The sequence below is a fragment of the Corynebacterium pseudokroppenstedtii genome, from assembly GCF_019754945.1.
Taxonomy (GTDB): Bacteria; Actinomycetota; Actinomycetes; order Mycobacteriales; family Mycobacteriaceae; genus Corynebacterium; species Corynebacterium pseudokroppenstedtii.
In genome coordinates, this window is sequence record NZ_JAEUWU010000005.1 from 230,685 (window position 1) to 288,355 (window position 57,671).

38 protein-coding genes, 1 tRNA gene and 3 pseudogenes (2 of these 42 cut by a window edge) are annotated in these 57,671 nt (G+C 57.9%); 25 read left to right on the plus strand and 17 right to left on the minus strand.

Annotated elements, in window-relative coordinates; translation table 11 throughout:
• From mtrB to secA, 5 genes are all read left to right on the plus strand, one after another.
• Positions 1 to 1,030, plus strand: the 3' end of a protein-coding gene (gene mtrB, locus JMN36_RS09905; protein ID WP_301731861.1) for an MtrAB system histidine kinase MtrB. 1,418 nt of this gene lie to the left of the window's left edge; 1,030 of the gene's 2,448 nt are visible here — the last part of the coding sequence; the start codon falls outside the window, past its left edge; its stop codon occupies positions 1,028 to 1,030.
• Positions 1,027 to 2,925, plus strand: a complete 1,899-nt coding sequence (lpqB, locus tag JMN36_RS09910; RefSeq protein WP_204087370.1) for an MtrAB system accessory lipoprotein LpqB — start codon at positions 1,027 to 1,029, stop codon at positions 2,923 to 2,925. Before mtrB ends, lpqB begins: the two co-directional genes overlap by 4 nt.
• A 57-nt stretch (positions 2,926 to 2,982) precedes the next feature.
• Entirely contained in the window at positions 2,983 to 3,723 is a 741-nt protein-coding gene (locus JMN36_RS09915; RefSeq protein ID WP_204087369.1) for a ComF family protein, read from the plus strand.
• 243 nt (positions 3,724 to 3,966) lie between these two features.
• Positions 3,967 to 4,662, plus strand: coding sequence for a ribosome hibernation-promoting factor, HPF/YfiA family (hpf, locus tag JMN36_RS09920; protein WP_012732117.1), 696 nt, complete (start codon positions 3,967 to 3,969; stop codon positions 4,660 to 4,662).
• Positions 4,663 to 4,904: 242 nt separating this feature from the next.
• Entirely contained in the window at positions 4,905 to 7,640 is a 2,736-nt protein-coding gene (gene secA / locus JMN36_RS09925; RefSeq protein WP_204581340.1) for a preprotein translocase subunit SecA, read from the plus strand.
• On the opposite strand, the gene JMN36_RS09930 is transcribed toward secA, so the two are convergent.
• Positions 7,641 to 8,261: an Rv3235 family protein gene (locus tag JMN36_RS09930; RefSeq protein WP_221924352.1), complete on the minus strand. Its 621-nt coding sequence runs from the start codon at positions 8,259 to 8,261 to the stop codon at positions 7,641 to 7,643. It abuts the gene before it with no gap.
• Positions 8,262 to 8,438: 177 nt separating this feature from the next.
• Here JMN36_RS09930 and JMN36_RS09935 point away from each other — a divergent pair, with 177 nt between their 5' ends.
• Positions 8,439 to 8,849, plus strand: a complete 411-nt coding sequence (locus tag JMN36_RS09935) for an HAD family hydrolase (RefSeq protein ID WP_041628875.1) — start codon at positions 8,439 to 8,441, stop codon at positions 8,847 to 8,849.
• 10 nt (positions 8,850 to 8,859) lie between these two features.
• Positions 8,860 to 9,366 (plus strand): DUF6912 family protein, encoded by a 507-nt coding sequence (locus JMN36_RS09940; protein WP_204087365.1) that lies wholly within the window; start codon positions 8,860 to 8,862, stop codon positions 9,364 to 9,366.
• Here JMN36_RS09940 and JMN36_RS09945 read toward each other — a convergent pair.
• The 5 genes and pseudogenes from JMN36_RS09945 to JMN36_RS09965 all read right to left on the minus strand — a co-directional run bounded on the left by JMN36_RS09945 (position 9,296) and on the right by JMN36_RS09965 (position 15,495).
• Positions 9,296 to 10,861 (minus strand): chloride channel protein, encoded by a 1,566-nt coding sequence (locus JMN36_RS09945; RefSeq protein ID WP_221924353.1) that lies wholly within the window; start codon positions 10,859 to 10,861, stop codon positions 9,296 to 9,298. The two genes, JMN36_RS09940 and JMN36_RS09945, sit on opposite strands and share 71 nt — an antisense overlap.
• A 104-nt stretch (positions 10,862 to 10,965) precedes the next feature.
• Positions 10,966 to 12,279 carry a chloride channel protein gene (locus JMN36_RS09950; protein ID WP_221924354.1) on the minus strand — a complete coding sequence of 438 codons (1,314 nt, stop codon included), beginning with the start codon at positions 12,277 to 12,279 and terminating at the stop codon, positions 10,966 to 10,968.
• Positions 12,269 to 13,408: a ribosome small subunit-dependent GTPase A gene (gene rsgA, locus JMN36_RS09955; protein ID WP_204087362.1), complete on the minus strand. Its 1,140-nt coding sequence runs from the start codon at positions 13,406 to 13,408 to the stop codon at positions 12,269 to 12,271. The genes JMN36_RS09950 and rsgA overlap by 11 nt, the downstream gene beginning before the upstream one ends.
• Positions 13,405 to 14,871: a 3-phosphoshikimate 1-carboxyvinyltransferase gene (locus JMN36_RS09960; protein ID WP_269091334.1), complete on the minus strand. Its 1,467-nt coding sequence runs from the start codon at positions 14,869 to 14,871 to the stop codon at positions 13,405 to 13,407. The genes rsgA and JMN36_RS09960 overlap by 4 nt, the downstream gene beginning before the upstream one ends.
• 59 nt (positions 14,872 to 14,930) lie before the next feature.
• Positions 14,931 to 15,495 (minus strand): annotated as a pseudogene (locus JMN36_RS09965) (aminoacyl-tRNA deacylase).
• Positions 15,496 to 15,754: 259 nt separating this feature from the next.
• Here JMN36_RS09965 and JMN36_RS09970 point away from each other — a divergent pair.
• Entirely contained in the window at positions 15,755 to 16,342 is a 588-nt protein-coding gene (locus tag JMN36_RS09970; protein WP_412728550.1) for a sigma-70 family RNA polymerase sigma factor, read from the plus strand.
• A gap of 56 nt (positions 16,343 to 16,398) precedes the next feature.
• Positions 16,399 to 16,719 (plus strand): hypothetical protein, encoded by a 321-nt coding sequence (locus JMN36_RS09975; RefSeq protein WP_052722176.1) that lies wholly within the window; start codon positions 16,399 to 16,401, stop codon positions 16,717 to 16,719.
• A gap of 169 nt (positions 16,720 to 16,888) precedes the next feature.
• On the opposite strand, the gene JMN36_RS11130 is transcribed toward JMN36_RS09975, so the two are convergent.
• Together JMN36_RS11130 and JMN36_RS09980 are read right to left on the minus strand one after the other, a co-directional pair.
• A complete protein-coding gene (locus JMN36_RS11130) occupies positions 16,889 to 16,963 on the minus strand; it encodes a 50S ribosomal protein bL37 (RefSeq protein ID WP_012732104.1) in 75 nt (24 codons plus the stop codon).
• Positions 16,964 to 17,187: 224 nt separating this feature from the next.
• Entirely contained in the window at positions 17,188 to 17,448 is a 261-nt protein-coding gene (locus tag JMN36_RS09980; RefSeq protein ID WP_046202645.1) for a WhiB family transcriptional regulator, read from the minus strand.
• A 585-nt stretch (positions 17,449 to 18,033) separates the two neighbouring features.
• On the opposite strand from JMN36_RS09980, the gene JMN36_RS09985 reads away from it, so the two are divergent.
• Positions 18,034 to 18,582, plus strand: coding sequence for a hypothetical protein (locus JMN36_RS09985; protein WP_236881855.1), 549 nt, complete (start codon positions 18,034 to 18,036; stop codon positions 18,580 to 18,582).
• Between the two features lie 61 nt (positions 18,583 to 18,643).
• On the opposite strand, the gene JMN36_RS09990 is transcribed toward JMN36_RS09985, so the two are convergent.
• Positions 18,644 to 19,978, minus strand: coding sequence for an Rv3212 family protein (locus JMN36_RS09990; protein ID WP_221924355.1), 1,335 nt, complete (start codon positions 19,976 to 19,978; stop codon positions 18,644 to 18,646).
• Between the two features lie 85 nt (positions 19,979 to 20,063).
• On the minus strand, positions 20,064 to 21,671 hold the full coding sequence (locus JMN36_RS09995) for a DEAD/DEAH box helicase (RefSeq protein WP_221924356.1): 1,608 nt from the start codon (positions 21,669 to 21,671) through the stop codon (positions 20,064 to 20,066).
• A gap of 156 nt (positions 21,672 to 21,827) precedes the next feature.
• On the opposite strand from JMN36_RS09995, the gene JMN36_RS10000 reads away from it, so the two are divergent.
• From JMN36_RS10000 to JMN36_RS10030, 7 genes are all read left to right on the plus strand, one after another.
• Entirely contained in the window at positions 21,828 to 22,061 is a 234-nt protein-coding gene (locus tag JMN36_RS10000) for a DUF3107 domain-containing protein (RefSeq protein ID WP_370659509.1), read from the plus strand.
• Positions 22,062 to 22,187: 126 nt separating this feature from the next.
• Entirely contained in the window at positions 22,188 to 23,234 is a 1,047-nt protein-coding gene (locus JMN36_RS10005; protein ID WP_236883115.1) for a DUF3152 domain-containing protein, read from the plus strand.
• A 36-nt stretch (positions 23,235 to 23,270) separates the two neighbouring features.
• Positions 23,271 to 24,206, plus strand: coding sequence for a TIGR02569 family protein (locus JMN36_RS10010; RefSeq protein ID WP_221924357.1), 936 nt, complete (start codon positions 23,271 to 23,273; stop codon positions 24,204 to 24,206).
• A gap of 83 nt (positions 24,207 to 24,289) precedes the next feature.
• Complete coding sequence (locus tag JMN36_RS10015) at positions 24,290 to 27,817, plus strand: ATP-dependent DNA helicase (RefSeq protein ID WP_221924358.1); 3,528 nt, start codon at positions 24,290 to 24,292, stop codon at positions 27,815 to 27,817.
• Positions 27,818 to 27,914: 97 nt separating this feature from the next.
• Entirely contained in the window at positions 27,915 to 31,541 is a 3,627-nt protein-coding gene (locus JMN36_RS10020) for a UvrD-helicase domain-containing protein (RefSeq protein WP_221924359.1), read from the plus strand.
• A 164-nt stretch (positions 31,542 to 31,705) separates the two neighbouring features.
• Positions 31,706 to 32,848: a potassium channel family protein gene (locus JMN36_RS10025; RefSeq protein ID WP_221924360.1), complete on the plus strand. Its 1,143-nt coding sequence runs from the start codon at positions 31,706 to 31,708 to the stop codon at positions 32,846 to 32,848.
• Between the two features lie 40 nt (positions 32,849 to 32,888).
• Positions 32,889 to 35,006, plus strand: coding sequence for a UvrD-helicase domain-containing protein (locus tag JMN36_RS10030; protein WP_221924361.1), 2,118 nt, complete (start codon positions 32,889 to 32,891; stop codon positions 35,004 to 35,006).
• Between the two features lie 52 nt (positions 35,007 to 35,058).
• Here JMN36_RS10030 and JMN36_RS10035 read toward each other — a convergent pair whose 3' ends face one another.
• Positions 35,059 to 36,036, minus strand: a complete 978-nt coding sequence (locus tag JMN36_RS10035; protein WP_221924362.1) for a hypothetical protein — start codon at positions 36,034 to 36,036, stop codon at positions 35,059 to 35,061.
• A 119-nt stretch (positions 36,037 to 36,155) separates the two neighbouring features.
• Here JMN36_RS10035 and JMN36_RS10040 point away from each other — a divergent pair, with 119 nt between their 5' ends.
• Complete coding sequence (locus JMN36_RS10040) at positions 36,156 to 36,713, plus strand: M48 metallopeptidase family protein (RefSeq protein WP_204087350.1); 558 nt, start codon at positions 36,156 to 36,158, stop codon at positions 36,711 to 36,713.
• Positions 36,714 to 36,765: 52 nt separating this feature from the next.
• Here JMN36_RS10040 and bluB read toward each other — a convergent pair whose 3' ends face one another.
• Positions 36,766 to 38,553, minus strand: coding sequence for a 5,6-dimethylbenzimidazole synthase (gene bluB, locus JMN36_RS10045; protein ID WP_221924363.1), 1,788 nt, complete (start codon positions 38,551 to 38,553; stop codon positions 36,766 to 36,768).
• 53 nt (positions 38,554 to 38,606) lie between these two features.
• A complete protein-coding gene (locus tag JMN36_RS10050) occupies positions 38,607 to 40,274 on the minus strand; it encodes a zinc-dependent metalloprotease (RefSeq protein ID WP_236883116.1) in 1,668 nt (555 codons plus the stop codon).
• A gap of 97 nt (positions 40,275 to 40,371) precedes the next feature.
• Here JMN36_RS10050 and JMN36_RS10055 point away from each other — a divergent pair, with 97 nt between their 5' ends.
• The 3 genes from JMN36_RS10055 to JMN36_RS10065 all read left to right on the plus strand — a co-directional run bounded on the left by JMN36_RS10055 (position 40,372) and on the right by JMN36_RS10065 (position 45,282).
• The gene (locus JMN36_RS10055; RefSeq protein WP_204088763.1) at positions 40,372 to 41,415 is read left to right on the plus strand and encodes a YlbL family protein; all 1,044 of its coding nucleotides are present in this window, start codon (positions 40,372 to 40,374) and stop codon (positions 41,413 to 41,415) included.
• Positions 41,416 to 41,890: 475 nt separating this feature from the next.
• Positions 41,891 to 42,841, plus strand: coding sequence for an ATP-binding cassette domain-containing protein (locus tag JMN36_RS10060; protein WP_204087348.1), 951 nt, complete (start codon positions 41,891 to 41,893; stop codon positions 42,839 to 42,841).
• Complete coding sequence (locus JMN36_RS10065; protein ID WP_012732084.1) at positions 42,841 to 45,282, plus strand: YhgE/Pip domain-containing protein; 2,442 nt, start codon at positions 42,841 to 42,843, stop codon at positions 45,280 to 45,282. The genes JMN36_RS10060 and JMN36_RS10065 overlap by 1 nt, the downstream gene beginning before the upstream one ends.
• Positions 45,283 to 45,411: 129 nt before the next feature.
• Here JMN36_RS10065 and JMN36_RS10070 read toward each other — a convergent pair.
• A pseudogene (locus tag JMN36_RS10070) lies at positions 45,412 to 45,939 on the minus strand (PPA1309 family protein).
• Positions 45,940 to 46,214: 275 nt separating this feature from the next.
• Between JMN36_RS10070 and JMN36_RS10075 the strand changes: the two are divergent.
• The 3 genes and pseudogenes from JMN36_RS10075 to JMN36_RS10085 all read left to right on the plus strand — a co-directional run bounded on the left by JMN36_RS10075 (position 46,215) and on the right by JMN36_RS10085 (position 51,061).
• On the plus strand, positions 46,215 to 49,274 hold the full coding sequence (locus JMN36_RS10075) for a UPF0182 family protein (protein WP_204087347.1): 3,060 nt from the start codon (positions 46,215 to 46,217) through the stop codon (positions 49,272 to 49,274).
• Between the two features lie 86 nt (positions 49,275 to 49,360).
• Positions 49,361 to 49,434 (plus strand) — tRNA-Met (locus tag JMN36_RS10080).
• A 391-nt stretch (positions 49,435 to 49,825) separates the two neighbouring features.
• Positions 49,826 to 51,061 (plus strand): annotated as a pseudogene (locus JMN36_RS10085) (IS3 family transposase).
• A 377-nt stretch (positions 51,062 to 51,438) separates the two neighbouring features.
• On the opposite strand, the gene chcB1 reads toward JMN36_RS10085, so the two are convergent.
• Both chcB1 and JMN36_RS10095 read right to left on the minus strand, forming a co-directional pair.
• Complete coding sequence (chcB1, locus tag JMN36_RS10090; RefSeq protein ID WP_204087346.1) at positions 51,439 to 52,209, minus strand: trans-4-hydroxycyclohexanecarboxylate dehydrogenase; 771 nt, start codon at positions 52,207 to 52,209, stop codon at positions 51,439 to 51,441.
• 90 nt (positions 52,210 to 52,299) lie between these two features.
• Positions 52,300 to 55,527, minus strand: a complete 3,228-nt coding sequence (locus JMN36_RS10095) for an acyltransferase family protein (RefSeq protein ID WP_221924364.1) — start codon at positions 55,525 to 55,527, stop codon at positions 52,300 to 52,302.
• Positions 55,528 to 55,874: 347 nt separating this feature from the next.
• Here JMN36_RS10095 and JMN36_RS10100 point away from each other — a divergent pair, with 347 nt between their 5' ends.
• Complete coding sequence (locus JMN36_RS10100) at positions 55,875 to 56,804, plus strand: chymotrypsin family serine protease (protein WP_204087344.1); 930 nt, start codon at positions 55,875 to 55,877, stop codon at positions 56,802 to 56,804.
• A gap of 93 nt (positions 56,805 to 56,897) precedes the next feature.
• Here JMN36_RS10100 and hisN read toward each other — a convergent pair whose 3' ends face one another.
• Positions 56,898 to 57,671: the 3' portion of a histidinol-phosphatase gene (gene hisN / locus JMN36_RS10105; protein WP_269091337.1), read on the minus strand. 42 nt of this gene lie beyond the right edge of the window; the window shows 774 of its 816 coding nt (coding positions 43–816); the start codon falls outside the window, past its right edge; the stop codon is at positions 56,898 to 56,900.

A 57,671-nucleotide genomic window follows, 5' to 3' on the forward strand; every position in this document is an offset into this window, starting at 1 on the left:
TCGGGCGGTGTCGATCATCGTGTCGGACCACGGTGTCGGGCTGAAAGCGGGTGAAGAAGACCTTGTGTTCAACCGCTTTTGGCGCGCTGATCCCTCCCGTGTGCGCCACCGTGGGGGCACTGGGCTGGGCCTGGCCATTGCCCGCGAGAACGCTGCGTTGCATGGCGGCAAGCTCGACGCGATCGGTGAGATTAAGGTCGGCTCTTGTTTCCGACTGACACTTCCGATCGATCCCGACGTCCCCGTGACGGCGAATGACGCTGCCTTGGACCTCGCGGTGGGGGAGAAGGCCGACGCAGCATTAACGTCCTATCCGGAGCTGGTTGTGAAGACGTATGGCGCTGTGGACCACGCTGTCACTGAACCAACCGACGGCGACGAGGTTAGTGCCGGTGACGTTCCAGCTGGTGATGATGTTCATGCTGGCGGCGATGCTTACGTTGGTGGCAAGTTGAGTGATGCTAGCGCGTTTGGTTCTGGTACGGGCGACTCTGGTGTGGCCGATGAACGCGGAGTGTCATCGGATGGCCAACAGGCGTTATTTGGCCCGTCGGCGGAACCTTCTTTGAGCGGATCCACACAGAACGCTCAAGCAGAAAGCTCGGATGTAGATCAGTCGAGTGAAGTCGGCGCGTCGGCAACTGAGAGCGCACTATCAGCCGAATCGGCGCAACCGCCGGCAACCCCCGATGAAGTAACCTCAGGCGAAATCGCCCCGAGTGAAGAGTGGCCGACGGTACACTCCGGATCCGCTGCCGACTCAGCCACCGGTCATGACGTCGAAAATAGTGCTGCCACCAGCGAGAAAGCCGTCGATAGTGCAGGTGCCGACGGCCGTGGGAATGATTATCCTGCTGAGGATGATTATTACGGTACGGAGTTAGAGGAAATCAGCGAAGAAGAACTCCGCGCGGCCGCCGAAATGGACGACTTCGATCCCGAACCATCTGGATCGCTGCCCGTTGATACGCCCGGCAATGCTGACCCCCATACCGAAATCGCTCACACCGATGCTGAGGAGGACCAATGATGAACAAACCGTGGCCCTCGTCGCGACGCGGCCGTGTGGTCGCCGTCAGCACTGCACTCTGCCTCGGGGTAGCCTCGTCATTGTCAGGGTGTGCCACCTTGCCCAGCCATAGTGATCCGAAAGCTATCCATTCCTACGCGCCGGGGGAGTCGGGGACAACTGTTCCCGGGCCCCAAAAGGGCGACGCCCCCGACGAAGTGCTCCGCGGCTTTTTCTCCGCCTCAGCTCACCCTTCGCACAGTCACAAGGCTGCTCGCGCGTTCCTGACCAGCAAGTCGTCAGATGCATGGAAAGACGGCAATGACGCGTTCATCGTCCAGCAGCTCAACATTAATTCGTCGGGTCAACCGTTGGATGATGAAGCGACATTCGATGTGTCGGGCTCCACAATTGGCGTCCTGGGCGATGGGGGAACGTTCACCCCACGGAGCGGCTCCTACCGTTCACAATTCAAACTAAAGAAGGTGAACGGGGAATGGAGGATCTCGTCGGTACCTGAGGGCATCATCCTGCAGAGCGTCGACTTCGAACAGACCTATCGGGCCTACTCGGTGTACTTCTTGGACCACACCGGGCGATACTTGGTATCCGACCGACGGTGGATCTATTCCCAGCAGGACACGATTGAGTCGAGCCTCATGTCACTCCTTGCCAGTGGGCCACGCCAGGAACTTGCGCCCGGCATTGGCACCGCTCTACCTACGGGAACGTCGATCACCGCGAAGAGCGACAAAGTCGGCGGGTCTACCGTCGATATCAAGGGGCTGTCGCAAGTCAGTAGCGACGATCGCCAAAAGATCGCCGGGCAAGTAGTGTGGACGCTCATTCACGCCGATGTGCGCGGACCGTTCACCCTCATGGCGGACGGAGCGCCCCTGCTCGACCAGGCGCACAAGTCGCTGAGCGCGTCCGACGTTTCAGACCTCAACCCCGAACCGCCGGAGATGAACACCCTTCACGCCATTGCGGACGGAAGTCTCGAGACGATCTCGGCTTCGGGCGCCACTGGTGATCGTGGCCCATTCGGGCGTGACGGCAAGATCCTCTCTGCCGGAATTACGCCGAATGGTGGTCTAGCAGCAGTCGTGGAACGCGACAACACCGCGGATGATGACGAAGGACGTGGCCAGTCAGGCAGCGGCAGTAGTGTTTTGCGCATCGGGCACGTGATGGATACCGACGCCGACACCCGGAATAGCCTGGAGGAAGCCGATGGGGCGGCGCAACCCATTGTGCGCGGTCGAACGCTCACCCGACCGTCGTGGTCAGAAGACGGCACAGTGGCCTGGACCGTCGCCGATGGCAAAGAAATCCACCGCGTCGAATACCAAACCGGGACGGACAGCAAATCCGGGTCCGGGAGCGTCAAGAATGAATACATCGTCGATAACGACGCTCTCCGAGCCCAACTCCGCAGCGACGACGACGGCGACGACGAGAATAACGACCACAAAATCAGTGAATTCCGCGTGGCCAACGACGGCGTTCGGGCGGCCATGATCATCGGCGGCCGCGTGTTCACGGCGATCATCGCGCCGGGTGAGGGCGGTAAGAGCCGCATCATGTCTCCTCGCGAGCTGGGTGAGGTTTTTGTGGGCGACACCGCGACGAGCTTAGATTGGCAACCAGATGGTTCGCTCTTAATTGGCACGCAGTCGCAGGACGCGCCGATATGGAGTGTTCAACCCGACGGCTCCGATGCAACCAGGTTGACCTCGAATAACGTGCAGGCCCCGGTGTCGGCCGTGGCGTCCACGCGCAACGAGCTCTACATCACCGATTCGCGGTCGGTGCTGCAACTGGAACGGAACAATTCGTCGGATACGGCGACGCAGAACTGGCGTGAAGTGCCGGGACTGCAAGGCATTCGCGCGCAGCCGATCGTCTCTAGGTAAGGCGATCGGGTACAACGCGGCACAACGCAGGCACTATGCGACGGGGGGATGATGCCAGTGCGGTGGACGATTGGCTCGGCCGCTCGCGCAACAATGGACCTCCTCCTTCCCGCGGATTGTCCGGGATGCGGGCACCCCACGGTGCCGGGAGAACCGTCGGGGCTGTGCATTCGGTGCGAGCGCCTGTGCCAGCAGGATCCTCCCTTCTTCACGACGCCACGCCTGGACCCCGGTATCCCCATCGTGGTGAGCGGGTCGTACGGAGGCGTGCACCGCCAGGTGCTCTTGGGCGCGAAGGAACGCGGCCGACGCGATGCCCGTGACGTGTGTGGTGCGCTGATGGTGGGCACATTCCGGTGGCTGTGGGCTAACGGGTACCTGCCCGATCCTCACGTGGTGCCGTGGGTGCTTGTTCCTGCACCGACGACCCGTCGTGCGTCGCGCCAACGCGGAGGCGACCTCGTGACGCGATGGTGCCAGGACACAGCCCAGGGAATATGCGGCGATATCACCGTCGCCCCTGTGTTGCGAAGCAGAGGAACTAAGCGAGACCAAGTAGGGCTCTCCGCCGCCGCGCGGAGGGAAAACCTTTCCGGCGCAGTCGCCGTCGATAAGCGCGAGTGGGACCGGTACACCAGGAATACGCGGGCAAACATGGGGCAGACCGGCGCTCACTCTCCACAGGTGATCCTCGTCGATGATGTGGTCACAACCGGATCGACATGCGCGGAATCGGTCCTCGTCCTTCGCGCGCACGGGTGGCATCCGGTGACGGGGGTAGCGTTGTGTAGCGCGTAGCCCACTAAACCCCCTTGATAATGTCCGTTTAGTGCTCCCCAAGGCCGTGATTGTGGGTACCCCCACCCCCGAACCTGAGCTCGTCCAGGTAGTCTTGAAAGTGTCCTTGAAGGCAACCATTGGGTTGCCGTGGAACCGGCGCCATACACAGTGCCGCAGGAAAAGAGCTGGATAGAAGCCCTATAAGGCTATTGCGATTCAGTCCGTGCGACACTGGCGCCCCTAGTGTTGGAGGTAGAGCTCGTGACCACACCTGCTGAGAAAGATGAGGCTGTCACACCACAAGCCCAGGTACACCTCACTGGCCGTAACGTTGACATTCCCGATCACTTCGCCGATAGGGTTAACGCGAAATTGGCCAAAATTGAACGCCTGGATCCTACGTTGACCTCCTTCCACGTCGAGCTGCTGCATGAACCTAACCCGCGCCGCGCTGACCGTGCTGATCGCATTCAGATCACGGCGTCTGGCAAAGGTCATATCGCTCGGGCGGAAGCAAAGGAAGATAGCTTCTATGCGGCATTGGAAAGCGCAATTGGCCGCATGGAACGTAGCCTCCGGAAGGTGAAAGTGCGCCGGCAGATTAGCCGTTCCGGCCACCGCACACCGATCTCCGTGGGCGAGGCGACGGCCCAACTGGTGCAAGACGCCAAGGATGAGCAGAAGACAGAGCAGCCTGGCAAGTACGACGTTGATCCCTACGCAGCGGACTTCGAGCCGGGCAAGATTGTTCGTCGCAAGACTCACCCGTCGACACCGATTAGTGTCGACGAAGCACTCAGCGAGATGGAATTGGTTGGGCACGACTTCTTCCTGTTCGTGAATAAGGAAAACAACAAGCCGTCGGTTGTGTACCGTCGTCACGCTTTTGACTACGGTCTGATTACCCTCGGCTCTGAGGAAGAGGCTGCGGCAGAATCTGCCGGCGCAGACAAGTAACGCCTGTTGACGAATCCGGCTCCCACGTGGGGCCGGTTTTCTCATGTCTGGCCACAGTTAAGGTGGCCGATACGTCGGGATAAGTCGCCAGAGAAATTGGCGTGGTTCACCCGCTAGTGGTCAACACCGTATACTGCCAACCGAGTAGACTGCCCGTGTTATCTATGCTCGCCTGGTGGGGCATACACTCGCTGGTAGCATTATCCATCCGTTAATCGACAGTTGTTAAAGGACCATTCCCTGTGCTTGGACTCTCCTCGATCCTCCGTGTTGGCGAAGGACGCGCCGTCAAAAGGCTGAAAAACATCTCAGACCGCGTCATCGCCCTTGAAGATGATTATGCAGCGTTGAGTGACGCGGAATTGGCCGCGAAGACCGATGAATTCAAACAGCGCCTGAAGGATGGCGAAACGGTCAACGACCTGCTCTTGGAGGCCTTCGCCACCGCTCGTGAAGCGTCATGGCGAGTTTTGGGACAAAAGCACTTCCCCGTGCAAGTGATGGGCGCTGCCTCCTTACACTTCGGTTCCGTTGCCGAGATGAAAACCGGTGAAGGTAAGACCTTGACCTGCGTGCTTCCCGCATACCTCAATGCCCTGGAGGGTAAAGGCGCGCACGTCGTGACGGTGAATGACTATTTGGCCAAACGTGACTCGGAGTGGATGGGCCGTGTTCACCGTTTCTTAGGTCTTAAAGTTGATGTCATTCTTTCCGGCATGACCCCGGAGGAACGCCGCCAGGCCTACAATGCGGACATTACCTATGGCACGAACAACGAGTTCGGCTTCGACTACCTGCGTGACAATATGGCCCACTCCTTGGATGAGCTAGTGCAGCGTGGTCACCATTACGCCATTGTCGATGAGGTTGACTCCATTCTTATCGACGAAGCACGTACCCCGCTGATTATTTCCGGTCCCGCAGAGGGAACGTCGGAGTGGTACACGGCTTTCGCACGGATTGTGCCCCGGATGAGTCGCGATATTCACTACGAAGTGGACGAGCGTAAGCGGACCGTCGGCATTCGTGAGGAAGGTGTCGAGTTGGTCGAGGATCAGCTGGGCATCGATAACTTGTACGCACCACAGAATTCGCAATTAGTTGGGTATTTGAACAACGCAATTAAGGCGAAGGAGCTTTTTGTTCGCGATAAGGACTACATTGTCCGCAATGGCGAGGTCCTTATTGTCGACGAGTTCACCGGCCGTGTGTTGTCAGGTCGCCGCTACAACGAGGGCATGCACCAGGCCATCGAGGCCAAAGAAGGCGTAGAGATCCAGGCGGAAAACCAGACCTTGGCGACGATTACGCTGCAGAATTACTTCCGCTTGTACGACAAACTGGCCGGCATGACCGGTACCGCGGAGACGGAGGCGTCTGAGCTGCACCAGATCTACAAGCTCGACGTGAACCAGATTCCGACCAACCGGCCGAACCAGCGTATCGACAAGAGCGACCTGGTGTACAAGACGCAGGAAGCGAAGTTCCGCGCTGTGGCCGACGACATCGAAGAGCGCGTGCAGAAGGGCCAGCCGGTGCTGGTCGGTACGACGTCGGTTGAGCGCTCCGAGTACTTGTCGCATCTGCTGCAGTCGAAGGGTGTGCGGCACAGCGTGCTGAACGCGAAGCACCACGAGGAAGAAGCGCAAGTTGTGGCGCAGGCCGGTCGCTTGGGCGCGGTCACCGTCGCTACGAACATGGCTGGCCGTGGTACGGACATCGTGCTCGGTGGTAACCCGGACATTATCGCGGATATTAACCTGCGTCAGCGTGGGCTCGATCCGGTGGAGACCCCCGAAGAGTACGAGCAGGCATGGGATGAGGAGATCGCGCGTGTGCGTGACGCCTCGAAGAAGGAAGCGAAAGAGGTCTGCGAAGCCGGTGGCCTCTACGTGCTAGGCACGGAGCGTCACGAGTCCCGGCGTATTGATAACCAGTTGCGTGGTCGTTGTGCACGTCAGGGTGACCCTGGTGAAACGCGGTTCTACCTGTCGATGCGCGACGAACTGATGACGCGCTTCGTCGGGCCGTCGATGGAAGCCATGATGAACCGCCTCAACGTGCCGGACGATGTCCCGATTGAGGCGAAGATGGTGACCAACGCCATCAAGAGTGCGCAGACGCAGGTCGAAAGTCAGAACTTCGAGATGCGCAAGAACGTCTTGAAGTACGACGAAGTCATGAACTCCCAGCGTAAAGTCATCTATGCAGAGCGTCGTCAGATTCTCGAGGGCCTAGACTTGCGCGACCAAGTTCGCGCCATGATCGACGACACCATTTCCGCGTACGTCTATGCGGAGACCGCCGACGGGTACGTCGAGGATTGGGACCTGGGTGCATTGTGGAACGCCCTGGAGAGCCTCTATGGGCCGACGATGAGCTGGCAGTCCCTCATCGATTCGTCGGAATACGGTCCGGCCGGGGAGCTTCCTGTCGAGGATCTGCGTCGGGCATTAATTGATGACGCGTTGGCCCAGTACGAGGACCTTGAGAAGGTCGTTGAGGCCATCGGTGGCGACGAGCAGATGCGTAACCTGGAGCGCTACACCCTGTTGAACGTCGTGGACCAGAAGTGGCGCGAACACCTCTACGAGATGGATTACCTCAAAGAAGGTATTGGCTTGCGCGCGATGGCTCAGCGCGATCCCCTCGTGGAGTACCAGCGCGAGGGTGGCGACATGTTCCGCAAGATGGAGGACGGCATTAAGGAAGAGGCCGTCCGGCAGCTGTTCATGGTTCGCCAGCAGATCGAAGCCAACAAGATGCAGCAAAATGCCGACGTTAATGGGGACGGTGAAGTCGATGCGACGGACTTCGCGGGTGAGCGCCAGGAAGTGCAGATGAGCTACTCTGGGCCGGATGAGACCGGTTCAGCGTCGGCAGTGAACGAGGGCGATGCGGAGGCTCAGCCGAAGAACCGCCGTGAGCGTCGCGCGGCTGCTCGGGCCCAGCGCAAGAGCGGACGCCACGCTCGGTAGTCACATGAACCGGAGCGTCGTTATTCGGTAGGACGTCCGGGTTTTCGCCGCTTTGCCAGCCAGTATTCGCACCCGTCCTGGCTGGTGTGACCGGGGGAGTCGTGCTTGCCACGTTCCGCAGAATTCAACGAAGCGGGGGCGTTCTCCTTCGGCCTCATTCGTCGAGCAGTGAACCATGATGAGCCGCCCAGCCACGATGGGTGCGTGGGGGTTACTGCTCAGTCGGGACAGCGTCGTGAGCGATTGCCGAACAACGGGGGCGAAATCGTCGGGGGATAATTTGGATGGTGGCCGGTGGCCGCTCGCGGTCTCTAGCGCGATGGTGACGAGTCTTCGGATGACGGCCGTGGGGGGTGCCATCGGAATCGATGAGTAATCTTTTTCGGATGGCGTCGGGCTGAGTAGAGCAGGTTGTGTCGGGGGATTTTTACTGAATTCGGTGGTGTCCGCGTACCCGCTGGTGTGGTCGCCGTTGTCCAGAGTCGTGTGACTAGTGACCTGATGCAACAAGGTGAATCCGGGGATGGGTTTTAGCCAGTCCGGTTCAGTGAAACGTCGGGCGGGAGAAGGGACTATGACATTTGATCGGGTTGCTATCGCTTCTTCCGTTGCTGAGTTCATGGTGGTTGCGGTGCTCATAGCTGGTTTGACGTAAAAATGCGCACATGGTTCCCTCCGGCACCGTATAAGCCGTGCCCGGCCACATCGCCAGGCCAGATCATCGCTGCCACAGCTATATATGCCACGCCCACACTGAGACAGGGCATCGAACCCGAAGTTCGGTTACGATAGTGCGACATGAGAGGTTTGATTGTGGATTATTGTGGCGTTTTAGACGTGTCCGAGGAGGACGCGGACCGGTGGCGCGCCCTGCTCCAAGCAGCAAAAGCAAATGGTGTGGCCACCGCTATTTTGTCGAATGATCCCGGCGGACCCCAAGCAGATCCCATCCGCGAGTGGGAGCGCTCTGGCACCGTCGACGCCGTCGTTCTGTCCGGCGAAGTTGGGGCGGATAAGCCGTCGGAGGAAGTATTCCAGGCAGCCGCCGACGCCATCGAACTCCCACTGAACGATTGTGTTCTGGTGGATGATTCGATCGAAAATGTCAAGGGGGCTGTGGAATCCGGCATGGTCGGAGTGCTCTACCAGCAGTTTGATCGCACGGTTGTGCAGGTAACCGGCTTGTTCGGTCTGGATGGTGACTTCTAGGTTGGCAACAATGCGGATTTACGTGCCGGCCACGTTCAGTACGTTGCAGGAGCTGGCGGAGAACAAATCTATGCCGGTGCGTAGCGGTGTAGCCTTTGCCGTCACCCCGGCATTGCGCGAGTACTTCACTTCGGGTGACGACGAAGAGCTGGGCTACCAGGCGTATTTAGACGCAGGCCGGGCCTCGTTGCGCTTGTTATCGGTTGGGGATGAGGACCGCTTTCCTCACCGCCGGGTCATCCTCACTTTTGAGGTGGAGGAGTCCACAGTGACTCCGGACCCGACGGCGGGCGAATCAACAGTCCGGCTGGATCCACCGACTTTATCTGCCGACGATCTGGCGTCCATTCATATCGATGTCAAACAGGCTGAAGAGGACACCGCGCAGGCGTTGCGCGTCATTGATGAAGCCGACCTGGGCGACGACGATGCGGAGCATCTCCTGGCTAACTGCGAGGATCACGATCTCGCGTGGTACGACCCTCAGGAGTTGCCGATGGTGGTCCAGCTTTTGTAGAACTTGCCGACGGAGAGTGCTCGCCCTGGTCTTGGGGGCCGTCCTCCGTCACCTTTTCAACCCGATGCCACCCCGGCTCTGTGGTGTGAGTGCTTCGTGAAGGCCGTGCAGCCTTTTGCGACCGCATATCGTCGGCAAACGGACCATGCTGAGCAGTAGCGACGCCGGCCTTGTTCGGTGTGACAGTGCGCCGGAAGAGCCAATTCTGGCCCTTCTGTGTCGCGCGGACAGCGAGTGCTGCAGCAATGACAGCGACGAACATTGCGAGGTAACCGTCAGCACCCTGATTGGTGAACTCGACGGCTGCGACCAGCCCAAATAGCGGCGCGGCCATCGTCGTCGAGAGGAATGCGGCCGCGCCTAACAATGCGCACGCGCGCGGGTCGACGCTGGGGAACATCCATTGTCCCGCGTAACCCAACACGCACCCGAGTAACGCGCCCAAGGCGAAGGAGGGCGTCAGGATTCCTCCGACGGCACCCGCCCAGAAGCTTGCGCAGGTCACCGCCAGGCGGATGATGAAGACCGCGATGGCCCCGCCGAGTGTCACCCGTGCGGTGAGCGCCAGGTTGGCGGAATACGCACCATTACCGCTGGATCCCAGGAAAAAGAGGGACAGAACCCCGACGACGGCCATCACGCCTGTTGTGGCCAGCCATTGCCAGCGCGCAGACACGGGCCGCGCGGATGCCCGATGAGCCAGACGCGCGAAATAGTCGCCGGCCAGGCCGGCTATCGAGCCGACGACAACAGCGCAGAGCAAAGTCAGTGCGCTTTCGTTCAACTGTGCCGCGTTATAGGTGACTCGCGGTGCGCCCAGGAGCCCCGAGACCGTCGTCGCGACCACCGAGCAGGTCATCGTCGTCACGACGGCTCGCACGGAGGCGGACACTAGGAGCAGTTCGATGGTGAACAAAGCGCCGGCCAGGGGTAGGTGGAACGACGCCGCCATGCCTGCCCCGGCGGCCGAGGCAACGAGGAGGCGGAGGGTCCGTCGGTCTACTTCCCACAGCCGCGAGAACGCGGAGGCGATGAGGGCCCCGATCTGACGGGGAGCCTGCTCGCGGCCGATGGGAACGCCCGCAGATACGCTGATGATCTGCAGCAATGAGCTGGAGAGTGTGGAGCCGACGGGCATCGTGGTGCCCTGCATGGCCTGGGGGATAGAGACGCGCCGGGTGGATCGCCAGTGCAACACGGCCCACCCCACCCCGGAGATGAATCCGACGGCCACGAGGTGAATGAGCAGATTGATAGTGGGGCCGAGCGAATCGAGGGGAGATATCTCGTGTTGATGGTCGGAGCCGTACACCAACCGCTCGGTGAACAAGATCAGTTGGGCCACTCCGGCGATGAACGCCCCCACGATAATCCCGATGATGGTGGCGTAGACGGCGACGAGCCCGATGGAGGACCGTGACACGCTGGAGGTGGGCACGGGCGGGAATTGCGAAATGTCATCATCGCCAGCCGACGCGATGGAGTACGACCGCAAGCGGGTGCGGAGGGGGTGTTCGCACGATGAGTCGGTGGCGCGCGTGTTTCTCTGTTGTCAGTTGTTCACCACCCTGCGCCACCACATGAAAATAGGTTAAGGGTTCACTGGCGTGTCAAGAAAGAAAAGGTGCCTGCCCCGCGACATTTTTTACTCAATGTGGGGTAGATCAGGGGCAGACTTGCGACGATCACCGCCAGCGCGATGGCAGGAATGCTGGCGAGCCCTTGCCCCGTGAATTCCACGGTGATGAGGAGGGCGAAGAGGGGAGCGCGTTGCGCCGTGGCGAGGAAGGCTGCCCCGCCCAGGACCGCGCACGCGAGGATCGGTGTCCCGTGGACATTTTCAGTGAGGACGGTGGTCGTGTTTACCGCATTTCCGACGGCGCCCATGGTGGCTGCGAGAGCAACGCCCGCTAATGCCCCCGCCATCACGCCGATAGAGAAGCTCGGGGTCAGGATACCGCCGAACGCTCCGCTGGCGAGGCTGATGAGCGTGACGAGGATGTTGAGCGCACACAACAGCGCAAGAGCTTTCCACCCTATCGAGGCATCGAATGCTGACACCGCTGCGTATTTTCCGTTGCCGGCAAGAGCGGGGAGGCTCATTGCTGCGACTCCGACTAGGGCGAACCCGATGGGCATGCGATACAGGACGCGGGCGTCGTGGGTGGCCCAGTGTTGACACCACCGAGCAAAGCGACGGAACGCGCTGCCCAAAGGGCCGATGATCACGCCCACGACGATGGCGAACAGCAGGGTTGTCCATGAACAGGTCACGTGTGGTGCGCTGTATTGCAAGCCGGTGGGTTCAATGAGTGCAGATATGACGGTCGCGATGACGCAGGTTGCGCTCACGATGACGAGTTTGTGAAGGCGGATTCCTACCCCGCATAACTCGATGGCGAATGCGATACCAGCTAGGGGGACGTGATAGGCGGCGGCAAGTCCCGCACCCGCGGCCGACGCAATAAGCAGTCGCCGGAGTTCGGGAGACATGCGTGCCCATGCGGCAACGCGGTCGGCCCATAATGCACCAGCCACGCGCGGTGCATTTTCCCGGCCCACGGACGCGCCGGTACCCACCTGCGCCACCTGGAGGGCGACATTTGCGCTGGTCTCGGGGACCGGGGATGGTTTTCCGTCAAGCGACTGCGGCACCGATGGTTGCGGGCGCCCCCAGCGTTGTAGCGCCCACCACACAATACTTCCGACGACACCTGACGCGATGTACACGGTCAGAACTCGGCCGGGGGAGGTGGCGTCGGTAGGAATGGGAGCGGTGGATTCGTCGGCACCGAAAGAGAGTTTCTCGACGGCCAGGAAAAGGATGGTCAAAAGCGCTGCGGATATGCCAGTGAGTACAGCGACCCCGGCAACGCACAGACTGAGGACGGCGAGGCGGCGACTACGAGTCATCCCGATTGAGGTCCCACTCGTCATTGGATCGCAGGGTTTCTAAGACGGAGCGAATCGCGTGGACGCGCCGGGCGGTTGCCCCGGTGGCGGTATCGAGCGCGCACTCGGGGTCGGCGGGCGGCCCCATGTGGGTGCATCCTCGCGGGCACTCGGTGATGAGCTCGGCGAGGTCCTCGAACGCGGCAATGACCGTATCGGGATCGACGTGGGCCAGGCCGAAGGAGCGGATTCCCGGGGTGTCGATGATCCACCCGGCGTCGCTTGATCCGTTCGTGGCGTGCGCGATGTCCCGCGGTGGTTCGTCGTCCGAGGTCTCGGGCGAAGTGTTGTCCTCGAGCGAAGCGCTCTCAGACAACGCAGCGCGCCCGGGCAAGCGGAGGGCCACCGATTGCGTCGACGTGTGTTTTCCCTTGCCGACGCCGGAGACTTCCCCGGTAGCTCGGTCAGCATCGGGGACGAGGCGGTTGACCAGGGTCGATTTGCCGACACCCGAGTGCCCGATGAGCGCCGTGACATGCCCGCGCGTCAGGCGTCGGACGTCGGTAATGTCGTCATCTTGTCCGGCGATAACGATCCGGATGTCGAGATCCTCGAATTCGTGCGCGAAGGGCGCAGGATCGGTGAGGTCGCTCTTGGTGAGGCACAGGATGGGGGAGATGCCACCGGCGAAAGCGGCCACGAGGGCACGCTCCACGAACCCCGCCCGGGGCGGCGGATCCGCGACGGACGAGACAATGAGCAGCTGATCGGCATTGGCGACGACGATGCGTTCATACGGGTCGTTATCGTCCGCGGTGCGTCGGAGGATGGAGCGCCGATCCGCTAGTTTCACGATGCGCGCGAGCGTCCCCGGGTTTCCCGACGTGTCGCCGACCACGCCCACACGGTCCCCGACGACGATGGGGGTTCGGCCGAGTTCACGGGCACGCATGCACACGATGGTGCGAGCGTCGTCGGGCTTGTCGTCCAGGACAACTCCCCACCGTCCGCGGTCCTTGGTGATGACCATGCCCCACTGCGCATTCTTGTGGGAGGGGCGGTCTTTCGTGCGTGGCCGGGAGCCTTTACCTGGGCGAATGTGGACATCGCTTTCATCCCAGTCGCGTGAGGGGCGTCGTCGTGCGCTCATTCATGGCCACCTTCTGCAGAGTTCGTGGCTGTCAGCCATGTTCGTGCAAAATCGGGGAAGGTTTTCGAAGTAGTCCCAATATTTTCGACGCGAACCCCGGGCACGGCCAAACCGATGACGGTGCCGGCTGTGGCCATGCGGTGATCGTCGTAGGTGGGCCAGACGCCGCCGTGAAGTGGGGACGGGGTGATGATGAGGCCGTCGTCGGTCTCCTCGACCTGACCGCCGAGCGCGTTGATGTTGGTGGCCAGGGCGTGCAGGCGGTCGGTTTCGTGTCCGCGGAGGTGAGCGATCCCGTACAGGTGGGAGGGGGTGTCCGCGAGGGCGGCGAGGGCCGCGATAGTGGGGGTGAGCTCACCGATGTCGTGAAGGTCCATCGTGATCCCGGTCAGACCGGTACCGGATGTGCGACCGTCTGCGGGCGCATCAGGACCGGTGACGACGAGATCATGGTCGATGAGGACACAATGAGCCCCCATGTTCTCCAGGATGGTGCGGAATTGGTCTCCCGGTTGAGTTGTCTTGGTCGGCCAGTTCGGGATGACGACGCGCCCGCCCGTGACTGCTGCGGAGGCCATAAATGGGGTGGCGTTGGACAGGTCGGGCTCGATGACCCACCGGTTCGGCTGAATCTCCCCAGGCGCAACCTGCCACGTGTGAGGTTCCGGCATCGTGACGTCAATACCCGCGTCCCGCAGCATGTCGATGGTCATCTCGATGTGCGGTTGCGAGGGGAGCGTGGCCCCTGTGTGCGCCACCGTAATCCCGTGAGTGAAGCGTGCCGCCGAGAGCAGCAACCCCGAAATAAATTGCGAGCTCGACGACGCATCAATGCGGATAGCTCCCCCGCGTGGTCCCTCAGTAGTGCCGACGTGTGCCGCATTTGGATTCTCGGTCGACGAGTGCGCATCCGACGACGCCGACGCCCCCTCAATCCGCAGCGGAAGCGAATCGCCCTCGACGCTGACACCCAACTGACGCAGCGCGTCGGCCATGGTTTTTAGCGGGCGTTTGCGCGCGTGCGGGTCGCCGTCGATAAGAACTGGCCCGTCGGCAAGAGCCGCCACGGGAGGTAGGAAGCGCATGACCGTTCCAGCTAGTCCGCAGTCGACAGTTGCTCCATGCAGTTGAGGCGTCGGCGTGACGAGGAGGGAAAGAGATGCCGGTGGTGTTCGTCGGCAATTATCGTCTGTTGCCGACGAGTCCGACGACGAGCCTGACGACGAATCGCTCTCTTCAATACTGACACCCATGGCTCGCAGTGCGGCGATCATGAGGTCCGTGTCCCGGCTGCGCAGCGCACCTGTAATGGTGGACGGGCCCGACGCCAACGCCGCGAGAATGAGCGCCCGGTTCGTCATGGATTTGGAGCCGGGGATGGTCACGGTGGCGGTGACAGGGCGTGGGGGAGTGGGGGCCTCCCACAGTGGGATGTCGGGTGACTGCGCTTTCACGGTTGTCATTGTTGCATTATCGGCGGGGGACTGCATAGAAGTGCGTCATGGCGGGGGTTGGCACAAATCTAGTGGCCTTCGAGTATGTCGGCGGTCGTGGCGTCGGTGAGTGAAATGAGGTCCTGCGGGGATAAGCCGATATCGAGGCCGCGCTTGCCCCCAGAGACGTACATGGTGTCGCAAAGGAGGGCGGTTTCGTCGATAACGGTAGGAAGGCGATGCTTCTGGCCGAGCGGAGAGATCCCGCCCGTGGATATATCCGCTGCTGCGCTCTGCGTCCTTGGGCTTCGCCATGCTGGCTTTCCCGTGCCCGAATCCGCGTTCCTTCAAAGCGACGGCGGCGTGTTTGAGAGACAGCCTCCCCGTGACGGGGACAACCGCCACCGCCAGGTCGGGCTTGGGTTCTTTCCCGGCAGCGAGGTCAATGAGCAGGGTTTTGAAAATTTGATCGGCTTCGATTCCTTCACCCGCCAGCATCTCGGCGGCTTCTTCGCCGTAATTGGTGGTGTGATGGTCGAATTCCCGAACCTCGTGATCGACGCCGGCATCTGCACACACTTGTAGCGCGGGAGTTGCGGCTCGGCCTGTTTTCTTCCCTGATGCTGCTTTCCCATGACCCTTCTTGCCACTCATGGCTGCTATTTGTACACCGTCACCGAAAGTAAATACACGGTGGGGGCATGTCGATTATGATCATGTCGGTTACGATTAAGAACGATGACTGCGAATGTTGCGACTGTTTTGTGCCGATCGATGTCGGGAACTCGGCTGGTGATTGGGAATAACCAATCGCGCCGTCCCGCTGGCAACCACGTTGCGTGCCGACGCGGCTCGTTCGCGAGTCTAAGCACAGAAGAGAGTCTTCAAGGTGCACGTCGTGAGGAGGTTCTCTGTGGCTAATCAAGCCGATTTTGAAGAGCAAGCAATGCCGCTGTTGGACCAGCTCTATGCGGGTGCGCTGCGGATGACACGGAATCCACCGGACGCGGAAGACCTTGTTCAAGAAACGTATATGAAGGCGTATCGCAATTTCGGGTCTTTTAAAGAAGGCACGAATTTGAAGGCCTGGATGTATCGCATTATGACAAATGCGTACATCAATGATTACCGCAAGGCCCAGCGCCGGCCGACGGAATCGCCGACTGATGAGATCACCGATTGGCAATTGGCTGCCAACGCGGAGCATGACTCGACGGGGCTGGAGTCGACCGAGGTTGAAGCTCTAAAGAACATTCCCGACGATCGTATCCGCGATGCTCTCATGGATCTTCCCGAGGACAATCGGATGGTTGTTTACTACGCCGACGTCGAGGGGATGCCGTATAAGGAGATCGCTCATGTGATGGGTACTCCGGTGGGAACGGTGATGAGTCGCCTTCACCGCGGAAGAAAAAAGCTGCGGGAAGCGTTAAAGGAAGTGGCCTCGGAACGTGGCATAGGCGGCGTCCAAACTGCTGGATCTGCTGAAACACATAAATAAATCCGAAAAGTACCGTTAGAAATAAGTACCGTCACATGTATGAAAGGAACGACCCCATGACTCATCACTGCGGGAATGAACCCAAGGATGAGGAGCCTGGCGCGTCAGACTCCTCAGCATCTGCCGGTGGGTATGCGCTCGATAGTTGTTGTCACGACATTATCGACGAGCTGAATGATCTTCTGGATGAACCGTGTAATCCGGAGCGCCGTCAGGCGTTAATGGAGAGGGTGAATAGCTGCCCGGAGTATTTTGAGGCCTACGGGATTGAACAAACCGTGCGTAGTCTCCTCCGTCGTAGCTGCTCAGAGCCGGCGTCGCGCGAGTTGCGTGCCCGTATTCACGTAGCGATCACGGAGCAAATCCGCTACGAGTGAGCGGGGTGTTGTCTCCGCGCCGTTGTTGTCGGTCTCCGTCACGGGGAGTGTCGACGATATTTATAGACGAGAAAAGGGCGAACCTCATGGTGGGTTCACCCTTTTGTTATGAGTTGTGTCAGCTATTCGTCAGCTGCACTAGGTGTTTTAGGCCTTTAGGCCAGGCGTTTTATGCGCTGGGCCGCTTGCCGTGGTTAGCCTTCTTCTTGCGGCGGTCCTTGCGCTTGCGTCCACGTTTGCTCATCGCGGCTCTCCTTTACTTGATTGGGGGGCAGTGGACGTGCAGTGCACGTCGTGTCTTTTTATAGGGCCGGGCCACGCGCGGGCGGTCACGACGCCATAGGAAGGTGATTTTATCGAATGGTCATTGTGATAGCTAACGCGGTCTGATCCCGGGTTTCAGTTATGTACCGCGGATCGCCTGGTGAGTTCACGCGCGCTGAGCCGTCGTTAGTGAGCTAACGAGCCTTAGACCGTAGCGCGACGACGGGAGTTGTTGCGGTTGCGGCGGCGCTTCAGAGTGCGTCGTTCGTCCTCGCTCATGCCGCCCCAGACGCCAGCGTCTTGGCCGGTCTCGATGGCCCAGGCGAGGCACTGCGAGGTCACTGGGCAGCGGTTGCAGACGACCTTTGCACGGGCAATCTGTGCCAGTGCGGGGCCGGAGTTTCCGACCGGGAAGAACAGCTCGGGGTCTTCGTCACGACAAACGGCTTTGTGGCGCCAATCCATGAAATTCTCCTTGTTACGTGCGGTGGGGGTGGCGGGTGCTGTGTCCGGTTATCGCTAACTCGACCGATGCTCCGGCCGGCAGGCACGCCAAAAGCAGCCATGGCCATGGCGTCGAAAGTGGATTAGGTGAGGACGACCGGGGGAAATCCGGAAACTAGTCCTCGAAACAGCACCCTCGTCAGCAGAAACGTTTGTATCGCTGATGTGCGTACTTGGAAACTATGGCACGGCTTGGCCAGCATTTCTAGGGTTCGGGGGTAAAATGTGTTGAACGTCACAAGAACTGTTTTTGACAGTCAGCCGTCAACCTCTAGCATTATTTGGATTGTTTGCGATAGCTTCCTTAAGCCTAAAAAGCGATAGAGTGTCACCTTAAAAGCGCTGGATATTCAGGTGAATATCACGGAAATTCAAGGTAAACACAGGATAGCTATGGGGGTGGCAGGGCCTTATATGCCCATCTTTCTGCCTGATGTGGTTGCAGTACAGCAATCAGTCTGGTTGCGGTTTCATTGCCGACGACTATTGACGACGACGAACCCGCGCGTGGGGCGTCGTCGGTGCCGGGGTTGCTACAGTGAGCGTGTGTCTAATTCCCGTAAGAAGCGTTCGGCCAATCGTGGTGTGCAGCGGAAGTCTGACCAGCGGCCGTCGCCAGAGCAGCCCCGCGAGGATGTGCAGGCAGCGCGCGACCATCAGCAAGATGCCAGTGAGGCAGAATTGACGCTCCCGTCGACTGTGAAGTGGGCGGGTTACGTCGGCCTGATTGAAGGCGCTGTGGGGCTGATTGCTGCGATCGTAATGGTCATTCAGACGGCCCGGGGACACGGCGATGGCGACGCGAAAGTCGAGGGAGTGCTCGCCAGCTGGGGCAGTGGTTACGGAACGGCATTATGGTTCGTCATCATCTTCGGCGCTGTCGCTGCGGCCGGATGGGCCTTGACTCGCGGTAAACGGTGGGGACGCGCTCCGGTGGCAATGCTGAATATGCTTCTTCTGCCGGTGGCCTGGTACATGTTCTCCTCATCCCGGCCGGATCTGGGCATTCCAACGCTTCTTGTGTCCTTGGTTGGCCTCGGGCTGATTTTTAATCCCGCCGCGGTGTCCTGGGCTGCCTCACGGTACGGCCAATAGACCGCCACTAGCCGGCCACCAAGCAGCTAATAGCCCGCACTAGCCTGCATTAATCCGCGCCCTAGGAACGATATCCCACCAGGTTATTTCCCTGTCGCTCGACGATGGTTTTGCCCGCAACGCGCAAGCTCACAGCGTCGGCAATGGCTGTGGAATCATCCCCACCGGTAGACACAGCATCACCCCGGGAAGCCCTCTCGACGGGGATCGTTTTACCCGCCTCGCCCTTCTTAGTATCGACGACGCTAATGCCTCCCTTAACAGGCACCAAGAGGTGATTGTCGCCGACGACATCCCCAGTCCCCAGCGCATCGGCAACAACGAACTGGACGGAAAGGTCCTCGGGGTCGAAGGCGTAGAGCCGTTCCCCATCCCACCAGAACATGTTGTGTGGGCCATCGTTGATAGCAGGCTCGAAGGTGTTCTGAGGCTCACCCTTCTCAGCCGCGTCCGCATTCGCACGGGTGTGGGCGTCGATAAGAGGGGACTGTTTCACTCGCTGCGATGACGTGACGTGCCCCTTCTTGTCCACGACGTCAATGCGGGGTTCACTCGCAGCCACATACACGGCAACCTTGTTTTCGCTGATGGCAACGATTTGCGCGGTGTCGGCACCCAAGTTGTACGACTTAATCATCTCTGGCTTGCGGGAATCGTCCGGCACAGCTTTCATGAGCCGAAGCATGGCATGGCCCTCGCTGTCTTTGTCGTCAGGACAGTTTTCGACGACGGCGAGCAAATCGGACCGGGTCAGCGCGGAACGAATAGTGCAGTGGGGGAAGGGCTGCATATCGGGTTCGGCTTGGTCTTCGACATCGCCGAATTCAACTGTGCGCACGAGATCATTGCGCCACAGTTCCATCCGGGTTGGGGTGACGACGCCAACGTTATCGTTGGAGCGGACCATCGACACGGGACTCGAGTTGGCTGACTCGCGGCTGTGCGAGTATTCGCCGGTCGCGTCGTCGAGAGAGCTGACTTCACCGCAGCCCGCAGGGCCCTTGAAGACGGGAATGAACTGGGAAAATGATGCCGTGACCCCACACAGGTCCTGGTTGCGGGTGTATGACCACCGGACCGACCCCGTAGCTGGGTCCAGGCCCTCCACTTTTTTCTCCCCGGTCGCCAGTACCGTCGGGCCACTGACAACTGGGCCTTCGGGGGCAGGTCCGGAAATCTCGTGAGTCCACGTTTGCTGCAGATGAGCGGGGACGCTCGTGAGCTGATCCTCGGCTTGGGGCGTGCCGTCCGCGGTAGAAAGGTGGGAATGGCGCGCCTCAGATGTCACCCACACGCCGAGAATCCACACGACCACGATGAGCGTGATAACAGCTACTGCAATCCGGTCAGTGCGCGTGGAACGTTCCGAAGGAACCCGGGGCCTGAATCTCTTCATACACTGTGACCTTACGTGTGTTGTAAGCGCCGCCCTCATTGGGCTTCACTGTTGCTTACGACGTTGGGATCCGACGCTGGGATCGTTACTTACGATGCTGGGACCGCGAGCGAGAATGCGACCGCGATCCTGACCGTGAACGACGCGACCGCGACTCCGACCGTCGGTGGGGGTCGCCTTGACGGCGGTCATCACGACGCGGACGCGAGGCTCTCTTCGCGCTCTTCCTCTGCGGACTGAGCACCTTGGCGCCACCATAGACCGGGCGGGATTCTCCGACGCGTTCGTCCACGTCATCGGGGATATTTAGCGCCTCACGCAACTCGGGTGACGTCGAAAACCATTCATCGAGTTCGCCGACGTTGAGGTCGAGTTCGTCGTCAATGACTTTCCATTTGGTGACCTCATCCCATCCGACGAGGGTCACCGCGGTGCCGGTGTGTCCGGCGCGGCCAGTTCTGCCGATGCGATGCACGTAAGTCATGGCGTCGTCCGGCACTTGATAGTTAATGACGTGGGTGACGTCGTCCACGTCGATACCGCGGGCGGCAACATCCGTCGCGACGAGAACTTCAATCTTCTTGCTGCGGAAGGCGTCGAGGGACTTTTCCCGCGCGGGTTGCGCCATATCTCCGTGGACCGCGCCGACGAGGAAACCGCGCTGGGCGAGGTCGTCGGCCACGTCGGCGGCGGAGCGCTTGGTGCGCGTGAAAATGATGGTCCGGCCGCGATTGTGCGCCTGCAGAATTGCGGACAAGGTGGCCAGCTTGTTGAGCTTGTGATTCTTGAACGCCACTTGCTTCGTGGTGGCGTGCGTCGTCGAATCATCGGTACCCTCAGCGCGGATATGAACGGGTTTGTTCATAAACGTCCTGGCCAACGCCATAATCGGGGCCGGCATCGTCGCCGAGAAGAGCATGGTTTGGCGCTTCTCAGGAACCTGCTGGAGGATTTTCTCGATATCGGGGAGGAACCCGAGATCCAGCATTTCGTCGGCTTCGTCGAGCACCAGAATGGCGACGTGGGAGAGGTCGAGCTCACGGTTCTTGCACAAATCCAGCAGCCGGCCGGGCGTGCCGACGATGCAGTCGCTTCCCTCGCGAAGCTGCGCAATCTGCTTCTCGAAGGGATGGCCGCCGCAAATCGTCGTCACGCGCAGTGAACGATGCTCATCATTGAAATTGGCCAGATTCTTCGCGGCCAAGGTGAGGTCATCGGAGACCTGATAGGCCAGCTCGCGGGTGGGGGCGACGACTAGCGCCCGGGGCGTTCCGTCGAGCTCGGGGATGGCAGCATCGTCAAAAATGCGGTCGAGGAGCGGCACCCCGTATGCCAGCGTTTTCCCCATGCCGGTTCGGGCCTGTCCGATGAGATCTTTACCGTCGAGGGCCAGCGGTAGAGTGAGCTCTTGGATCGCGAAGGTGTGCGTGATACCGTTTGCGGCCAGCGCGTCGACGATTTCTGCCGCGACGCCGAGTTCCTCAAACGTCGGCGTTTCGGGTTGTGAGGAGTGGGCGGGCCTGTTCGTGGAGGCAGTCGCGTCTTTGGGAGCGAAGGTGGCCTCGGGAGTGGTATTGCTCGTCCCTTGATTAGGCGATGCCGTCTGAGGCGCTGCCGAGCGTGATGAACGCCGGACAGCTCTCCGCCGTCGCGATGATGTACGTGCTTGCTGCGAACGCCGCTTGTCCGTCATGGTGGTTATCCTATCGTGGTGCCTACAATGGCCGGTGCTGGGCTGGTGAGACGTGTTCGCATCTGCCGAAAAATAGCCGTTATGGTGCCGCTGTATAGCCATCATGGTGAGGTCATAGGCGGCATAGAGACAACCCGACGTTGATGATAAGGATTGATGATGGAAATCAAGATTGGTTTTACAGATAACCCCCGTGAGCTGGTCATTAATGCCAAGGGGAAGAAAGAAGAAATTACCAACCAAATTAACGACGCCTTGTCCAAGCCGACGGATGCCAGCGCCGTGTTGGCCATCGACGATGCCAAAGGGCACACCCATTTGATTCGCCGTGCCGCCATTGCCTACGTAGAAATCGGCTCGGAGTCGGCTCGTCCTGTCGGCTTCGCGTAAAACGCGCATCAGCTGTTAGTACGCGCCAGCTGTTTTAGTATTCGTGTTTTAATACCGCCCGTTTAGTATTCGCCTGCTGCCTTCGACTTTCCGCACCACGAGGTTTCCCCAAAGAGTCATTATCGAATGAGCCACAACAACGACGTGCACCGTGACCGTGTCAATGCGGGCCACACCAATAACTCTGCTATCGACCCCGACGGTCCTGCGCCGATGACCCGTACCCCGTTGAAGAAGAAACTTCAGCCGGGGGCGGCCACCCGTGCGGAATCCACGCCAGTGATGCTTGCCCGTCGATGGGGGTGGGGAGCGTTGGTTATTCCCGTCGTCGCGGTACTTGTCCTGTGGCTGGTTGTCGCTGCCACGACAGGAGTGGGGAATCCGTTTCGGGCGTCGACAGTGCAAGACTCCCCATTTAGCCAGGGTGATGGTGATGGAGCGCAAGGCGATGGCCCGCATGGGTTGGGTGATAACCCGGTTCCGTCGTCGCCGGAGTTGGAAAAAGGCCTGCAGAAGGAGTTGCCAAAGGGCGGTCCGTACACCGAGGCCGGTGAGGGGACGTATCGCGCGATCGGTAGGCCTGGGATGAAGGTCGGCGAGGGCAAAACCAAGCGCGTGAAATTTGTTATTGAGGCTGAAAATGGGCTCGATACGAATAGCTACGGTGGGGACGATGCGGTCTCGACGATGATTGATAGCACCCTTTCTGATCCGCGGAGCTGGACGCACGATAAGAACATCGCATTTGAGCACATCGATATCGATGACCCCACCCAGACGCCTGATTTGCGCATCCAGATTTCCAGTCCGGAAACCGCCCGCCAGGCCTGCGGGGATAGCATCAAAATTGAAACCAGCTGTTTTACTGCCGCGGGTAATCGTGTTGTTCTCAATGAGGCCCGGTGGGTTCGTGGTTCCGGGGCCTTTAATGGTGATCTTGGGTCATACCGCGAGTACATGATCAACCATGAGGTCGGGCACGGAATCGGCTACGCCCACCACAAAGCATGTGAAGACGATGGTGGATTAGCGCCTATCATGATGCAGCAGACACTGGGCTTGGCCAATAACCCATTGCATAAGCTGGATAAAGAATCCGCCCAGGTGTACCCCGAGGACAATAAAGTCTGTAAATACAATGCATGGCCGTACCCGCAAGCGTCGAAATCGTAGTGCGTAAGGGACAGAACGTACTTAAGGATGGAACCCATGACTTCAGCGGAACCGACACCACTTCATGACATGGCCCCACCGTCGGACCCCATCCTGATGGGCTTGCGGGCAGATCGCGGAACCCCCGAACTCTTGGGGCGCGAATGGGGGTATGGGTGGAAAGTCCAATCTGCCGTTCTTCGACGCGCACATCATGCGGATACGGCAATTTGGTCGGCGAAAATGCGCCACAAATTAAAGCCGTCGGGGATCGGCGTTGTCCGGCCCCTGAGCTCCTCTGATGGGCGCTACATCCTCGGAGGGTGGCACGCGGACACATGGGTACAGGGCCACCCCGCTCCTCGATTTGACGAAATCGCCGCCGCGTCCCTTCTGCTGTCGGAATCCATCGACCAGGCGATGGACGTGGGTGGAAATGACCGTTTCAGTGAGAACCCACTTCCGCAGATTGACCTGGATGAACGCCCGTGGACAACGCAACACCTCTTCGCCGCAGCCGATCAGGCGGCGTTTTCCGAGGACCCATCGCAGGTGATCGCGCCGGGTCTCGACGTCTCCGCAGTGGCGAGTTCCACCGTTGCTCAAGCCTTAGAGTTGGCGTCCTCGGTGGCGGCATTGCGCGACGAGGTGCAGGCTCCGAACCGCGTCGTGTCCTCCGACATGGTGGGGACGACGGTGTTTGATGGTTCCTCCCCGGCCGTCGTGACCGAGATCCCGCCGGTGTTTCATCCTCATGCATGGCCCGTTGCGTTGACCGTCGTCGACGGAATGGCCTGGGGAAATGCCGACGACGGTTTAGCATCGCGATGGTCACACCTGCCGGACTTCGACGAAATGATGGTCCGCGCGGTGCTCTATCGGTTGTTCGTCCACGCCTTGCATCCTGATGCCAAGGAAGGCTCGCTGGTGGGGTTGGGGCGCATGGTTGAGGTCGTGCGCGCGCGTCGCGGTTCTGGGGCGCGAACGTCGTAGGGCAGCGGCAGCGTAGTGTGTTTTTGGACAATGTGAGTAGAAAATGAGCTAGCGTGTCCTAACCAAGTGCAATAATTAGCACTATGTTGACATCGACACCCTCACACAGTCCCCTCGACATTCACCTGACTAAAGAAGCTCCCGTCCACGCTGACTTCCATTGGCAAGGACAAGCGTCTGATCTTATTAGCTCTGCAGGCTCCTCATCAGGCACTTTTGTAGTCCAGGGCGGGCCTGGTTCTGGTCGTTCGTCGTTTTTACGGGATGTTGCTCGGGCAGAGATTATGGCCGGCACAAATCCGGATTCCATCTTGTTTCTTACTGCCTCGAAAGAGGCTGCTGGTGAAACTAATCGGTGGCTTTTAAGCGCAATCGAACAAGAGTTTGATAAAGATAACGCGGTAGAGAGAGTGTTTTCTGAACCGATTGCCCGGTCAGTGCACTCGTTTGCATTCGCCGTATTGCGAGACCAAGCGGCGCGCAACCCCGGAGCACCGAAGCTGCGTCTATTGACGGGCGCGGAACACGATGCATTGGTCCAAGACCTGCTCCGTGAACAGGCGGAACAGGGCTCGGATATATGGCCGGACAAGTTGAAACCTGCTCTGACAACTCTGGGGTTTGCCCGTCAGCTGCGCGACTTTTTGCTGCGTGTGACTGAGCGTGGGGTTACGTCCGAGAAACTTCGTGAGTATGGCCAGAGATTTTCTCGTGAGGAATGGATTGCCGCCGCCGACTTTTACGATGATTATCGCTCCACGGCTCGCCTTATGGGGTCGAATGCTCTTAATGCCTCAGAATTGATCCGCGCCGCCGTCGACGCACTTGACAATGATGAGGAATTATCGGAGCCGCTGAACTTCGATGTCATCCTTATCGACGATTCCCAGTTTTTCGATCCTCTGTCCTCGGCTCTGGTGGAACGCTTCCGATCTCGTGCGCGGCTAACGCTGGTCGCTAGCGCGGAATCAGAATCAGTGTTTGGATTCCGCGGTGGCAGCACGAAGTACGCGAAGAGCCTAGTGGACAAAGAAAAGACTATCCACTTGCCGGGGACGAAACGAATGGCACCTCCGGTGGCGGAACTGGCTGCTGGCGTAGCTAAATCGATGCGTACCCGCGAAAGTAATAGGTGGGCGGAGGAAATCCGGCAGCAGGTTGCCACGAACTCTGCAAATGACGGTACCGACCCCGGCGAGGCTGATATCCGCATTCTCACGTCACCATCAGCAGAGGTTGCCGCGGTCGTGGACCGTGTTCGGCGTGCTCACCTCGTCGACAATGTTTCGTGGAAAGGCATTGCCGTTATTGTTCGGTCAAAGAGTCAAGCTGCCCCAATCAGACGGGGATTGCTGTCCGCGGGTGTGCCGGTCGCCGATGATCCGACCGAGATCGTCCTGTCTGAGCAACCGATGGTTCGAGCACTTCTTCTCGTTGTCCGGGGTGCTGTTGATAAGAACCTCACGAACGACGAGCTAGAACGAATGGTGCTCAGCCCCATCGGTGGTGGTGATCCAGTAACATTCCGCCGTATTTTGCGCGGGCTCCGTCGTGGGTTCATGAGATTAGAGTTTGATGATCCCGACAAAGCGGATGATCTGGCAAGCACGATCATGACCGATGATGAAGACTTCGGCCGACCGGTTTTCCGCGCGATTGATGCTTTGCGGTTCATTCTTTTAGGTGGTGAGCTTGCCGATCTCACGAAGAACCTCACTGCCCGGGAAAAAGATCTGATCATGCGAGTACGCAGTGTCATTGAAGCTGGTCAGACGGCTTATCGCAACGGTGAGAGCATCGAGACAATCCTGTGGGAAGTGTGGAATGCCGCGGGCTTGTCGGATGCGTTGGTTGATCAATCGTTACGTGGTGGTGCTGTGGGGTCAATGGCCGATCGGCATCTCGACGCTGTCATGTCCTTATTCGACGCTGCCGGCGACTATGTTGAACGCCGCCCATCCAGCACAATCACCACGTTCCTGCAGTTCATGCGCGACCAAGAATTACCGACGGGTGCTCGTGATCGACGCGGCCCCGTGCGCGACGCCGTCGTTGTGTCCCCGGCCCACGCCACTGTAGGAAAAGAGTGGGATACCGTCGTCGTTGCCGGGCTGCAGGAGGACGTATGGCCGTCGCTGTCTGAAACAGGCACTATTTTCCGCCAAGAAGAATTTATTGACTTGGTGGATAGTGATGTTGAACCGGGCCTGCCAGGGAATAGACGTGGCCGTTATGACGATCGTTTGGCCGAAGAACGCCGTCTGTTCCTTGTGGCAGTGACACGTGCACGACGCTCCTTGTTGGTGACAGCTGTAGGCCCTCATGTTTCGGATGATGGAAAAGTTGATAGCGATGCAGATACGCGCTCTCGGTTTTTGGAGGAGATTGCTACCGATGATATTGCGTTGAGTTCGCACGATGGAAGCGATCATGAGTCCTCTGAGAGCGCGGATTCCGGTGCTACCGAAAACAGTGATGGGGCGGCGACGCAGTCATCGTTGTCGATGCGCCCGGAGCGCGAGTACCCTCGCGTCTTATCGGCGGATTCCCTCATTGCGGAACTCAGGCGCGCGGTTGAATCGAAGGACACACCTAGTCATGAACGGGAACAGGCTGCCCGCCAGCTAGCCCGGCTGGCTTTGGCTGCGGGTGACACCCCGTCCCGGGAATCGGTGATCGCTGCGGCGAACCCTGATCATTGGTGGGGGCTTCAGGGACTTTCGACGACGAAGAGCTTGCACGATGACGATAAGTCATATGTCATTTTTCCATCTCAGGTGGAAGATTACCTTGCCTATCCTCTAGGTGCTTTTCTAAAGAGCGTCCAAACTGCGGGGCGTGATAGTAGCGAAACTTTGCTGGGGACTTTAACGCACATGGCCGCTGAGGCCATGGAGCGTGGCGTTGATGAGGAGAAAGTTCGCGATCGCTTCCTAGCAACAGTACCTCGGCTCCTAGGGCCCCATGCGTGGAATAAAGAAGAGCAAATCGAGGCGTGGCACAAGATGTTTAACGGACTGGTGGAAAAACTTCATGAACGAGATGCCGCTCTAACCGGGCATGCAGAGTTTGAAAAAGATATGGGTGGAACTCTGATCGGCCATACAGATTCTGGTGAGGAAGTACAGATTAAGGGAAAGATCGATCGTCTAGAAGTCAGTGATGATGGAAAGTACTACATCATCGATTTCAAAACAGGGCATAAGATCCCAGAGGACGTACCCAACCACCCACAACTGAAGACCTATCAGACTTTGATGGCGAAATGGGAAGGTCCACAGGAGTCTTCCCTCAGTTCTGCCTCTCCTTCGGCTTCCGGTAAAGCGGGGGACTCCTCAGTGGACAACTGCTTAGCAGGGGCTGAGCTTATTTATCCGCATAAAAAACCTCGGAAACGGCCTGTTCAGGCACCACTGACCAATGAGGACATTGATTCATGGACGAGGAAACTCATTGAACTTGCGACCGTGATGGCTGGTCCGCAGTTTGCAGGTCGGTTTGACTTAGGGCGCGATGAGAAAAATCGTTTCGGTTCTCTCGGCAGTGTGCTGATTGGAAAATCGGTGCTGGATCCGACTTTTACCCCATCGAACCCCGAAGATACGGATTAGTTCGTATTTCAAATCCCCCGTGGCCTCGGTGGTTCACACACTGACCGACCGTCCACATTTGTGAACATCGTTGTTAAAAAGATTGGATGAGATCACCATGCCCTACGCTTCCCATGAACCGGAGTTCAGCGCAGAAAGAATTGCTAAGGCTTTAGGCCAGCCTGCTCCCACGAAGCAACAAAGAGAAGTTATTGAGGCCGAATTAGAGCCGCAGCTTGTTGTCGCGGGCGCAGGTGCGGGAAAGACTGAGACCATGGCAGCCCGTGCGGTCTTTCTCGTCGCTAATGGATGGGTTTCCACGGATCAGATACTGGGCTTAACATTCACCCGAAAAGCTGCGGGTGAGCTCAACGCTCGTATTCGTCACCGTCTCAACCAACTTGTTGAGAGCGGTCTCATTCTGCCGGATGATCCGCGTTACGACAACATCAAGGATATCCAACAAACGGTGGTGACCTATGACTCATTTATGCAGAAGATCGTTCACGAATTTGGTCTGCTCCTACCGATTGAGCCAGCCGTACAAGTAGCTGATGGTCCGGAACAATGGTTAACTGCCGGCCGAGTCATCAGTGACCTTGGATACAAGGATGAGTCTGGGCCTTATACGTTTTCAAAGCAAGACTCAACAGCCAGGAAATCTATGCTTGACCTGTCTGAAGCGATGAACAACCACCTGGTGACTCCTCAAAAAGCTGCGGAGGAAACTCAGGCATTTATCGACAATGTAGTGAACGCAGAAGGCGTTATTGCTAAAAGCGGTCCAAACCGCGGCGGGCTGAAAAAAGAGGTGATTGAATTCTATGCACCTCACCGAGATCGCTTGATGCTTCTTAAGTATCAGAAAGAGTTCTATGAGAGACTCTCCGACAAGTATCTGATGACGTACGGACAGATTACTGCTAAAGCCACGCAGCTAGTTCGAGAGCATCCTGAGATAGGACAGGAATTACGTACCCGGTACCGCGCTGTTTTTCTTGACGAATATCAGGACACTAATTATGCGCAGCACGAGTTTCTCCGTAGTCTTTTTGGTTCTATTTCAGGGTCAGAGGACGATGAGCCGATCGGTGTGACAGCAGTGGGGGACCCGATGCAAAGCATCTACGGTTTTCGTGGTGCAAGTCCCGGCAATCTATATCGATTCCGTGGTGACTTTCCACGACGTGAGGATGGTCACCTTACCCCGTGTGAAAGGAGGGATCTCTCCGAATCATTCCGCAACCCATACGAAGTACTCGGTTTAGCCAATGCTGTAGCGAAAGATGCGTTGCCCGTCGGGAAGAAATTAGTAACGGATTTGAAGAGTGGCGTTAACGTTTGTTCGGGTAGAGTATCCCTGAAGTGGGCTCTAGATAAGCAAGAGGAAGTGGAGTGGGTTGCTGACGTCCTCACAGAGGAATACCGCTCAGCGAGGCAAAAGAGTTCAGAAGATGGGTCAACCAAACCATTTACAGGTGCGATTCTCGTGCGCAAAAACGCCGACGTAGCCCCTTTTGCCGAAGCTCTCACCAAGCGAGGTATTCCCGTCGGCGTGTCGCCGGATGCTCTGTATAACATCCCAGAAGTTAGAGAGGTTCTATCCGTACTGCGTGTTGTGGTGGATCCAAGTGACGACGAGGCTACGCTCCAAGTGCTGAGTAGTCCGCGATGGCGAATAGGAACGCGGGATATTAAAAAACTCAGTTACAGGGCTAAGGACCTTGCTCGAGAATCCGATGATCAACCCGGGACGAGGAACTCGACACACAAAGAAATCGACTCCATCGAGATCTTTGAAGAAAAAGCAAATGAACTGGAACTTCCAGGGGATGGGACCGAAGTTAGCCTTGCTGATGCGATCGCAGATCTCGGAATAAGGCCAGGCCAGGGGGACAAACTGGCGTTTAGCGATGAAGGGGGCATACGGTTACAAGCATTGTCAGCTGAACTGCGGTGGCTGCGTCAACAAAGTATGATGGTGCCACTTCCGGATCTCATTGCACAGATTGAGAGCACTTTAGGCCTGAGAGCCGAGGTGCTTGCGCGACAAGACCCGTCCGTGGATGGTGCTGCAGGGACAATTCACCTTGATCGGCTCCGCGATGTTGCCGAAGATTTCACAACGCGAGGAGGAAGCACACAAGAGTTTCTCGACTATCTCGAGGCAGCGGACGAGGCTACCGGGACGACTATGGAAGCTGGAGAAGTTTCTGTTCACTCGGACCAGGTACAAATTCTTACTGTCCATAGTGCAAAGGGATTGGAATGGGATATCGTCGCTGTTCCATTTTGTGATGCCTCTGCTTATAACAGTCCAGATATGAGGCCAGATTCAAAGAAAAAGGGGACGAAACCAGGGAAATGGACAAGCACGTGGTTGGGGGATTCGAGTGTCCTGCCCCCCGCGCTCAGGGGCGATCCTCCTTCGTCCGATAACCCCCTAGGCTTCCCTGTGTTCGACAATAGTGAGCTGGAGACATGGGATGAAATTCAGGCGGCAAAGAAAGAGTATAAAAAAGAGATTGAGGGCGTCGATATACGGTCTTCTGATTTCCTCTTTTACGTGGCTATCACTAGGAGCGCACGCCGACTGCTTATCTCCGGGCACGGCGTTGACCCTGCTAAGAAACCGCCCCTACGTTACAAGTCACATCGCTTTCTTCAGGTCCAAAACATGGTCGCGGGCAAATTGGGCATTGACGTTGACGCACGTTTCGAAGAACTCAGAGAAACCGGCACAGACGAGCCACTCCGCATTACAGCAAACTCTGGTGGAGATTACCCAACGTGGAGTATCGACATAACGGAACCTCCCTCTGAGGAGGACATTAGTGATGACACCGAGCATGAAGGCCCTATGTGGCCATCCGATCCGCTCGGCGACCGTCGTGAATCTGTCGATAAAGCAGCTGAGTTAGTACGGTCAGCCATGGAAGAACTCAAGGCTGAATCCGCTGACTCGGATAAGGGCTACACCCCGAAGGCGGATGCAGGAACTTTGGCTTCCACCTGGGAAAACGAGACCACGGCACTGATCGAAGAAGCACGAGCAGCCCACACGGACCACATCGACGTTGACCTCGGATTGGAACTGACTCCCTCCGAAGTGATGTTACTGTCAGCCGACCGCGAGGCATTTGCACGCCGTCGTGCTCGGCCAGTGCCCTTCAAGCCCAACCCATACGCCAAGAGGGGCACGGCGTTTCACGAGTGGTTGGAGACAGAGCTGGGCGGAGCCTCCGCGCTCATCGACGATGACGCCTTGTTAGATGACATGGATGACGGTGACGATGGTGTACCCACCACTCAGCCCGAACTCGATAGCCTCAAAGACGCATTTATGAAGTCCGAATGGGCTGGAAAGACAGCGGGGGAGGTCGAAAGTGGTTTCATCCAGAACCTGGGAGGCTACTATATCCGTGGCCGCATGGATGCCGTTTTCGAGAGCGAGAAAAATGGAACACCAGAGTGGTTCATCGTCGACTGGAAAACCGGTAAGAAACCCACTGGTGAAAACATGAAACGAGCGGAGATTCAACTTGCGATGTATAAAGAAGCTCTGCGTCGACAATTAGTAGCTAAAGGCATACGCGACCCCAAGATCAGGGCAGCGTTCCACTACGTCAGGACCAACGAGACCTATGAACCCGCGGAACTACCATCCCCGGACGAACTCGCTCATGGCGTGCTCTCTACACTGGACACCTCAGAGATTGAACAGCCTGGCGATAGTATGCAGTGAGTAACCGCGTGAACGCGCCGGTTAGCTACGGGGGAGCATTGCGTGCCAACCCCTTGCAAGCTAACGGCGTCCCATGCGGGGATAATGGCCACGCCAGAACACCGACCACCAGCGAGTGACCACCAGCGAGTAAGGAGAACGAAACGCCATGCGGGTGATGCATAATGCGTGAGCGCTTCAAAGTGCGCGGGGACCAGGCACCCCTCAACAATTTGCCCGTGCATGCGCTGGTCAACATCGTCCGAATTCCCTCGCAAGCGCCGTTGAGCCCGTGGTGGCTGATCGTTCGTCGATTCTTCTACGCTCTGGTCCTCCTCCTTGTGGCGTCGGTCATTTGCTGGTTGGACAAAGACGGATACTCAGAGCACCTGACGTTTATCGATGCGCTGTACTATTCCACTGTTTCGTTGACGACAACAGGGTACGGCGACATCACACCCGTCACAGAAAACGCGCGCATTGTCAACATCCTGGTCATCACACCAATGCGCATCGTATTCCTGGTCTTATTGGTCGGTACGACGCTGTCCGTCCTGACCGAAGCATCCCGTCGAGCATTACAAATCCAAAGGTGGAGGAGACAATTGCGCAACCATACCGTCGTCGTCGGCTACGGCACCAAAGGCCGATCCGCCGTCTCTGCCCTCGTTGAAGACGGGGTCCCTCCGAACCAGATCGTCGTCGTCGATACTGACAAAGACTCCTTGGCCGCAGCCGAAAACAGAGGCCTCGTGACGGTCAACGGGTCCGCCACCAAAGCCGACGTCCTACGCCTAGCGGGTGTATCACGGGCCCGGTCCGTGGTTGTCGCTCCCAACATGGACGACACCGCCGTCCTCGTCACGCTATCGGTCCGCGAAATCGCCCCCTCCGCCACCATCGTGGCCAGTGTCCGGGAATCCGAAAACGTCCACTTGGTGCGGCAATCGGGCGCAGACTCCGTCGTCATTTCCTCCGAAACCGCGGGCCGAATGTTGGGCTTGGCCACCATGACACCCTCCGTTGTGGAAATGATGGAAGACCTGCTCAGCCCCGATGAAGGATTCTCCATCGCCGAACGCGTCGTACGAGACGACGAAGTCGGCGGCCACCCCAGGAACCTCTCCGACATCGTGCTCGGCGTGGTGCGGTCCGGTGAGCTGTACCGCATCGATTCCCCCGAAGCCAACGTCGTCGAACAGGGCGATCGGCTGCTCTACGTGCGGCGCGTGTACCCCGCCGAAGGCAGCGACGGGCAGGGAAATACTCCGCGCAACCCCAGTGCGAAAAATGTGAAACCACGCAAGTCCGGGGCGGAAAAGAAATAACAGGATCCTACGACGATGGCCAACCATGGGAAGGAGAAGGATGGCCTCTTTTCGTGGCCCCCGCGGTGGGGCAGGGAATCGCCTTAACCTCTCACTCGAGGAACTCGATTCCGACCAATACGAAGCGGCAACAGCCCCACGAGGCCCCCTCGCCATCGTCGCCGGAGCAGGGACGGGCAAAACGCGCACAATCACCCATCGCATCGCCTACCTGATCAATCAAGGATTTGTTACTCCACAACAAGTCCACGCCGTCACCTTCACCACCAAAGCCGCCGAAGAAATGAGAGAGCGCCTCCGCATCATGGGGGCAGGCGCGGTCCAAGCACGGACATTCCACGCCGCGGCCCGCAAACAGCTCTCCTACTTCTGGCCACGAATAGCCGGCGACCTGCCGTGGCGAATCCTCGACGACAAATTCCGCATGGTGTCCAGGGCACTTCGCCACACCGGAATCAAAGCAGGGAAAGACACCATCCGCGACGTCATCGGCGAAATCGAATGGTCCAAAGCCAGGTTGATCTCCGCCGCCGACTACGAAAAACGCGTCGAACAACTCCACCGCGAACCCCCCATCGCAGCAGAAAAAGTTGCCGACGCATACCGCGTCTACGAAGACATTAAAGCGACACCCGACGGCGTCTTCCTCGACTTCGACGACCTCCTGCTCTACGTCGCCGGCGCGATGGAGAACCTGCCGGAAGTCGCAGAAGAATTCCGCGCGAGATACCGAAGCTTTGTCGTCGACGAGTTCCAGGACGTCACGCCCCTGCAGCAACGAGTGTTGGACGGGTGGTTAGGAGACCGCGACGATATCACCGTCGTCGGAGACGCAAACCAGACGATCTACTCATTCACCGGCGCGGATCCGTCGTTCCTCCTTCGCTTCCCCCGGCGCTTCGAGAACGCCACAGTCGTGCGGTTGCAGCGCGATTACCGCTCCACGCCGCAAGTCGTCGGCCTGGCTAACAAAGTCATTTCTCAGTCACGCGACGAGGTGTCGACAGCTGACTTCACGCTCGAAGGTCAGCGCCCCGCCGGCCCTGAACCAGTATTCGAAGAATTCGACGACGAATCCCTGGAAGCCGCCGTCGTGGCGCGCAGAATTCGGCGGCTCATCGATTCCGGTGTTCCGCCGTCGGAAATAGCGATACTGTTCCGCCTCAATGCGCAATCGGAAAAGTTTGAGCACGCGCTGGACGAAGCCAACATCCCGCACCATGTCCGCGGGGGAAAGAGCTTCTTCGACCGCGCCGAGATCACCGGTTCGCTGGCGGCATTAGAGCGTCTGGCCAGTGCCCATATGGAGTCGGGGACTATCCACACCGGCGATGAACTCATTTCTGATATCAAGGCCGTCTTGGCTCGTCAAGGGTTGTCCGCCCGCGCCCCGGCTGGCGAACGAGCACGCGAGAGGTGGGAATCGCTATCCTCCCTCTACCACCTGATCGTGGATATCGTTCACGCCTCGCCCGGCGCGGACATGCCCGCCGTGATGAGCATCCTCCGCGAGCGCGCCCAGTCGAACCGGCCCCCAGCAGGAGTAGAAGGCGTTACCTTGGCGACGATCCACGCTGCAAAAGGCCTGGAGTGGGACGCCGTGTTCGTCGTCGGCCTTGTTGAAGGAACACTGCCCATTCGACAAGCTATCGCGCTGGGTTCGTCGGCGATCGAAGAAGAACGCCGGTTGCTGTATGTGGCGGTGACTCGTGCGCGTGAGCATCTGCAATTGAGCTGGTCGCTGGCGCGCGAGTCCGGGGGTCAGGCGTCCCGGAAACGTACGCGGTTCCTCGACGGCATCGTGCCCACGTCGAAGAGTTCGGCTGACCGCCCGCGGAAAGGAAAACGCAGCTCACGGCTGTGTTCGGAGTGTGGGGCCACGCTACAAACCCCGGCCGAGAAGGTGATGGGGCATTGCGCCAATTGTGGCGGTGACGTTGACGCCGAGCTGGTTGATGCTCTGCAGCGCTGGAGGTCGCGGCGCGCGCACCAGCAGGGAACGCCCAGCTACACGGTGTTTAGCAACGCCACCATGATGGCCATCGCTGAGCGGCAACCGTCTACCGCGGAAGAACTCCTGGACATCAGCGGGATCGGCCCCGCGAAACTGGAACTCTACGGAGACGATATTCTCCGCATCGTTGCGGAATCAACATAAGGCGGAGGGTTGACGTAACTAGCCGGTCGCGATGCCTGATCTCCTCGCGCTGTTACTGCCATCGCGGACCGATAATGCCACACACGGGGCAATGCGGGTCCCTGGCAATCGGCGACCGCACGACCTCCATTGTCCGAGGATTAATACTTACCGACGCGCCCATCGTCGGCGGGGCCGGAAGCGACGGAACAGCGAGCCAGTCGTTAAACGCCGACCATTGCGCCGCGATGATCCCGCGGGCGACAGTGACCATCTCATGCGTGAGCGTCAGCGTGCCAGTACGGCGGCCAGAGATCGCCTCGTCGACCAGGTCAGGAGATACCGTCGCCATATGCATACATAGCGGGCAGCCGGTGGCGTTACCTGCCGAACGTGCCGTCGTTCCGGTCATAGCGGGGCCGATCCGGAGCGCACCATCACGAATGGTCACGAATAAATATGGCTCATTGACTGCGGCGAGCAGACCAGGGGAGGGCGTTGCCACCGCAACGATGCTTGCCCGAACTTCGGTTCGTTCGGGACTCCGTGGCTCGGACGGCTCATTCGACTCAGGCAGCCCAGGCAAGTCCATGTGGGACGCCAGTGCGCTGCCGGTAGTTTCCACAATGCTAGGCGAAAACACAGGCTGACCAGGAAATATATCGCCAAGAACATGCGACAACGGCTCCACGGCAATGATCCTGCGCGGGGGAGCGAGGCTCGTTCTGCTTTGCCCGGGCCGGACATTCCCGGAGATCAGCAAAGGAGTGCGCAGCAGTTCGTCGATAAGTGTGAGCGCGAAAGATCGAGACACTGCCTGCTCAATTCTGCTGATTATTGCCGACGTCGGCTGTGGGTATGAACAAGCGAGGAGTGCTCGGGCGACGCGCTGGGTGGTGGGTCGGTCGGCCATCGGAATCACGACTGCGGTGGAGATATCCGCACCGACGCGGAGCCACCCGTCCGGGCGGACAAACACGCGGGTTCCGGATGATAGACAGATAGTGTGTGGCCACCGCACGGTGCTCCCCCTCGATTGTGAATAATTCATTCGTGTGAATTCCCCCCCCGCTGCACACTCAGACAAAGCACACTCAGGCACACTGCTTTCCAGCACAGTGCTATGTGTAGTGTACCGGCAGCCCTCCGGCCACACTGTAGAGTGAAACTATGCCCCACAGAGTCAAGCGAGACGTCGCTGCGGTCGTGGAGGACTTTGCGCCAGAGGTGGAAATACGTCTGTCGTCGCGGAGGAAGAAAACATTGTCCGCCCGCCGTGAGTCCGGCCGGATCGTCGTCATGGCACCGGCGCGGATGTCGGCTGCTTCGTTGCGTGATTCTGTGGAGTCCCTTGTTCGCAGGGTGGAGAAGAAGTCGTCAGTCGCAGATAAGTCAGATGACGATCTCCACCGGCGGGCCCGTCGTCTGAATGCGAAATATTTGGAAAACCGTGCGGAATGGACGGATATTCGGTGGGTGACCAATATGGAGCGTCGGTGGGCTTCATGTTCCACGGATACGGGGAGAATTCGGATTAGTCATTACCTGAAGGACGTTCCCGATTACGTCCTTGACCAGGTTATTGTTCATGAGCTAGTGCATACCTTCATTCCGAACCACTCGGCAGAATTTTACGCGTGGGCGCATCGCATTGATTATTGGGAGCGCGCTGATGGGTACTTGGAGGCTTACCAGCGGTGGGGCCGCGGAGGTAGACAGTCCTCGTAGTAACGACGACGATCCGCGCCGAGTCCAAAGGATGGACTAGTTGAAAGGCGGCCTAAGCGGTGCGTCCGGTGTGGCGTCGAGCACTAAGCCCCGTCATGATCATTTGTGTGGCCAGAATGGCGCCGACCCCTTCACCGCACCGGAAACGAAGAGCAAGCAAAGGCTCCAACCCCAAGTGCGTAATGACAGTGCGATGAGCTTTTTCCCGGCTCACATGAGCCGCGACCAGATGCGATTGGACCGCGGGATTAATCTGCACCGCAGCCAACGCGGCCACAGAAATAGCGAGCCCATCCAAGACAACGACATGGTGATTATCCAACGCGCCCAAGCACAGTCCGGTCGTGACCGCGAACTCGGGCCCGCCGAACTCGGCAAGAGCATCAATAGGGGAGGAGGGGTGAACGCGCGACAGAGCCTGCCGGGCAACCTCGCGTTTCCGCTCCATCATGGCGGTATCGGAGTGGGCGCCAACGCCTACAGCATCGTCGACATCAAGCCCGGTGAAATGCGCTGCCACAATGGAGGCAGGAGTGGTGTTCCCGATTCCAACCTCACCGACGGCAAACAGCGTGGGTTCAGTGAATTCACCGGCAAGTTTCCGCCCGTAGTCAACAAACGCGCGGGTATCCGCAGCAGATAGGGCCGGGGCTGTAGCGATATCCCCACGCGCATCGTGAGCGTGGACATAACGAATAGGATGGGCACAATCGTTGCGTCCTTCGCGACATTTACGGTTCCGCTGGTCACCGTGGCTTGAATCGCCCTCAATACCCGCGTCAATAAGAAGCGACGGGATTCCTGCTCCAGCTGCCGTCGTCACACCCAGGCTTTCTCCAACGGCTGACGCGTCCATAATTTCCCGCGTGACGGACGGCGAAAATGATGAGACACCATGCGCTGTCACGGGATGGTCAGCCCCGATAAGAATGTGCTGGGCGTTATGTATATCACCGACCGCGGCAACTTTGTCCATGGTCGTATCCAGGATGCCCAGCGAACCGGGAGGGGTGAGAAGCCGGTCGGAAGAATCGTGAGCTGCGACAACATGCGCCTGATCTGGCATATGGCCGTCATCGGGCGTCGCGACCGCATTTGCTGGTGACTCGGCTCCGTCGCGCCACCCATTCCGCATAATGAGGTTCTCAACGGGAAGTTTCTTGGACCACGCACGCCGCTCGAGCCCAGGCGACGGCGGGCGCTCGTCCGGCCACCCCATGCACATCCACCCCAGCGTTTCAACCCCCTCGGGCAGATGCAGCAGTTCGGCCAGGTCATCGGGGCGGAATAGTGTTACCCACCCCATACCGAGCCCATAGGCCCTCGCGGTCAACCACATGTTCTCGATGGCTGCCGCGCAACTCCACAGGTCGGTATCAACAAAAGTGTTGCGCCCCAAGACCCCGGACGCTGGGGTTCGCCGATCACAGGCGACCACAATTCCCAGCGGTGCCTCCTTAATCCCGTCGAGTTGCAGGTCAAGCAGCCGCTGTTTCCTATCGGGTGTCAGCAGCTCGGCTTGTTTTAGCTTTTCGACGTCGGCCAGCATGGCGACTTTATCGCGAAGAGCGGGATCGTCGATGATGATGAACCGCCATGGCTGGCTATGTCCGACGCTAGGTGCAGCATGGCCAGCGTCGATGACAGTTCGGACAAGGTGGTTAGGCACCGGTTCTGAGCGGTAGCGGCGTATATCGCGTCGTGCTCCAATAACGCGGTCCAACGCAGCACGCACGTCCTCTGGCAACGCCCATCCGTCTGGTTTTTCAGCGCGCTCGGTGGCTGAGGTTGTATCGCCTATGACGGGGGTCGGGCGCTCCCATCGACGGTCGTTATTCATGTGCTGCTTGTCTTCCGCTGTGAATATCTAGTGTGAGTATGTCGTGCGAGTGTCTATTTGTCGTCGTCGCCGGACCCATCGGTGTTGTCTTCATCACCGCCACTCGAGCCCTTCCCGCGGGTAGAACCATCCTCGTCTGCATCATCGCCATCACTAGGTGTGTTACCGGACTGTTCATTGAGTTCACGCTCTAATTTTTCAATTTCGCTAATAGGGTTGAACTCGTCGTCGTCCGATTCTCCCAGAATGCCGTCGATGAATTCGGCCGGATGGGCGATATCGTCAGCCGTGGGAAGGAAATCGGGGTGGTCCCACACATGGTCACGTCGATCAATACCCACCGCAACAGTGAGCCGCCGCCACAGTTCTGCCGCTTCGTCGGCGTGGCTAGCAGAGAAGTCCAGTCCGGTGTTCCCCGCCATGTTTTCCAATCCGGGTTTCATCGCGCGCCGGGCTGACCAGGATTTTTGGATCGACTCCATGACCGGGATGCGGTCGAAGAGAGCGTCGGCAAGAACGTTGTCCACCCAGCCTTCAACGAGAGACAGCATGGTGTCTAACTGGATGCCCGCGTGTTCATTCGAGGCGACAATTTGGGGCGAGAGATCCATGTTTTGAATCTGCTGGAACATGTCTTGCATCCGCGATGGGTCCGAGAGTGCCTCGGGGTCAATGGACCGGGAGGCTTCTTCCATCGCGGACGTATCCAGCGACAGTCCACGTGAATACGTTTCGACGGCGAGAAGCAGACGCTCTTCGAGCCACGGAACGTAGGCGAATAGTCGCTGGTGGGCTAGTTCCCGTGCGCACAGGTAAATAAGCACCTCACGCTTGGGTTTGTTAAATTCCTCGGCAAGAGTGCTCAGCTGGCCAGTGAGCAGTGCGCTGCCATGCTTCTCATCTAAGGAGAACCCCCACTCGGAGACGCTCGTGACAGAGGTGGCAATATCCCCCAAGATGCGTCCGAGTTGCATCCCCATGTTCATGCCACCGACCTGGGCTAACATGCCGAGCAGCGAACCAGCCATCTGCTTCGCTTCTTCGGGGAGGGCATCCTTTTGTGCTTCATTAAGGCTTTCTGCCACAGGATTTATAAAGCGCTTCCAGGTGGGGAGCGTGCGGGACAGCCACTCCGACGGATCCCATACTTCAGGGACTTTTCCGTTACTCGGCAGGATCGTCGCATTGCTGAGCCACAGTTCGACCAGGCTCGTGGAATCTTCGACGGCCTTCTGATCAGACTGTCGGACAGGTGCCGGGTTGGATTGCTTAATGGTCTGGCGGGCAATCTTATCGGCCATCGCAAAATTGATGGGGCCTTTGGCATCAGGGGAGTTCATCGAAGACCCCATCCCAGACAGCATCGTCCCGAACTGGCTAAGAATGTCACCTAAACCGCCCTGACCAGAGGATCCACTTACAGCGAAACCGCCGGGAAATGCGCTAAAACCGGGTATATCGCCACCCGAGCGACCACCCATATTGAAGAATGCCTCAAAAGGGTTACCGCTGCCACCAGGGGAGTTGCCGCCATCATTGTCTTCGTGGCGTTCATTGCCGCTATCCCCGCGACCACTGTTTCCGCTAGAAGGATTGCCCTGGCCGCTATCGCCGTTCTGGTTATTGTTGTTCTTGTTGCTGTGGTCGTTACCGTCGTTACCGTCGTTACCGTCGTTGTTGTCGTTATTGTTCGAAGAAAAACCGAAGCCGTGGTTACTCATACCCTCTACGGTACCGGCTTTGGAAAGCATCTCTCCACATGCTAATAGCGAACGGCCGTCGTCGTTGCTGGCGTGGCATCCGGTACGCTTGATCGCTGTGAGTCTGCGCAACAAGACAATTATTCTCGGTGCAATTCCCGTGGTTGCGTCTGCTGTTGCACTGAGTTTGACGGAAATCCCCGGCACCTCGATTGATCTTTCTGTGCCCTATGCTGCAGAAGGTCCTGGTCCGACATTTAATACGCTGGGCACAACGGGCGGTAAGAGTGTCGTCGACATTTCGGGAACAAAAACCTATCCGACGTCCGGCCATTTGAATATGACCACGGTGTCTGTTCGTCATGGCATGTCGCTGCCACAGGCGATTACTCGGTGGGCAACAACGAACGACACACTGGTTCCGATTGAGCAGATTTTCCCCTCCAATCAGTCGCCGGAGGAAGTGAATAAGGAAAATCAGGCCGCGTTTGCGTCGTCGGAAAATAATGCGACGTCCGCAGCGATGAAGTACCTTCATCGACCGATGGCGGTCACGGTGATGTCCCAGCCCGAGGGGTCCGACCAGATCCATAAGGGGGACATCATTGAGGGGATCGATGGCAAGGAAATCGACCAGCCGCAGGATCTGGTCAAGGTTGTACGTGACCATAAAGTGGGAGATCAGGTCACCCTTCAGGTTCAGCGTGATGGCAAATCCGAGGACGTCTCCGTTCCCGTGCGACAAGGGGAGTCTGATGACACTCCGATTTTGGGCATCACCATCAAACAAGAGCCTGCCGACGGGACGACGATCGACTACCACCTGGATGACATTGGTGGCCCATCAGCGGGGCTGATGTTTACTTTGGCGGTCGTCGACAAGCTGACCCCCGACAACCTTACCGATGGGAAATTCATCGCAGGGACGGGCACGATCGACGCGAACGGTGACGTTGGGCCGATCGGTGGAGTCTCCCACAAGATTGACGCTGCGAAGAAGGCGGGGGCGACGGTGTTTATGACTCCGTCCGATAACTGTACGGAGGCGCTGTCGGGTGATCATGATGGCGTTGTGTTGGCGAAGGTCAATAACCTTTCCGACGCTGTTGCCGCGTTGAAAGAGGTCAAGGCGGGCAAGAAGCCGAAGAGCTGTTCGGAGTAACGGACCGCGGTATTGGCAATCGGCGTGTCCTGTGGCAAGCAGTTGGCGATCGTTAGCGATCAGAGGAAAATGTACAACGCCCGCTCTCTCAGGATGTCGTGTGCCGCCATAATGCTGTGTGATCGTGGAGAGATGGGGGTTATCATGCGGAAAGAAGGCTTTCGTACTGGATGCTAAGTTTCTACGAATGCGTACGGTACATCCATGAAACGTCATGGCGTGGCCGAGTACATTTGTGGTCGAGCAGCAGTATTCAACCCCGGTGGCGAGTCGCGATGCGGGAGACATGTCGAGTGGCACAATTTTGGATGGTGCTGGAAGGACATGGTGGGAATAGAGTGGCATGTATCGTTTGCCAAACCCCCAATGAGTACGCTTATATCTTTATAGCTAAATTGGTCTAGTCAGATCTGAAGGGCTGTGGAGTCAGGGTTGCCCCGTGATTCACAGTTTCGTTTTATACGAAGGAGTTAACGTGCGAGAGCGTCAATCTGACGGAAGCCAGCCCATCAAAGGCGTGGGTAAATTTGCCGCGACGTCAGCTCGAACACACAGAAAATCTCATGCTGACGGCGAAAGTGCTCCAGCAGTGGTCGCCGAAGATATCGCGCTGTCAGCTGCCGAAGGCCGAGTATTTGGGCATCTTAATTTCACCGTGCCCGGTAGCGGGTTGACTATTCTTTCCGGCCGCGGAGGATCAGGCCGAACATCACTAGCGTTGAGTATTTCTGGGCGGATGAAGTTGGATGCTGGTACGTTGACCGTGCTTGGGGAGCGAAAGCCTAACAAAATTAATAAAATGGTGGCAATTGCCGGGGTCGATGAGATCGATGGCCTGGATGGCGATGTTCGTCTCCGAACGGTGTTGACTGAGCATAAGAGTTGGTCACACCCATGGATAGTGTGGACGAAGCCCGCTGATCAGGAATACTATGAATCTTTGTGCGGGGATGTCTTCGGCGACCGAGCCTTACCGTCATTAGACTCTTATGTCGCTGAATTGACCAGCTTGGACAACATTTTGATCAGAATTTCTCTTGCGCTGGCTCCGGCAAATTCCGAAGAAATCGGACTATTGGTCATGGATGATCTCGAGCAAGTTCGAGAGTATGACTTGCGCCTTGTTCTCATTCATGTTCTCTCGAGATTAGCTCAACGAATGCCAGTGATCGTGAATACGGTCAATCCGATTCCAGATTCACTCATGCCAGATCACACGTTGATTGAACTCTTTAATACGGATAACGACAGCGTTGTTCCAATAGTTGAGGAGTTACCCCCGGGGGTTCTGCAAGACAGAAACACTGCCCGTTCCACTGATTCTGTATCCGTTAATCCATCCCCTGATACCCAGGACAATATAAATAATAACGAGACTGCCAGGTTTGATGCGGTAGCCGCTGGATCCGATGAGGAGACACTTTAATGATTTCTGGTTTGAATTTAGGCTCAGAGCTCCGCCGTTTTCGTCGTTCCAAATTGGGGCGTCTGGCAGTTGGTGCCATTATCTTTATTCCTCTTCTTTATTCCTGCCTTTATTTGTGGGCTTTTTGGAACCCTTTTGGGCACGTGGAGAAGCTTCCTGTTGCATTCGTTAACGACGATAAAGGTGCGAATGTTCAGGGAAAGGAGTTACGTGCAGGTGACCAGATTTCCGATAAGTTAAAAGACGATAAGCGCATTGACTTTGACTTTGTCAGTAATGATAAGGCCACGAAGGGGGTTGAAGACGGAGACTATTACTTTATGGTCCGTCTTACGCCGGACTTTTCTAAAGCAGTCGCATCCCCCAGTGGTACGAAAGCTGAGCAGGCCGTTATTCAAACTAACTACAACACGACTAACGGCTACCTGGCAACGCTGATCGGACAGAACACCATGCGTGAAATGGTGCCCGTGATTTCATCAACCCTTGGAGAACAGGTTGTAGGAAAAGTTTTGGTCAGTATGCAAGAAGCTGGTGCAGGGATTGGCCAGGCCGCTGACGCTGCTGACAAGTTGCAGGATGGATCTAATCAAGTTGGGGACAAACTGGGAGATCTTAAGGATGGAGCTGATCAACTAGATTCTGGTCTCGGCAACGCGCATGATGGCGCGAACCAATTAGCGTCAGGTGCAACAAAAGTGAATAGCGGGGCAAATGATCTTTCCCAAGGGGCATCGACGCTGCACGACAAGTTGGCCGAGGCTAGCACAGGCGTGAACACTCTTTCGGAAAAGATGGGTGAGGCCAAAGCAGGCTCAGATAAGATTCACGACGGCATTGGTCAGGTTGATCAAAAACTCGGTGAGGTTTCTGAGGGATCAGCTAAAGTTGCGGCGGGCGCAGACCAGATAAAGGCCCAGGTCCAGCAAAGTACTGCGCCGTTGGCAGGGATCGATGCAAAAATGGGGCAGCTCACTGGTGGCCTCGATCAGCTCGGTACCGTCGCAACGCAAGTCAACGGTGGCGTTCAGCAAATCAACGGTATCGCCCAGCAAGCGTCGAAGGCCCAAACTGGTCAGTCAGACAAAGTTAGGGCTATCGCTAGTCAGCTGCATAAATCGTCAGATCCTACAGCACAGAACGTTGCGAACCAGCTTGACGGGCTCGCGGTGCAAATTGACTCGCAGGGGTTAGGTAAGAATTCAGAAAACCTCGCCAAAGTTAACCAGCTTTCACAGGGGACGTCTGCGCTGGCTTATCAGCTTAACGATCCTTCTGCTGAGTTCCGTGGTGGGATTAACCAGCTTGCTAATGGTGCAGGACCAATTCAGAGTAAAATTAATGAGCTCAACACGGGGCTTGACCAGTTAAGTGAAGGCGCTAACACTGTGGCATCAGGGTCAAGTCAGCTGCGTAAGGAGGGCACAACACCCCTTGTTAACGCTTCGGGTCAGTTAAGTTCCGGTTTGGGACAGTTGGATTCTGGTGCCCAGACTCTTAAGGCAGGAATGCCCCAGGCTGTTCAAGGATCTGCGAAACTAGCCGATGGGGGTAAGCAACTGGCCGCTGGCACGAATCGGCTTAAAGATGGTGCTACTCAATTGTCAAGCGGCACTACCCGGCTTCAACAGGGAGCGCATAAGCTTTCCGATGGTGCCGGCAAGTTACAGGATGGCTCAGGTAAGATTTCCACCGGCTTGGGTGAATTGAAGGACAAGTTGGGCGATGGGGCTAAGAAGGTTCCCTCATGGACGACACCTCAGCGTGAGGCGTCAGCGCGCGTCATGTCTGATCCTGCAAAGTTGTCGGCAAAGGATTTTTCAGGGGATCAAGTCTTCGGTTCCGGCCTAGCTCCGTTCTTCTTCTCATTAGCAATGTTCATCGGTGGCCTCATTACATTCTTATTGCTCCGGCCACTTCAGAACCGGGCCGTAGCATCGGGTGTTGCCCCCTTGCGCGCGGCGCTTGATGGCCTATGGCCGGCCAGCATCATCGCTATCCTTCAAGCGACGATGATTATTGTGGTCACGCTAACTCTAGTGGGAATGGATGTGGCACACCCGTGGGCACTATGGATCTTCTCAATCGGCGTTTCCATTGTGTTCGCTGCTATTAACCAAATGTTGAACGTCGCATTGGGGCCTGGGCCCGGTAAGGTTGCAGCGATGGCGTTGCTGATGTTGCAGATTCTTTCGTCAAACGGGCTCTACCCTGTTGAGACGGAGCCTAAACTATTCCAGTGGCTACACCCAGTTAACCCCTGGACTTACTCAGTGAACGGGTTCCGCCAATTGATGTACGGCAACATTGATCAGCGTCTGCCTCAATCAATACTGGCGCTTATCATCATTGGTGCCATTTGTATTGGCATCACCGCGCTGTGTGCCTACCGTGACCGGAAGTGGACGGTGGAGCGGTTACACCCCGCGATCGATATTTAGTGTGCTGATGTCAGAGCGCCCCAGCTGTATAGCCGGGGCGCTCTTTTTAGGTTTGGTAGCTACTGCTTAGTTACTACTCGGTGTCATCAGTTGGGATGTAATACGGGCAACCAACAGGGGAGTAAGGCTCTAGTAGTCCGAGTCAGTCGTGAAGGAGGCGTTATCGACAGGCGTCTCGTCACTGTCTTCGACAGGCTCAAACGTCGAACGCAGGAGCTCAACAATCTCGGGAGCGATATCGGGACCTCCAAGGAGTTCGATGTTGTCTTGACTGAACGCGCCGGCTGCATCCAATTCTTCTTCGGTAGGCCGTAGCTGAAGCAAGGTAAGGTCGGGCCCGCCGTTAATCATCCCGCTAAATAGCCGAGCTTTGCGAGGACGTGAACCTGGCTCCGCGGCAATCGTGAACATAATTTCGTGGGCCAGGATCGCGCCAGCCACGGTTGGCGGCCAGGCGGTCCGGGCGACGTAATCGTGAAGCTCGTCTCCGGAGCCGATCTCCGGTAGGTCTTGGACAACGAGCGTTTAATTTTGTTCCTCCTCCTCATTAATGAGGTTTCCCGTTTCTCGGGCAATAATTGTCCCCGGAACTAAGCCAAACAATGTTGGGGGCTGATCCCACCCTTCGGCGTGAATAAAGTCAACAGCTTCACGCATTGCTCGTTCTAGGAGCTGCTGTGTGGTGGGTTGGTGCCGGGTGAAATGCGAAGTATGAGTTGAAGATCGCGTCCTATTGGGTGATGTAGCAGGCGTTGATGACGAGGAAAAAGGACTAAATTCGGACATACAGAAAGTATTCATGCCGCGCTGGTGGGCTCGCAAGAAACACGCTCGCGGGGCTCGGTTGCACGCGGAACTCCTAGGTTATCGACGCCGGCCCAGGTTCAAGTACAGTGAACAGCAATGACCCTCTGATTAGGAGAAGCGAAAAGGTGCCCAAGTCGGTTAAGCGAAAGGCTCCCCGCCGGTGGGCCGTTGTTGCGGTGATACTGGCCATTATCGTCATGCTGTTGCCTGTCGCAGTAGCTGTTTTTACTGATGTTGCATGGTTTAATTCCATGAACTTCGGCCGAGTGTATGTCACTGAACTCGTCACTCGGATCGTGCTGTTCGTCGTGGTTGGGCTGCTTGCCGCCGCGTCGATATGGGCAGCCGCGTGGGTAGCCATTAAGTATCGCCCTCTTGTTCCCGAAGACGCAGACCCCCACAGTCCGCTCGAGGCCTATCGGCAGGTTATTGTTCGATCCTCACGGGCTGTTCTGGTGGGTTTGCCGCTGGTTGTCGGGCTATTCGCCGGATTAGCTGCACAGTCCGAGTGGCGCATGATCTTGATGTTTATGCATCGTGAGAGCTTCGGCGAATCGGATCCGCAGTTCCACCACGACTACGGGTTCTATGCATTTAGCGTGCCGTTCTGGTCATGGCTGCTCTCGGTCCTGTTGACGCTGACGGTTGTGGCGTTCGTCGTTAACCTCGTCATGAACTGGCTGTTGGGGGCTATCCGGACGGGGGATCCCCGCGCCGGTAAGCGGGCGACGGTGATGAGCCAAGCTCGCGTGCAGATGGCGTCGATCGCCGGAATTTTCATGGTCGTGAAGGCCGTCGACTATTGGTTCGATCGCTATCGCTTGCTGTCTAAGGACCATTCGACATTCACGGGCGGCTCCTTCACCGACATCAATGCTGTGTTGCCCGCAAAGATTGTCTTGCTCGTCGTTTCTGTTGTAGTGGCCGCAGCGTTCTTCGCGGCAATTTTCCTCCGGGATCTCAGGATTCCCGCGATGGCAGCGGTGCTGATGGTGGCGTCGGCAGGAATTATTGGAGTCGCATGGCCCTTGGTGGTGGAGCAGTTCAATGTGTCCCCGAACCGTGCTGCTAAAGAACGCGACTACATTGAGCGGAATATTAAGTCGACGCGGTACAACTATGGCCTGACTGACGAGCACGTCACCTACGACCGCAATTGGGGTGCTGATGAGAAATCGAAGTCGGATCAAAACGAGTCGGTAGCGAATGATTCCGCAACCATTTCGAACATTCGGCTGCTGGACCCCGAAGCAATTTCGGCGACGTTTACTCAGCAGCAGCAGCTGAAGAATTTCTACGGGTTCCCCAGTGATCTGAGCATTGATCGTTATGAACACAACGGTGAGATGCAAGATTATGTGGTCGCTGCCCGTGAGCTTGATCCCAAATCGCTTTCCGGTAACCAGCAAGACTGGATAAACAAGCACACGGTGTACACGCACGGTAACGGTTTTATCGCTGCGCCGGCGAACAAAGTCGATGAGGTTGCCCGCGATGTCGGATCGTCCCGCGGCGGGTACCCAATTTATACCGTGGCTGACTTGCAGTCGAAGGACCGTACTAAGTCGGATGACCCGGATACGTTGAAGATCAAGGTTGATCAGCCGCGTATTTATTATGGCCCCCGTGTGGCTGATACTGATCAGGATTACGCCATTGTCGGCGACGACGGGTCTGGAAAACCGCGTGAGTACGACACTGACGGGTCGAATTACACCTATGAAGGTAAAGGTGGCGTCGGCATCGGAAATATCGTTTCCCGCGCCATGTATTCCCTGAAGTATCAGTCGATGAACCTGTTGCTCTCGGACGCGGTGGGCAAAAATTCCAAGATCGTGTACGACCGTGACCCTCGCGACCGCGTGCATAAGGTTGCCCCGTGGTTGACGACGGATTCACAGACGTACCCGGCGGTTATTGATGGCCGTATCAAGTGGATTGTCGACGGCTACACGTCCGTGAACAACTTGCCGTACTCGGAACACACTCAGATTTCGGGCGCGACGGAGGATTCTCTCAACCCTGATGGGACGGAGCAGAACACCGTCGGCAATAGTGTGAGTTACATCCGTAACTCTGTGAAGGCGACGGTGGATGCTTATGACGGGACAGTTGACCTCTATGCCTTTGATGAATCTGATCCGATTTTGAAGTCGTGGCGGCGCAGTTTCCCGGAGACGGTGAAGCCGAAGTCCGATATTTCTGACGAGTTGATGAAGCACCTCCGCTACCCGGAGGATCTGTTTAAGATTCAGCGTGAATTATTAACGCGGTATCACGTGTCGGACCCGGGCGTGTTCTTCACGAACGACTCGTTCTGGTCGGTTCCCCTGGACCCGACTGCTTCTGAGCAGGGGCTGAGGGATAAGAACCAGCCGCCCTACTACGTCGTCGCGTCGGATCCGAAGACCGGGGATCCCAGTTTCCAGCTGATTACGCCATTGCGCGGTTTGAAGCGCGAGTTCCTCTCTGCTCACATGGCGGTATCGTCGGACCCGAAGACATACGGGAAAATCACGGTTCGTGTCTTGCCGACGGATACTCAGACGCAGGGGCCGAAGCAGGCTCAGGACACGATGATGTCCTCGGATCAGATTTCTCGTGAGCGTACCTTGTTAGAGGGCTCCAGTACGTTGATCAACGGCAACTTGCTGACCTTGCCTGTGGGCGACGGCGGAATCCTTTACGTTGAGCCGGTGTATTCGAAGCGCAAGGAGCAGGAATCCGCGTTCCCGAAGTTGCTGCGTGTGCTCGTGTTCTACAACGGGCAAGTTGGGTACGCACCGACGATCGGTGAGGCGTTGAGCCAGGTCGGCATCGACCCGAAGGAAACAACGACGACGAAGGAAGTGGACGGATCCGATAAGGATAAGTCCGACCAGAATGATTCGGATTCCGATTCCGGATCCAACTCCGACGACAACTCTGGTGATAACAAGGACGACTCTGATAAGAACGACTCAAGTTCCACCGCCGTCAGCCCATCCAGCGATGATGTGAAAGAACTTGATGACGCTGTTCAGAGGGTCCGCGACGCGAAGAACAGTGGATCGTTTGAGGACTACGGTAAAGCCTTGGACGAGCTGCAAAAGGCCTTGGAGAAATACCAGAGTGACACTGGCTCTAGTGGGTCGACACAGCTGACAGATACCGAGGGGCCGAAGCTGTCGGGTAGTGGTTCATAGCCAGTGCGCAGGCGATTTCACATTTGTTCCTCGATGCGTTATGTTATCTCTTGTCGCTGACGGGGACACCGTCTCCATGCGACTGTCGCGGGGTGGAGCAGCTCGGTAGCTCGCTGGGCTCATAACCCAGAGGTCGATGGTTCGAATCCGTCCCCCGCTACAAAACAAGCCCCCTATCAGCAGGTGGTGCCGGTAGGGGATTTCGGCATGTCGCCGTCGCTAAGCACTGCTGCTAATCAGGGTTTTACGACAAAAGTGTGTCCGCGCGCCGGAAAACTGCGTGGGTATATCAGGGTCGATTGTGAAAACTGCGGGTGAATATGGGCGAAAAATGGCCGAAAATTGACCATATAGCCCCGCACTTTTATTTTTGGTCACATATTCCCCCGCACTTTGAACTGCTCCCCGTTAGTTGGACTGAGAAATCAGACCCCGACTAGCAGGGAGCAGACTGATGAGAGCACACAGTTCTTTGAGTGAAGTCCAGCGTGAGCAGCTTGTTGAATTATTTGAACACGGCCTGGGCTACACAGCAGCGGCACGACGGCTAGGTGTTGGCCGGAACGCAGCAAAAACACTTCAGCGGCGGTTCATCCTTCATGGCAGACTATGCCTCATGGAGCCCATCAAGCAGCGCTATTCCTTCGAAGTTAAAAAGGAAGTCGTCAAACGGTTCAACGCAGGCCAGTCCAAGATGGAACTGGCCGCCGAATTCGGCCTATCCTCCGACCAGACGGTCAAAACCTGGGTGAGAGCATGGCGCACCGGCGGCGATGAGGCACTACGCCCCAAACGGAGAGGCCGACCACACGGCCCGGCGGGGCCAGCCACCACCGAAGCCCAGCTGCGTCGCAGGGTCGAACAGCTGGAAGCCGAAAACGCCTACCTAAAAAACTGAGGGACTTGAGAAACCAACAGCGAGGATAAAAACCCAGATCATCGCCATTGGCAAGTCAGACCACAAACTTAATGACCTCCTGCGGGCCGCTGGTCTTGCCCGGTCCACCTACTTCTACCACCTGCAACGTCTGAACCGCCCCGATAAACACGCCGAGCTTAAAGCGGCGATACAGGCCATATTCACCGCCAACCAGCAGCGCTACGGCTACCGCCGTGTGCTCGCGGTGTTACGAACCCAGGGCTGGAGTGTCAACCATAAGCTGGTGTTTAAACTGATGGACCAGATGGGGCTAAAATCCAAGGTCAGACGGCGCAAGAAGTACACGTCCTACAAAAGGGCCGTCACCCATAGTGCTGACAACATTCTGGGTCGCCGGTTCACGCCAGATCATCCCAACGCTGTGTGGGTCAGTGATGTCACCGAATTTCGTGTAGCCGGTCGCAAGGTCTATTTATCACCGGTGATGGATCTGTATGACCGCTTGATCCTGGCCTATGAACTATCCACATCGCCGTCAACGGTGTTGACCTCAACGTCGCTGCGGACCGCCCTGGACAGACATCAGCCGGGGCGAGGGTTGCTGGTGCACACCGACCGCGGGGTCCACTATCACCACTTCAGCTGGCGCAGGCTTATCGAGCAGGCCGGTGCTGTCCAGTCCATGTCGCGGAAGGGTAACTGTTATGACAATGCTGTGATGGAGAATTTCTTCGGGCATTTGAAAGCAGAGATGTATCACGGCGAGCATTTCGTCAGCGTCGACGAGTTTTCCCAGGCTGTTGACAGGTACATCGCCTGGTACAACACCGACCGAGTCCAAGAGAGAATCAAGGGGCTTGCCCCCATGCACTACAGGAGACAGGCCCTTGCAGCCATAACCAATTAGAATTAAACCAGTCCAACTTTCAGGGGCCAGTTCAGAGATCGGGACACGGCAGGTCTTTCGCAGGGGAGACAGTGGAAATGAAAAATGATGTGGGTTAGAGCATGCTAAGGAAGTCTCGCCTGGTCAAACGACGCCCACCGCATACGGGGATGAAAACCGAGTTCGTTAAAAGATTGGTTTAGGAAGGAAAGTCCGAATGGGGATTCTTGCAGGTTATTGTGGACGGCCAATCGTGCAGCATGGAAACGTTATTGACTAGCCCTTTACACATGGCAAAGGGCGACTCATGACCTGCGGAGCACAGTGCTTTTTTAATCCGCACTCCGCGTAGATCGTGGTCGCCCTAAATGAAGAATCCTGCGCTATTTACCCGCGATCTATTGATCGTCGCGCAAGTTATTTCCAGCGGTTTCTCCACCGTCTAAGACGAAGGATCCGCCGGACGCAAACGTGGATTCGTCGGAAGCTAAGTACACGATGAGCTGGGAGATTTCGGTCGGCTCGGCGGCTCGGTCGAGCGGAATCTGGCCGAAGCCGCGCTTGAGGTTCGCAGTCAATGGGGTGTTCACGCTGCCGGGGTGGACGGAATTGACTCGGATGCCGTATTTGCCCAGATCCAGGGCCGATGTCTTGGTCAGCCCTTGAACGCCCCACTTGGCGGCGGCGTACGCCGCACGGTGCTTAAAGCCGACGAGCCCCGCGATGGAAGAAATGTTGATGATCGATGATGTCTCCCTCTTCTTGAGCTCCGGAACCGCAGCCTTCATGCCGTAGAACGTTCCGGTGAGGTCAATGGCCAGGGTCAGGTCCCAGTCCTTCAGCGAAGCTTCTTCGACATCACCTGCGGTGAAAACTCCGGCGTTATTGACCAAAACATCGAGGTGTCCGAAGGCCTCTACGGTTTTCTCCACCGCCTCGGTCCAATTATCGAAATCGGTGACATCGAGGTGGACAAAAACGGCTGTGCCGTCGCCGTACTTCTCGTTGAGGTCCTTGGCCAGCTCGGTGCCCTTGTCATCGGCGATATCTGCCAGGGCTACCTTGGCTCCCTGCGAAGCTAGTACCCGAGCGTGGGATTCACCCATGCCAGAGGCAGCTCCGGTGATCAGTGTGACTTTGTCGTGAACGCGTCCTTGTTGGGTATCCATACCCTTACCGTAGGCTCAATCCCACATGATGGACATAGCAACTTTCTGTTTACCGCCCCCGAAAGTAGTGGACTTTGGGGGGCGATTTCTTTACGCTGCTGGCGGGCAGACCGGTGGTACATCTTTCTTTCCGCTTGCCCATTGTTTGAGCGCTGCAACGAAGGCGTTGGTATAACCCACGGTGGCGTTCCCGCGCGGGTGAATCTCGTCGCTCGCGAGTTCACTCACGTGGTCGTCGGCGTAGGCACACCAGTCAGCTGCGTAGACGTTCGGGTACTTCTTGGCAGCGTCGACAACTTGTTGTTGAGCGTCTTGCATGTACCAACGGTCGCCATAGGGCATCGCGATAACGATGGTGTGTTTCGGGCCGATCGACTTGATGATCTCGTCCAGCTGGCCGGGGAATGCTTGCCCATTCGTGCCGAACCCCAGGAAGACGAATTGCCGCAGCGCGTCCTGGGCTTTGAGGTCGGCGATGATCGCGGGAGCGGCCTGGTAGTGGCGGGAAACCTCGGCGTTGATGTCGATGCCGGGGAAGCGCTTTTGCAGCTCGGCCTGGGAGGCGAGCATGACGGAATCGCCAATCGCGTTGATATTCGACCCATCTTTAGGCATGTCGTGTGTCACGACTTTGGGAGCCGGTTTGACAGCGCCTCGCTCGGAGCGGTTTTCCGCTTGTAAGCGCTCCAACTCGGATTCCAGCGCGGTTCCGTGGCTGGTGTTGTGAATAGCCAGGCCGGCGAAGACGCAGCACAGGATCATGGCTGCGGGCACCATCGCGCCGCCGAACCGTTCCCGGCTGGTGGAACGCTCGCCGAAAATCGCGTAGCTCAGCTTGCGTGTACTTTCGATGAACCCGTACCGGCGGATCGGTGTCTCGATGAAGCGGAAGCTCAGCTCAGCCGCGACTAACGAAATGACGATCGCGATGAGCCCCGTGATCCATTTCTTCCGCCCCCACTCGTAATCCTGGAACAGCGTCACGACGAACAGATTGGCGGGCACGTGCCACAAATACAGTGAGAACGAAATGAACCCGAGGTGCCGCAAAACCGTGTTCCGGAAAATCGCCGCGACCGGGCCAGTGTTCCGCACGACGGACGCAATGATGATGGCGACGATCAACGAACTGCTGATGAGGCCACCGCGATACGTGAAGGTGTCTTGGTCGCCCAGCCAGAAGAAGTAGAAGATCTGCACCGCGAGCGCGGGGATAGCCAAGAGGCTCAAGATCCGCCCGTGCTGTAGGAGTCCCTCGCGGTATCCCCAGGTGTCGCCACGTTTTTCCGTTGACGACGAGATAGTGATCGACGCCAAAGCCGCGCCGATGAGCAGCCCGAATGCATGGGTGTCGGTGCCGTAGTAGACGCGGGTTGCGTCGTGCCCGGGGTTGACGATGATGGCCATCGCTCCTGCAGAGATGACGGCGCCAGCGAGGGCCAGCTTCCCGACCAGCCGCGGTGTTTTGCGGAGAATCACTAGCAGCAGCGAAACGATAAGCGGCCAAATGATGTAGAACTGTTCCTCAACCGAGAGGGACCAGTAGTGAGCGAAGATCGGCAGCTCAGACTGTGCGAAATAGCTCTGCGAGTGGGCGATCTGAACCCAGTTATTCACAAAGAGTGCCGACGACCAGAATTGTCTGCCCAGGTTCACATTGACGTCGCCGCCGATTACTCCCGCAATAGCTGCACAAATGACAAGCGTGCTGATGGCTGCGGGGGCAATACGCCTCACACGGCGTATCCAGAAGTTCTTCAGGCTAATCGTGCGGGAATAAACGAATTCCCGAAGCAGCAGGGAAGTGATGAGGAACCCACTGAGCACGAAGAACACGTCGACACCCAGATAACCGCCGGGTAGTACGTTGCCGAAGAGGTGGTAGATCACCACTGAAATGACGGCGAGCCCACGGAGTCCATCAATCCCGGGGACATGTTTAATCCCTGTCGGAGTGCCCTTCGCCGACGTCTTTCCTGCGGTGGAGGCTTTGCCTTTGGTCGGGCTGGTCTGTGGTGCGACCTGGGTTTGAGTTCGTGCCGACGGTGTTCCCGTGGAAGATCTAACGCCTTGCGATCCATCTCTCGATGGGGAGGAGGACACGCCCGCCCGCGATGACTCTGCGCGCGATGATTTGTTTCGGCGTCCCTTGCCTGATTTGCGATCCGACCGCGGTTCGATTCGCTGTGGAAGTGCGGTGCCCTGTGTAAAGCGCGATATCCCGGTGGACCGTGGGAGCTCGACGGGTATGTATTCCGCTCTGAACGGTCTCGGGGGAGCAGGCGTCTTTCGGCCTTCCTCGGGAGTAGTTCCCTCAGACACCTTCTCTGATTCTGAAGCCTTCGCAGTTTCTTGTGGAGCCGCAGCAGTTTCTTGCGAAGCCCTCGCGTCGTCATCTGCAGGATGCGCCTGTGTGGCGTCCGCTTTGTCTTGTGCGGCGTCCGTTTGCCTCTTTACCGGAGCGCTGCCGGCTTTCTTAGCACGGTTCGGCTGTGCCGATCTTTTATCCGACGAACCCTTCGGCCGGGTACTCCGTTGCTCAGCGGAGACTGATGCGTCTGGTCTGGACCCCGAGACCTGCGGTTTCGGACGTCGCAATGAAGGCCGCGGAGCACCACTAACCTCAGACGATCTGTGTGATCGTGACAGGGCCGATCCTGCAGCACGGCTGCGCCCAGCATTTTTCTTCCCGACGGAACCTGCGCCCGTGATCCCGGACATTCCCGAAGGAGTAGTCCGCGCGTCAGCTAAACGACGAGCACCGGCCGGAGCACGGCCGACGTGCCGAAAAGATGGTGTGTCACTCTCACGGGTTGAACTCTGCGACGCCGAGGTGCGACGTCGCGCACTCACGGGCGTTGACGTGCGGGAAACGGAAAAATGCATCTCTGCACCGGCGTGATCGTCGTTCCGGCTCTCACGGCGTCGAACTTCACCACGGTCGCGCCGCTCGCCGTTGTTACTTGCGCGTCTGGTTTCGTCAGCAGCCCCGTCGTCAGGCGTCGTCGATTGTTCTGATGTGGCCGATGAACCACTTTTTGCTGAACCGGACGAACGTGTCGTAGACGACCCAGCCTCGGACGATCCCGTCGTAGGGGCACCGGAAGACGCGCTCGCGGATGAAGTGGAAGAACCGGACTGACCTGGCTCAGGATCGGACTGCTGAGCCGTTGCGGACTGGCTAGGTCTCGGTGAATTACCGATGGTGGAAGCAGACCTCAACAAGGATCCTCCCTGTTGAGCAGCGGATTGCACCGCTTGTGCCGCTCGGCGGGTGGCTTTGCCCAAACCTGCAGGTGAGAGTTTTGGAAGACGCATTCTAGGTTTCGTTTAGCTCGTGAGTGAGATGGCAGAGTGCAAAGTCTAACGCACTTTGGCCGCTGACCACATACGCGCCGATAGGGCCAATGTTGCCGCATATGACCCCGTCGGAGCGGGAGACGGATTTGATCGTAGCCCCTTCAGAAGCAGCCTCGTGCATCTTCAATGTCGCGTTGTCACAATGTTATTAATTTGTTGCATAGAAGATAGGGGAATGCTGTGAACAGAGAGATATACTGAGCTTGTCGCAGCATAGGGTATTCCCTGTGTAGCCATGTTTTCTGGACTTATTCCAGTGGTTTTTCGGTCCGATAAAAACGGACATGTACAGCAAGGATGTCGTTATGTCTTTGGTTAACTCAGTAAGTCGTGCTGGTTTAGCAGTGCTCGCCTCGGCGGCGTTGTGTGTCGGTGTTGGTGGGGTAGCTCACGCATCGGACGCGTCGACGGATATCCCGGCAGATAGTCCAGCAGCTTCCGAGTCACCGATAATTAACGACGCTGACCCCGACGCTGCAGCTACGACATCCGATGCTGCACCTTCGACGGAGTCTTCCACGGAGTACGGCCTTTTCGATGACATCGTCGCCCAAACTGGAATGGCTGGCCAGCACCGAATCCAAGGCGTTTACTTCCCCTCTCCGCCGGCACCTGCTGAGGCAGTAGAGCTCGCTAAGCAGGGAATTTCCCTCTACGGTCCGGGAACCCCGGTGTTTGTGGGCAACACAATTTGTACAGTCACTGCAGCCGGCCACGACTCTAACGGGCGAGCTATGGCTATTACGGCTGGGCACTGCGGACCGGTCGGAAGCCCGGTGACCTCGATGGACTCGCAGGACGTCGGAGTATCAGGCACCGTCGTCCGCACCAGCGAGAATCCCAAGTATTCCGTCATCGAGCTGAAAGACAATGCCCGAGTAACGTCGTCCTATGGACAAGTCACTGCCGACGGCATTGGTGGTGGCGGTGTCGCGCCGGGAGTCCAATTGTGCAAGAACGGTATTTCCACGGGCTGGACCTGCGGACAGGCGTGGGAGGCCCCCGCAGATTCGCACTATCTCACGCAAGTGTGCGCAACGCACGGCGACTCTGGTGCACCGGTTCTGCTAGGGAACCGGATTGTTGGACTTGTCGAAGGAAGCCCGGGACCGATTTCTTGCCGCTTCCCAGCGCAGGGCTCCCTCTTCACACCGACCGATGTCATCGACATGCAGGCCATCTTGAATTCGCTCAACGCGACGGCCGGCCCTGGAAACGGATTCCGCCTGGGGTAGTGGCGTCCGCTTGCTCTAGCGCGGTATGGCAGGCGTTCACGCCGTGGCCTACTGCGCTTTTGCTTACCACGAACCGCGATCAGCCGCGCCGGGTTAACCCTGATCCGTTAACCGACGACGGACAGTCTCGTGGAGAAGCCCGTTCGTGGCCAGGGCATCGCCACCATGCGGACCGCGCTCACCGGCAAGGGATGTAAATGTTCCGCCAGCTCCCTCAACGACGGGCACCAGCGCAGCTAAATCCCACAGTGATACTTCCGGCTCCGCGGCGATGTCGACGGCACCCTCCGCCACCAGGCAGTAGGAGTAAAAATCGCCGAATCCTCGCAAGCGCCAGGCGTCGTCGGTAAGAGATATGAATGCATCGCGCAAGCCGCGGTCTTTCCACCCTCCAAGCGATGACATGGAGATCGAGCTATCGCCCACATCGCTGACCGTGGACACCGATAGTTTCCGCAGTGCGCTACTCGACGCGGTGCCGTTACCAAGAGCCCAGGCAGCTTCACCTGTGATGCCAATCCATCTGCGGCCAAGCGCCGGGGCCGACACGACACCAACCTGCGGGTAGCCGTCCACCATCAACGAGATGAGCGTCGCCCACACGGGGACCCCGCGAACATAGTTCTTCGTCCCGTCGATGGGGTCAATCACCCACTGGCGGCCCGATAAGACCGGCTCGCCCCCGAACTCCTCTCCAAGGACCTCGTCATCAGGGCACTCCGTACTCAATAGCCCACGGAGGGCGCGCTCGGTATCCAAATCAGCGTCGGACACAGGGGTCATATCGGGTTTTGCGCTGACTTGCAGCTCGGAGGAGAGGAATCTCTTCATCGTGATCGCGTCGGCCGCATCTGCCAGCCGAAGAGC

Excerpts from the sequence above, each read along its gene's own strand:
- JMN36_RS09940 (WP_204087365.1), top strand. The coding sequence starts at position 8,860 with ATGCGGATTTACGTGCCGGCCACGTTCAGTACGTTGCAGGAGCTGGCG.
- JMN36_RS09995 (WP_221924356.1), bottom strand. The coding sequence starts at position 21,671 with ATGACGGACAAGCGGCGTTCGCAGCAAGCACGTACATCATCGCGACGG.
- JMN36_RS10035 (WP_221924362.1), bottom strand. The coding sequence starts at position 36,036 with ATGAATTATTCACAATCGAGGGGGAGCACCGTGCGGTGGCCACACACT.
- JMN36_RS10010 (WP_221924357.1), top strand. The coding sequence starts at position 23,271 with ATGACTTCAGCGGAACCGACACCACTTCATGACATGGCCCCACCGTCG.
- JMN36_RS10050 (WP_236883116.1), bottom strand. The coding sequence starts at position 40,274 with ATGAGTAACCACGGCTTCGGTTTTTCTTCGAACAATAACGACAACAAC.
- JMN36_RS09930 (WP_221924352.1), bottom strand. The coding sequence starts at position 8,261 with ATGAACTCAGCAACGGAAGAAGCGATAGCAACCCGATCAAATGTCATA.
- JMN36_RS09960 (WP_269091334.1), bottom strand. The coding sequence starts at position 14,871 with ATGACAACCGTGAAAGCGCAGTCACCCGACATCCCACTGTGGGAGGCC.
- JMN36_RS10030 (WP_221924361.1), top strand. The coding sequence starts at position 32,889 with ATGGCCTCTTTTCGTGGCCCCCGCGGTGGGGCAGGGAATCGCCTTAAC.
- lpqB (WP_204087370.1), top strand. The coding sequence starts at position 1,027 with ATGATGAACAAACCGTGGCCCTCGTCGCGACGCGGCCGTGTGGTCGCC.
- rsgA (WP_204087362.1), bottom strand. The coding sequence starts at position 13,408 with ATGAGCGCACGACGACGCCCCTCACGCGACTGGGATGAAAGCGATGTC.
- JMN36_RS10100 (WP_204087344.1), top strand. The coding sequence starts at position 55,875 with ATGTCTTTGGTTAACTCAGTAAGTCGTGCTGGTTTAGCAGTGCTCGCC.
- JMN36_RS10065 (WP_012732084.1), top strand. The coding sequence starts at position 42,841 with ATGATTTCTGGTTTGAATTTAGGCTCAGAGCTCCGCCGTTTTCGTCGT.
- chcB1 (WP_204087346.1), bottom strand. The coding sequence starts at position 52,209 with ATGGATACCCAACAAGGACGCGTTCACGACAAAGTCACACTGATCACC.
- JMN36_RS09980 (WP_046202645.1), bottom strand. The coding sequence starts at position 17,448 with ATGGATTGGCGCCACAAAGCCGTTTGTCGTGACGAAGACCCCGAGCTG.
- JMN36_RS10040 (WP_204087350.1), top strand. The coding sequence starts at position 36,156 with ATGCCCCACAGAGTCAAGCGAGACGTCGCTGCGGTCGTGGAGGACTTT.
- JMN36_RS10095 (WP_221924364.1), bottom strand. The coding sequence starts at position 55,527 with ATGCGTCTTCCAAAACTCTCACCTGCAGGTTTGGGCAAAGCCACCCGC.
- JMN36_RS09990 (WP_221924355.1), bottom strand. The coding sequence starts at position 19,978 with ATGAAGAGATTCAGGCCCCGGGTTCCTTCGGAACGTTCCACGCGCACT.
- JMN36_RS10020 (WP_221924359.1), top strand. The coding sequence starts at position 27,915 with ATGCCCTACGCTTCCCATGAACCGGAGTTCAGCGCAGAAAGAATTGCT.
- JMN36_RS09950 (WP_221924354.1), bottom strand. The coding sequence starts at position 12,279 with ATGACTCGTAGTCGCCGCCTCGCCGTCCTCAGTCTGTGCGTTGCCGGG.
- JMN36_RS10005 (WP_236883115.1), top strand. The coding sequence starts at position 22,188 with ATGAGCCACAACAACGACGTGCACCGTGACCGTGTCAATGCGGGCCAC.
- JMN36_RS09935 (WP_041628875.1), top strand. The coding sequence starts at position 8,439 with ATGAGAGGTTTGATTGTGGATTATTGTGGCGTTTTAGACGTGTCCGAG.
- bluB (WP_221924363.1), bottom strand. The coding sequence starts at position 38,553 with ATGAATAACGACCGTCGATGGGAGCGCCCGACCCCCGTCATAGGCGAT.
- JMN36_RS10015 (WP_221924358.1), top strand. The coding sequence starts at position 24,290 with ATGTTGACATCGACACCCTCACACAGTCCCCTCGACATTCACCTGACT.
- JMN36_RS10025 (WP_221924360.1), top strand. The coding sequence starts at position 31,706 with ATGCGTGAGCGCTTCAAAGTGCGCGGGGACCAGGCACCCCTCAACAAT.
- JMN36_RS10000 (WP_370659509.1), top strand. The coding sequence starts at position 21,828 with ATGATGGAAATCAAGATTGGTTTTACAGATAACCCCCGTGAGCTGGTC.
- JMN36_RS09975 (WP_052722176.1), top strand. The coding sequence starts at position 16,399 with ATGACTCATCACTGCGGGAATGAACCCAAGGATGAGGAGCCTGGCGCG.